Origin of the sequence: Nocardioides sp. Root240, assembly GCF_001428825.1 — a bacterium.
In the GTDB taxonomy this organism is placed as follows: domain Bacteria; phylum Actinomycetota; class Actinomycetes; order Propionibacteriales; family Nocardioidaceae; genus Nocardioides.
Genome location: NZ_LMIT01000011.1, coordinates 229859 through 287345 on the forward strand (window position 1 = coordinate 229859; position 57487 = coordinate 287345).

Below are 57487 nucleotides of genomic sequence, written 5' to 3' on the forward strand. Positions count from 1 at the left end.
GCGGGGAGCCACCGGGGGGCGGTCGGCTACCGCGCGGCCGCCCCAGGAGCCACCGGGACTCCCACCCCCAGCGGGTCAGCCGAGGGCAGCGGGGAGCGTGGCACTCCACGCGGTGCGCAGCTCGTCGAGCGCCACCTCGAACTGACCCTCGACCGCCAGGACGTCGCCCCCGGTCGTGCCGAGCTCGGTGACGGGCACGCCGTGGGCGGCCGCGCGGGCCTTCAGCTCATCGAGGCCGTCGGCCGCGACGGTGACCAGTGCGCGGGCGGCCGACTCGGCGAACAGGCCGACGAAGGCATCGCCCTCGAGGCTCACGCGGGCACCGATGCCGCTGACCATCGAGGCCTCGGCCAGGGCCTGGGCGAGGCCGCCGTCGGACAGGTCGTGGGCGCTGGTCGCGAGGCCGACGAGGTCCTGCAGGGTGCGGGCCAGGTCGCGCTCGGCGCCCAGGTCGACCTGCGGCGGCAGGCCACCGAGGTGGCCGTGCACGACGTGCGCCCACTCCGAGCCCGAGAGCTCCTCGCGGCTGGTGCCGAGCAGCACGATGCGCTCGTCGGCGGCCTGGAAGCTCGACGGGGTACGACGCCGGACGTCCTCGATCACGCCGAGCACCGCGACGACGGGCGTCGGCAGGATCGCCGTCTCGCCGGTCTGGTTGTAGAGGCTGACGTTGCCGCCGGTGACCGGGATGCCGAGCTCGAGACAGCCGTCCTTGAGGCCACGGCAGGCCTCGGCGAACTGCCACATCACGTCGGGGTCCTCGGGCGAGCCGAAGTTGAGGCAGTCGGAGACGGCCAGCGGCAGGGCTCCGCCGGTGGCGACGTTGCGGTAGGACTCGGCGAGCGCGAGCTGCGCGCCGGCGTACGGGTCCAGCTTGGCGAAGCGGCCGTTGCAGTCGGTCGAGATCGAGACGCCCAGGTGGGTCTCCTCGTCGACGCGGACCATGCCGGAGTCGGCGGGCTGTGCGAGGACGGTGTTGCCCTGGACGTAGCGGTCGTACTGGTCGGTGATCCACGACTTGTCGCAGAGGTTCGGGCTGGCGACCAGCTGCAGCAGGGTCGCGCGGAGCTCGTCGCCGGTGGTCGGGCGGGCGAGCTTCTCGGCACCGTCGGCCTGCAGCGCGTCCTGCCACGCGGGGCGGGCGTAGGGACGCTCGTAGACCGGGCCGTCGTGCGCGACGGTCCGCGGGGGGACGTCGACGACGGTCTCGCCGTGCCAGGTGATCTCGAGGCGGCCGGTGTCGGTGACCTCGCCGATCACGATGGCCTCGACGTCCCACTTCGCGCAGATCGCCAGGAACGCCGCGATGTCGGCGGGCTCGACGACGGCCATCATCCGCTCCTGCGACTCGCTCATGAGGATCTCCTCCGGCGAGAGCGTGGAGTCGCGCAGCGGGACACGGTCGAGCTCGCAGCGCATGCCGCCGTCGCCGGCGGACGCCAGCTCCGAGGTCGCGCAGGACAGGCCCGCGCCGCCGAGGTCCTGGATGCCGACGACGACGCCGGCCTTGAACAGCTCGAGCGTGCACTCGATGAGCAGCTTCTCCATGAACGGGTCGCCGACCTGGACGCTGGGCCGCTTGGCCGGGCCGTCGGCGTCGAAGGTCTCCGAGGCGAGCACGGAGACGCCGCCGATGCCGTCGCCGCCGGTGCGCGCACCGTAGAGGACGACCTGGTTGCCGACGCCCGACGCCTTGGCGAGGTGCAGGTCCTCGTGGCGCAGCACGCCGATGCAGCCGGCGTTGACGAGCGGGTTGCCGAGGTACGTCGCGTCGAAGACGGCCTCGCCGCCGACGTTCGGCAGGCCCAGGCAGTTGCCGTAGCCACCGACGCCCGCGACGATCCCGGGCAGCACCCGGTGGGTGTCGTCGGCGTCGAGCGGGCCGAAGCGCAGCGGGTCGACGACCGCGACCGGGCGCGCGCCCATCGCGATGATGTCGCGGACGATGCCGCCCACACCGGTCGCGGCGCCCTGGTAGGGCTCGACGTACGACGGGTGGTTGTGGCTCTCGACCTTGAAGCTGACGGCGTAGCCCTGGCCGATGTCGATGACGCCGGCGTTCTCGCCGATGCCCGCGAGCATCGGGCCGATGGGCGTCTCCTGGGGAATCTCGCCGAACTGCCGCAGGTGCACCTTGGACGACTTGTAGGAGCAGTGCTCGCTCCACATGACCGAGTACATGGCCAGCTCGGCACCGGTGGGACGCCGCCCCAGGATCTCGCGGATCCGGGCGTACTCGTCGGCCTTGAGGCCCAGCTCGGACCACGGCTGCTCGCGGTCCGGGTCGCCGGCCGCAACGGCCACGGTGTCGAGGGTGGATCGGATCGGTGCAGAAGCGGTGTCGGCCACGGGACAAATCTATCGGCCGCCCCTCTCAGCTCCTCCGCCCGCTCCCCGATGAGACGGCCGGGCCACCCACGGCACCACCCACCTCGACCGGAGGATCTTCGGTCCCGAACGAACTACACCGTTGTAGTTCGCCCGGAGGCCTGTTACAGGTGTGAATGTTGTGGTTATCGTGACGTGGCCACGACGGTCCGCCCCACCCTTCTCCCTGGAGTTCCCCGCCATGTCTGCCCGGCTCAGCCCCTTGTCCGCACTGCTCGCCGCAGTGCTGCTCGTCGCCCTGCTCGCCCCGCTGCGCAACGGCGGCGAGGGCACCGACGAGACCGGTGTCGACCTGCTGGCCGCCACGACCAACCGGCCCACCCCGGGGAGCTTCACGGGCTACGGCTTCGACCAGTGCAACGCGCCGACCCAGTCGGCGATGGACTCGTGGACCGAGCACTCGCCGTTCTCGGCCGTGGGCATCTACATCTCCGGCAACTCCCGCGCCTGCCGCGAGCAGCGCAACCTCACCCCGACCTGGGTGGCCCGGCAGCTGTCCCGCGGCTGGCACCTGCTGCCGATCACCCTCGGCCCGCAGGCGAGCTGCTCGACGCGGTACCCGAAGTACGGCCGCACCATCGACCCGAAGATCAACCCGGACCCGACGAACTCCTACGCGAAGGCCCGCGTCCAGGCCCGCACCGAGGCCGACCGCGCCGTGACCGCCGCCAAGGCGCTCGGCATCGTCGCGAAGAGCACGCTGTTCTACGACCTCGAGGCCTTCGACCTCGGCAACAGCACCTGCAAGGCGTCGGCCCTCTGGTTCGTCCACGCCTGGACGAACCGGCTCCACGAGCTCGGCTACAAGTCGGGCTTCTACTCCAGCGCGGGGTCGGGCATCAAGATGCTCGACGAGGCGCACCGCAACACCCGTTCGACGCTGACGCTGCCCGACATGCTGTGGATCGCCCGCTGGGACGGCAAGGCCAACACGGCGGTCAGCAGCGAGTACCTCTCCGCGACCGCCTGGCTCCCCGGCGGCCGGGTCAAGCAGTACCTCGGCGGACACAACGAGACCTGGGGCGGCGTGACCATCAACATCGACCGCAACTTCCTCGACATCGGCCGCGGCAGCGTCGCGTCCGCCGAGACCCACTGCGGCGGCGTGCCCGTCGACCTCGGGTCGTACATGGTCCTGCGCACGCCCACCGCGACCTACACGCCGCTGCCCGGCCGGGTGCGCGCCCTGCAGTGCCTGCTCACCGAGAAGAAGCTGTACGCCGGCAGGATCCACGGTCGCTACGACCTCGCCACGCGCCGCGCCGCCCAGGCCTGGCAGCGCAGCAAGGGCTTCCCGACCAGCTCGACGTGGGGCCGCCGCGACTGGGTCAGCCTGACCTCCGCCGGCACCAACCCCGTGCTGAAGTTCGGCTCCTACGGTCCGGCCGTCCGCCGTGCCCAGCGAGCCATGAACGCCGCGATGCCGCGCGCCGGGGTCGAGATCACGGGCGTGTTCGACGCCGCGACCGCGGCGCACGCGGGTGCCTACCGGCGCCAGATCGGGATGTCGTCGTACAACATCGTCAACTCGGCCACCTGGGCCAGGCTGCAGGCCGGGTTCCTCTGACGGACCGGCCCGCGACCAGCCGGCTCAGGCGAAGGTCTGCTCGACCAGCGAGGTGAAGAAGCCCAGCCCGTCGAGGCCGCTGCCGGTGAGCTCCTCGACCGCGTGCTCGGGGTGCGGCATCAGGCCGACGACGTTGCCGCGCTCGTTGGTGATGCCGGCGATGTCGTTGAGCGAGCCGTTGGGGTTGACCTCGAGGTAGCGCGCCACGACCTGGCCCTCGCCCTCGATCCGCGCGAGCGTCTCGGCGTCGGCGACGAAGCCGCCCTCACCGTTCTTGAGCACGATCCGGATCTCCTGGCCCTGCGTGTAGGCGGAGGTCCACGGGGTGCTGGCGTTCTCGATGCGCAGCAGCTGGTCGCGGCAGACGAACCTGCGGTGGTCGTTGCGGATCAGCGCTCCCGGGAGCAGGTGCGACTCGCAGAGGATCTGGAATCCGTTGCAGATGCCCAGGACCGGCATGCCAGCGTGCGCCGCCTCGACGACCTTGTCCATCACCGGGGCGAACCGGGAGATCGCCCCGCAGCGGAGGTAGTCGCCGTACGAGAAGCCGCCCGGGAGGATGACCGCGTCGACGCCCTTGAGGTCCGCGTCGCCGTGCCAGAGCGCGACCGCCTCGTTGCCGCCGATGCGGACCGCGCGCTGCGCGTCGGTGTCGTCGAGCGAGCCAGGGAAGGTGACGACCCCGACCTTCACTGCTCGACGCTCACGGTGAAGTTCTCGATGACCGGGTTCGAGAGCAGCGTCTCCGCCATCTTCTCGACGTCGGCGAGGACGGCGTCGGTGACCTCGCCCGCGATCTCGATCTCGAACCGCTTGCCCTGACGGACGTCGGTGACACCGCTGAAGCCCAGCCGGGGCAGTGCGCCCTGGACAGCCTTCCCCTGCGGGTCGAGGATCTCGGGCTTCGGCATGACAGCTACGACGACTCGGGCCACGGCCCGTACTGTACCGGGGCACACTGGGGGCATGAGCACTCCGTCCCGTCCTGCGTTCGGCGCTGGTTCCCCGTTGAAGCTGGAGTTCCCCCAGTCCCTCGCGGTCTACGACGACTACGCGGCCGCCCAGCGCGCCGTCGACTTCCTGTCCGACGAGAAGTTCCCGGTCGAGCAGTGCATGATCGTCGGCACCGACCTCAAGCGGATCGAGCGCATCACCGGTCGGCTCACGACCGGCCGCGTGGCCGCCGGCGGGATCATGTCCGGCCTCTGGCTGGGCCTGTTCATCGGCCTCGTGTTCAGCATCTTCACCGACGAGAAGACGCTCGCCGTGATCCTCTCGACCATGGTGATCGGCGCTGGCTTCGGCGTGGTGATGGCGCTGGTCGGCTACGCGATGTCCGGCGGGCGCCGGGACTTCTCCTCGGTCAGCGCGGTCGTCGCGACCCGCTACGAGGTGCTCGTGGAGCACAAGGGGGCGGCGCAGGCCCGGGAGCTCCTCGCGAAGCTCCCGGGCGCGCTGCCGAACCCGTTCAGCTGAGCTCGCGCTTGAGGATCTTGCCGGTGGCGGTCATCGGGAGGGACTCGACGATCTCCACGACGCGCGGGTACTTGTACGCCGCCATCTGCTCCTTGCCCCAGGCGACGATCTCGTCGGCGGTGGCGGAGGCACCCGGCTTGAGGATGACGAACGCCTTGATCTCCTCGCCGTGGCTCTCGTGCGGGACGCCGATCACGGCGGCGAGCGAGATCGCCGGGTGGGTCAGCAGGACCTCCTCGATCTCGCGGGGGTACACGTTGAAGCCGCCGCGGATGATCATGTCCTTGGAGCGGTCGACGATGTAGTACCAGCCGTCGGCGTCCTTGCGGCCGAGGTCGCCGGAGCGGAACCAGCCCTCGGCATTGATCGCCTCGGCCGTGGCGTCGGGGCGCTTGTAGTAGCCCTTCATGATGTTGTGGCCCTTGATGGCGATCTCGCCGATCCCGTCGGGGTCCTTGATCTCCTCCCAGCTCTCGGGGTCGATCAGCTTCATCTCGACGCCCGGGATCGGCGTACCGATGGAGCCGACGCGGACCTCCTGGCCGTGACGCGAGAAGCTCGCGACCGGCGAGGTCTCCGAGAGGCCGTAGCCCTCGAGGATCGTGACGCCGAAGCGCTCCTCGAACTGGTGGTGCACCTCGACGGGCAGCGCGGCGCCACCGGCGACGGCGACGCGGAGGTTGGCGGCGAGGGTCTTCACGTCGACGCTGTCGTCGAGTGCGTTGAGCAGGCCCCAGTACATGGTGGGGACGCCGGCGAAGAAGGTCACCGACTCCTTGAGCATCAGGCCGATGGCCGGGGCGGCCTCGAAGCGGGGCAGCATCACGACGGTGCCACCGAAGGCGAAGCCGCCGTTCTGGATGACCGTCTGGCCGAAGGAGTGGAACAGCGGCAGCACGCACAGGAAGGTGTCGGGACGCTCGGCGTCCGCGCCGAAGAGGTCCTTGCCGGCAAGCGCGTTGTCGCGCATGTTGCGGTGGCGCAGCTCGGCACCCTTGGGCTGGCCGGTGGTGCCGGAGGTGTAGAGGATGACGGCGGTGTCGTCGTCGTCCACGTCGACGGTGTCGAAGGTCGGGGCCTGGCCGGCGAGCGCCTGGCCGAGGGTCTCGGTGCCCTCGATCGGGGAGGCGGCGGTCGGGTCGGCGGTCACCATGAAGAAGTGCTCGCAGCCGTCGGCCTGCTGGAAGCCGGCGTACCCCTCGGCGCCGATCGCGAGGTCGGGCGTGCCCTGGAAGGCGAAGTAGGCCTTCGCGTCCGAGTCACCCAGGTGGTAGGCGACCTCGCGGCCCTTGAGCAGCACGTTGAGCGGGACGACCGTCGCGCCGGCCTTGAGGATGCCGTAGTAGATGATCGTGAAGTAGGGCAGGTTCGGGCAGCTCAGCGCGACCTTGTCGCCGGGCTTGATGCCGCGCGAGACCAGCAGGTTCGCGACCTGGTTGGCGGCGCCGTCGACCTGCGGGTAGGACAGGCGCGTGTCGCCGAAGACGATCGCGGTGCGGTCGGGGTAGGTCTGGGCGCTGTTCTCGAGGAAGCCGGCGAGGTTCGTCATGGCCACAAACTACTGGCCGGTCGTGACCGGGGTCACTGGTCAGCGGAACACATCGGCACGGGTGGCCTTTGTGCTCGCGCCCAGCCGACCCAGCCAGCCGGACTCGCCAGCCGGCTCAGAACCTCTCGCCCGTGAGCCGCTCGTAGGCCTCGATGTAGCGCGAGCGGGTCCGCTCGATGACCTCGGCGGGCAGCGGCGGCGGGGCCTCACCCGAGGCCTTGTCCCAGCCGCTCTCGGCGGAGAGGGCCCAGTTGCGCACGATCTGCTTGTCGTACGACGGCTGGGCCCGGCCCGGCTGCCAGTCGTCGGCGGGCCAGTAGCGCGAGGAGTCCGGCGTGAGGACCTCGTCGGCGAGCACGATCGGCCCGCCCGCGCTCGCGACCCCGAACTCGAACTTCGTGTCAGCCAGGATGATCCCCTGCTCGCGGGCGATCTCCTCCGCGCGGCCGTAGACCTGCAGGGTCAGGTCGCGCAGGGCAGCGGCGGAGTCGGCGCCGACGGTGGCGACGACGGCGTCGTAGGAGACGTTCTCGTCGTGGTCACCGAGGTCGGCCTTCGTGGCGGGGGTGAAGATCGGCTCCGGCAGGCGGCTGCCGTCCTCCAGACCGGCCGGCAGCGCGATGCCGCAGACCTCGCCCGAGGCGCGGTAGTCGAGCAGGCCGGATCCAGTCAGGTAGCCGCGCGCGACGCACTCGACCGGGAACATCTCGAGCCGCTCGCAGATCACGGCACGCCCCCGCACCGCGTCCGGTACGTCGGACGAGACCACGTGGTTCGGCACGAGCGACGCGAGCTGCTCGAACCACCACAGCGACATCCGGGTGAGGATCTCGCCCTTGTCCGGGATGGTCGTCTCGAGCACGAAGTCGAAGATCGAGAGGCGGTCGCTGGCGACCATCAGCAGCTTGCCGGTGTGCGCACCCTCGGTGACCTCGTAGAGGTCGCGCACCTTGCCCGAGTGCAGGTGGCGGGTGCCGGGGAGCTCCGGAGCGGGCGGGATGTTCGCGAGCGTCACGGGCGACAGCCTATTGACCCTCGCCGGCCTCAGTCACAGCCGAGGCCCTCGCGGTACTCGAGCGGCACCTTTCCGCGCCCGACCTGCGCCGCGAAGTCCCACACGACCTCGGACCAGTCACCCTCGTCGACGATCGCCTTCAGCGGCGCCCACGTGCGGCTCGAGGCCAGCGCGTCCTGGGCTGCCTGCATCCCGGCGGAGTCACCGTCCTTCTTCGCCCGGGCGAACTCGTCGATCCACGCACAGGTCACGGTGCCGGTCACCCGGGCGGTGAGGTGGTACATCGCCAACGCGTCGCTGGGCACCGACGCCCGGTCGAAGCCCTGGGGAAGCGGCAGCTGGGCGAGCATGTCGGCGATCACGCCCGGTCGCTCCGCGTCGGTGACGGCCTCGGCGGGCAGCGCGTCCTGGAGGCCCGCCCGGTCCACCAGGACCAGGTCGTCGAGCAGCGCACGGAAGGCGGACTCGTCCATGCCCGAGCCCCGCACCTCGAGGGTGTAGGCGCCCTCCACCGGCCTGATCACCGTGTGGTCGGTGGCGTTGTAGGCCCACATCTTCGACTCCTTGCCGAGGAGGTCGACCTGCTCGGGGGTGCCGATGTCGCTGCGGTCGGCAACGTAGTCGTCGTACTCCGCAGCGAGGCGCCAGTGGATGCTGAGGTCGCGGTCGCCCTGCTGGTAGGAGATCTCGCCGCCCCACCTCGGGTCGTCGTCCACGTTGCCGACGGTCCAACCGGACTGCTCGAGCACGGCGCGGTCGCCGCTCCCGGCGGGTGCGGGGGCCGGCTCGATCCGGTCCTGTTGCTTCTGCTCGCCCAGCCACACGACGCCGCCGACCACGGCGGCGACGGACGCGGCCGCGGCGAGCGCAGGCAGCCACCGGTGGCGGCGGGGCGGGGCGGTGACCTCGGGGGCGGACTCGGTGGACAGGCTCATGATCTCCTCCAGCAGCTCGGCGCGGCCCTCGCGGATCGGGAGCCGGGCGACGTCGGCATCGGTGATGCTGCGGTTCATCGGAGCTCCTCCTTCGGGCTCGTCGGGACGGGTTCACCAGGGAGATGTCCGGCCGGTGGCGGATCGTTGCCGAGCAGCTCGCGCAACCGCGCCCTCGCCCGTGACAACCGCGGCCGGACGACGGTCCCGGGCAGCCCGAGAACCTCACCGATCTCGCGCGCCTCGAGCCCCTCCCACAGGTGCAGCTGGAGCACCTCCTCGTCGCGGGCGCTGAGCCGCTGCATCGCGGCGCTCACGTCGGCGCGGTGGGCGACCTCGTCGGCGAGGTCCGCGACGGCGTGCGCGAGCTGCTGCCGCAGGCGGTCGCCGAGGGCGGCGCGGCGGCCGTCGCCGCGGCGCTGGTTGGCGAGGGTACGACGCGCGACGCCGTACAGCCACGGGCGTGCGGCCTCCCCGTCGGGCACGTGCGCGAGCCGGCGCCACGCGACCAGGAAGGTCTCGGCAGTCACGTCGGCGGCGTCCTCCGGCCGGTCGGTACGACGCAGGGCGAAGCCCAGCACGGCGTCGAAGTGCGCGTCGTAGAGCAGGCGGAAGTGGTCCTCCCGAACGGAGATGTCCCTCATGCCCCTCCCATGTCCGGATCCGGGACGATCGTTGCACCCGGTTTCGCGGTGTATCTACACTGACTTACATCACTTATGGTCCGAGGAGGGCGCCATGACCCGGGAACCCCGCCCCGACTTCCTGCTGGTGGGCGCGCCGAAGGCCGGCACCAGCGCCCTCCACCTCGCGCTCGCCGCCCACCCCGACGTCTTCGTGACGACCCCCAAGGAGCCGAAGTTCTGGCTCTGCGAGGACGCGCCGCCGCCGCACTGGGGCGGGCCCGGCGACCGCCACTCCCAACGGGAGTGGGTCTGGCAGGCACAGGCGTACGCCGACCTGTTCCGCCCCGCCCCGCCGCACTCCGTGCGGGGCGAGTCGACGCCCTTCTACCTCTGGCACCGCGGGGCGCAGCGCCGGATCGCGGACGCCCTTCCGGACGTGCGGCTCGTGGCCGTCGTACGCGATCCGATCGACCGGGCCTACAGCAACTGGATGCACCTCTGGTCCGACGGCCTCGAGACGGAGGCCGACTTCGAGACCGCCTTCGCCCGGCAGGACGAGCGGATCGCCGCCGGCCATGCGCCCTTCTGGCGCTACCGTGACCTGGGCCTCTACGGCGAGCAGCTGCGCGACCTCTACAAGCTGGTCGACCCTGCGCGGGTGCTGATCGTGCGCTACCGCGACATCGTCGACCACCCGGTCGAGACCGTCGACCGGACCTGCCGCTTCCTCGGCATCCGCGAGGGCCAGGTCGCCGGCATCCCCCGCGACAACTCGCGGCCCTACGTCGCCCCCGGCTGGCGTCCTCGCGTGTTCGGCCCGGCCGTGCGCGCCGGCGCGTGGGCCGGGCAGTTCGCCGCGCCCGAGGTCTGGCGCAGGCTCAGCGTGCCGGTCGTCGCGCGGCTGCAGAACAGCGACGCGCACCGGCCCTCACTGACCCCCGAGCAGCGCGAGCGGCTGATCCCGGCGTTCGCCGACGACATCGCCCTGCTGTCCGACCTGACCGGCGAGGACTTCTCCGACTGGCTCTCCACCCGCGACCGCGGGTCCTTCGCCGAGCGGGCCGGCGCGCAGCGCTGACGTCCGGGCGAGGCCGAGAGGGAGTTTCACCGGCCGGCCGGTGAATCTGTCGTACTTGGACGACGAAACTCACGCTTGGACGATGAAGCTTCGTCGTCCAAGCGTGAGTTTCACCGGCCGGCCGGTGAAACTCACCACGGGACGAAATGTGCGGTCCGGCCGCCACCCCGTCAGCGGACGACCGTGACCAGGTCGTGCGCCCCGTCCGGGCGTGCGGCCTCGACGTAGAACCGCACCCGCCCGTCCGGCAGCGGTACGGCGGACGCGTACCGCCAGGCGCCGTCGCCATGGGGCGACGAGATCGGCGGCCCGGCGACCGCGACGTAGCGCGCTCCGTCCCACGCGGCGACGCCGGTGGTCTCGAACCAGTTCGAGTCGGCGTCCGGGCGACCGTCGTAGAGGATCGTGCGCGGGCGGCCGGCGACGTCGGGCAGCACGGTCGTGGCGCGGGCGCCGCGGGCGTCCCACTCGCCCGGGCGGCCGGCGAGCACCTCGCCCTCGTCGGTCCAGGACAGGCCGTCGGCGCTGCGCAGCAGGCGGCTGGTCATCCGGTCCTCGTGGCCGGTCTCGGTGAGCGGGTGGCAGCACAGGAGCATCTCCCAGCCGCCGTCGACACGGACGACCACGGGGTCCTTGACCGCGACCGCGTCGTCACCCGGGAGCACCACCCGCCGCTCCCCGCCGGGCAGCTCGGCCGGAGTGGCGGCGGTCAGGCTGTCGACCCACCAGTGCTTGGAGCCCGGGGTCGCGCACGACAGGTAGAGCCGCCAGCCGACGCCGGGGACCGGCACCAGGACCGGGCGCTCGAAGGACTCGCAGCCGAAGGCCTCGCGGTGCACCTCGGCGACGGTGGTGAAGTGCTCGCCGTCCGACGAGCTCGCCACGACGACGCTGACGCCCCGTCCCTCGGCCAGCGGGCGGCGGACGCGGTAGGTCAGCCAGTAGGTGCCGTCGACCAGCACCGCGCTCGCGGCACCGGCCCAGTTCCCCGCCCCGGCGGCCGGGGCGGGCACCACGACCCGCGCGTCGTCGTACGTCGGGACGGAGAGGGCAGCGAGGGTCATGGGCCGATCATACTCGACCGAATCACTCCACTTTGGGGGTCGATGCACGGAGCCGGAACGGCGGGTGGCACAGTGTCGCCATGACGGAGTCCGCACCGACCCCCGCCACCGCGTTCGCCCACGGCCCGATCGTCTGGGACGACGAGATCTGGGTCCTTGCCCGCCACGAGGCCGGCGACCGCCTGGGCCTGACCCTCCACCATCGCGAGGAGGAGGGCCTTGGACAGCTCTCCGACGAGCACGCGTCGCAGCTGGGCCGCATCGGCAACCGCCTGGTCCGGATCATCGAGCACCTGCCCGGTGCCGGCCGGGTCGACCTCGGCCGGGTCACCACCGGCAGCCACGTCCAGCTCACCTTCGAGTTCGACGGCGTGACCGAAGCGCAGCTGCACGAGGTCGCCGTGAAGCTGGCCAACTGGGGCGGAATCGCCCGCGCCTGACCCCGTTCTCGCCTAGAGTCCCCCCAGCCAGGGGGGATTCCGGGAAGAAGGGGACGTCGTGTCGGGACCCGTCCTGCTCGCACGCCCCCGCCTGCACGCCGTCCTCGACCGCGACGAGCCCCGCCTCGTCGTGCTGTCGGCCCCGAGCGGCTCGGGCAAGACCAGCCTGGTCCGCTGCTGGGTCGCTCCCCGTGACCCCGCCACCGTCCTCTGGGTGACGCTCGAGACCGACCACGTCGCGCGCTCGAACTTCTGGCAGGCGGTCCTGACCAGCGCCGGGCGGCACGGCATCCTCACGCCCGAGGCCGCCGCTGGCTTGGTCGGCGACGTGGAGCGCAGCGACGACCTGGCCGCCCTGGTGGCCGGTGCGCTCGAGGGACGCGGCCCGCTCGTGCTGGTCGTCGACGCCCACGAGCGCCTGCGCGACGACACCGGCGCGGTCGACGCGGACCTCACCCGGCTGGTGCGGCTGCTGCCCGACCTCGAGGTCGTGGTCACCACCCGGACGACGACCGGGATCGCCAGTCCCGGACGCACCCTGCGCGGCGAGGTCGAGCTGCTCACCGCGACCGACCTGGCCTTCTCGGTCGAGGAGACGCGCGAGCTGCTCGCGAGGTTCGGCACGCCCGGCGCGGCCGACCACGCCGAGCGCCTGCACGCCGCGACCGACGGCTTTCCGCTCGCCGTCCGCGCCGGCATGCTCGCGCTCGCCCGCTCGGGCCCCGACCACGACGGGATCGACTGGCAGTCGCTGGTCGCCGAGGACCTCCGCGTGCAGCTGGCCGAGGGGTCGGCGTACGACTTCGTGCTCGCGACCTGCCTGCCGCCGTACTTCGACACCGACCTTGCCATCGAGCTGACCGGCACCTCCGACGTCAAGGAGATCCTCGCCGATCTCGAGTGGAACGGCTTCGGGCGGTGGATCCCGTTCGCCCCCGGCCGCCAGGTGTTCCAGTACGTCGAGTCGCTGCGTGCGGCCGTGCTGGTCGACGCCGCCGGCCTGCCGGCCGCGAAGCAGGCCCGGACCGCGCAGCTCGTGGCGACCTGGCTGCACCGCAACGGCAACTACGAGGCCGCGTTCGAGATCGCGGTCGGGGCCCGGCAGTACAGCGTCGCCGGACGCGTGTACGCCGCCCTCGTGGCCAGCAACCCGGAGACCATCACGACCGGGCGCTTCGACCGCCAGCTCGCGACGGTGCCGCGCAGTGCTCTGACGCAGTACCCCGCGCTCGCGCTCGGCCGCGGCCTGGCCTGCCACCGCAACCCGGCGCTGCTGGGAGCGGCGGCCGAGTACTTCCGGATCCCGGCCGCGTGGACCGGCCCGCGCCTGCCGGAGATGCCTCCCGGCGAGGTGGTGATGGGGCACACCGCCAAGGTCGCCAGCCTCCGGGTGCTCGGGCGCTTCGACGAGTCCGCCCGGGCGGCCCAGCAGGCCCTGGCCTACTTCGACACCATCCCCGCCGGGGAGCAGCACCACGTCGCCGACCTCGGCGCGACGCTGCTGCGGCACCTGTCGTACTCCCTCTTCCAGGACGCGCAGGTCGACGCTGCGCGGGGAGCCGCGATGCGGGCCATCACGATGAGCACGCGACCGGAGTCGCTCAACCACACGGCCGTCTACGCCGCCGGCTTCAACGCGCTCGACGGGCGCAACACCGAGGCGCGGGCCGCGCTCGCCCACGTCGACCCGGGTGCCTGGCGACCGGGTCAGACGACGACCTACGGGAACGCGCTCGGCCGGATCGGCCAGGCGGCGCTGTACCTCGACGAGTTCGAGCTCGCCGCCTCCATCGCGGAGTACGACGGCTGCCCGTTCGCCGTCGCCTCGGAGTTCTGGCCGTTCGTCACCTGGACCCTCATGCACGCGCGGCTGGGCCTGGGCCGCGCGACGACCGAGGCGCACCGCGTGGAGGCGGCCCTCTCCCGCACCCCCGCCCCGCCCGGTACGGCCGACAGCCTCGGCTCCGCCGCCGTCCGCTCGGCACTGGCGATCCTGTGGCTGGCCGCGGGCAACCGCACGAAGGCCGGGCCACTGCTCCGGCTGCGCACGCGCTACACCGGCCAGCTGGCGCCCGCCGTCCTGCTCGGCCGGCTGCTCGCGGGGAAGGCGTCCGAGGCCCTCGCCGCACTCCCCCAGCTCGAGACCCGGCCGGGCCACACCACCCGGTCGACCGCCGCCGCGCTCACCCTCGGCGCCGCGGCCGCCCTGCGCACGGACCGCCCGGACACCGCGGCCGCGCTGCTCGACCGGGTGCTGGCGCTCGTCGGGCCGCAGGGCGCGCGGGCGCACCTGATGTACCTCCCGGCTGCCGACCTGGCCGCGCTGCGCGGGCTCGCGGACGACCAGGGCGACGACATGCTCCGCGGCTACCTCGCCGGCCCGGTGCCGGAGTGCGTGACGGGCGGGACGCTGGCGGCACCGCTGACTCCCCAGGAGCAAGCGGTCATCGCGGCCTTCGCCCAGAACGCCACGCGCGCCGGCGTCGCGGCCGCGCTCCACGTCACGGAGAACACCGTGAAGACGCACCTGCAGCGGATCTACCGCAAGCTCGGCGTCAACTCCCGCGAGGCCGTCATCGAGAAGGCGATCGAGCTGGACCTGCTGGCACCGAGGTGACTCCCGGAGCCGGGTGACCCACCGGGCGACATCGGGCACAGAACGTTGTCACGTCCTCATTTGTGAGGGTTCGCTGGACCTGCCGGGCGTGGGGTCCGGCCCTCGGACCGAAGGTGCTCCCCCTTGCTCTCCTCCCTCCGGCAGGCGTTGTCCTGCACCGTGCATTGCCTTGCCCTGACCGTGGCCTGCGGCACGCTCGCGATCGTCGGCACCACCACTCCAGCCGCGGCGGCCGCCGCTGCCGCGCCGGGCGACTCGTGCGCCCCGCTCGGCAGCTCCGGCGCGACGACCCGGCTCCCGATCGAGACCGGGACCGACTACCCGGACCACTTCGCCGTGGACGCCGACGGCTCCCTCCTGGTCACCGACTCCGGGGCCGGCCAGGTCGTGCGGCTGACCCGGTCCAGCTCGGGCTGGAACCGCTCGGTCGTCGCCACCGGCGTGGGCAACGTGACCAGCATCGCGATCGACGACTCCGACGGAGCCCTGTGGGTCGTGCGCTACCCGGACCAGCTGGTCAAGCTGACCCCGTCGGGGCCGGGCTACACCGTCGCCGACACCATCAGCGGTGGATTCCTCTCCGGCCTCGGCGGCATCGACGTCGCCCCCGACGGGGACCTGTTCGTCAGCATCAACGCCGGATCGTTCGGCTCCGGCGGCGTGGTCCGCCTCGCCGCCGGGTCGGGCATGGCGCAGTCCCAGGTGGTGGGCGGCCTCGACGCGCCGCACCAGGTCACCGTCGACGAGCACGGCGCGGTCTACGTGGCCAGCTACACCCGCGTGGTGAAGGCGGTCCGCAACGGCGGCAGCTGGATCCGGACGGATGCCGTCACCGGCCTCGGCAGCGGCCAGGGTGTCGCCGTCGACAGCACCGGCACGATCTGGCTCAGCACCTCCGAGGACCCCGGTGTCTGGACGGCGGCCCCGTCGGACGGCGGGTATGCCGCCCCGCAGCTCTACGCCCCCTGGGGCGCGGAGTACGCCACCACCCTCGCGATCACCGAGGACGACACCGTTTTCGTCTCCGACTTCGAGCGCCTGTGGGCCTTCGGCCCCACCACGGTCCAGGCGGTCGACGACACCGTCTCGGCGAGCGGCCCGGTCACCACCGACGTGCGCGCCAACGACACCACCACCACCACGACCCTGGCCCGGCCGAGCGTCGTGGGTGCCCCGGCGCACGGCACGGCGACCGTCAACGATGACGGCACGATCACCTACACCCCGACGCCCGGCTGGGCCGGCACCGACCACTACGCCTACGAGGTGCGGGACGACGCCTCGCCGGCGCAGGTCTGCAGCGTCGCCACGGTCACCGTCACGGTCACCGGCAACGATGGCTGCTTCGGTACGCCGTCCTCCGCCCTCGGCTACCGGGTCGAGGGGACACACGACCTCGCCGAGCCGACCGGGATCGCCGTCGACGCGCGCAACATCGTCTTCATCTCCGACGTCGGCCAGGAGAAGGTCATCGGCTGGGGCCCGGGGAGCGGCCCGTCGGTGGTCGACGGTCACGCCGGCCTCGACCCGCAGGGCATCGCCGTCGACGCGGACGGCGATGTCTACTACGCCGACGAGGGCGCGCACGAGATCGTGAGGATGACCTGGTCGGAGAGCGAGTCCGGCTACACCGACCGCACCGTCCTCGCCTCGGGCCTCCAGCGTCCCTCGGGCGTCGCGGTCGACCCTGACGGCAACGTCTTCTTCGCGGAGAACTCCAGCGGCCACGTCCACCGCCTGACTCCCTCAGGCTCCGGCTACACGTCCTCGTTCGTCGCCTCCGGGTTCGACCGGCCGCGCGGCATCGCCCTCGACACCGCCGGCAACCTGTACGTCGCCGACAGCACGCACGACCGGGTCGTGAAGCTGACCAGGTCCGGTGCCGACTACGACCGCAGCGTGATCTCGACCAGCGTCGACGCGCCCACCGGCGTGGGCGTCGCCCCCGACGGGACGGTCTACGTGGGCGACAGCGGCCACCACCGGGTGCTGCAGCTGACGCCGGACGGCGAGGGCTACGCCCAGTCGGTCGTCGCGGTGTGGGGCAGCCACGTCCCGACCTGGGTCGCCGCGTTCGGCACCGACAACCTCCTCGTCACCGACAGCGACAGCGGCGAGGTCGTGATCATGGGCCGCGTCGGCATCACGGCGGAGGAGGACGCCGACGCCACCACGGCACCCGACGCGGTGACGACCGACGTACGGACCAACGACACTCTCCCCGACGGCATGCCGGTGTCCGCGCCGACCATCGGCAGCCAGCCGCCGGGCGGCAGCGCGACCGTCGAGGACGACGGGAGCATCACCTACGCCCCGGACGCCGGCTTCTCGGGCCGCGACCGCTACACCTACGAGAACCGGGTCAAGGAGAAGTCGACCCAGCAGATCCCGGACCTCGGCACCTACGAGGTCGACATCGACATCTGCGCCGTCGGCCGGGTCACCGTGGACGTCGCGAACGTGTTCACACCCGGACCCGGGGTGAGCACGCCCCAGAACCAGCAGGTCGTCACCCCGCTGTCCGGGATCGCCACCACCAACGGCAAGCCGCTGGACCCGGCCGGCGTCAGCGTCGAGCAGGACGGGGCCCACGGCACGGTCATGACCGACGGCTCGACCGGCGCCGTCACCTACCTGCCCCACCACGGGTTCACCGGCACCGACAGCTTCGAGCTGAAGGTCTGCGACACCTCCGCACCGGTGCAGTGCTCCGAGGTCACCGTGCCGGTCACGGTCGGCGGCAACGCCGTCAGCGCCGCCGACGCGAACGAGACGACGTCCGTCGGTACGCCGGTCACGACCGACGTGCTCGCGACGACCACCTCGTCGTCGGGCCAGGAGCTGGCCGCCCCCACCGTCGTCGACGAACCCGACCACGGCACCACGACGGTCGGCGAGGACGGCGTCACCTACACGCCGGAGGCAGGCTTCTCCGGCGAGGACGCGTACGACGTCCGGGTCTGCGACACCAGCACTCCGTCGCCGGTCTGCGACACCGCCACCGTCGCGATCACGGTGCAGAACGTCTTCATCGACGACGCGGTGCTCTCGACGGCGTACGAGACCCCGGTGACGGTCCCGGTCGGCGACCTGACGACGACCTCCGGCAAGCCGCTCGACCCGAGCAGCGCGACGCTGGTGACCGCGGCGACCCAGGGCACCGTCCGCCTCGACGGCGAGCCGGACACCGTGCACTACGCGCCGAACGACGGGTTCAGCGGCGACGACACCTTCGTGCTCCGGGTCTGCGACACCTCCGCGCCCGTGCAGTGCCACGACGTCACGGTCACCGTGACCGTGGGCGCGAAGGCAGAGCCGGGCCAGCCGACCCTCACCGTCGACGCACCCTCCGCCGTCGCTCTGAAGGTGGACCGTGCGGGCAGGACCCTGCCGGCGAGCCTGTCGGCGCGGGTGACGATCTCCGGCGTGCGTACCGCCCGCGCATCGGTCGGGACAGCGACGCTCTACGGTCCCGTCACGAGGCTCTCGTCCACGATGTGCACCGCGGCACGGGCCGTCGCGAGCGTCCCGTTCATCCCGGCCAACGGAACCCTGAGCACCGGGCCAGTCCCGGTGAAGCGTCCCGGCTACTACACGTGGGTGGTCTCGACGAGCGCGGACGACGACAACGCTGCAGCGCGCAGCCGGTGCGGGGCACGCGCGGCCAGCACGCTGGTCCACCGCATGGCGATCGGCAAGCTCAGGTTCGAGACCGGATTCACCGGAACCACCCCGTCCGGCACCCGCCGATCGCAGCCGGCCCGGTTCACGATCCCGGCGCTCGGCCTGCGGGCCGACCTGGTGACCTCCGGCATCCGTCGCGGCGCCATGGTCATCCCGACCAGCATCGCCAAGGGCGGCTGGCTGGCCCGCTCGGCGGCACCCGGCGATCTCGTCGGTACGACGGTGCTCGCCGGCCATGTCTCGGACCGGCGGGACCGGCCCGGTGCCTTCGGCAAGCTGCGCCGGGCCCGCCCCGGCCAGGTGGTCACGGTGCGGGCGGGCTCCGGACGGATCCAGAAGTACCGGATCACGTCGGTGACCTCGCAGGCGCGCACCCGCGGGCTGACGGTCTCCACCACCGGCCCGCACCGGCTGGTCCTGGTCACCTGCACCGGCAAGGTGACCTACCGCAACGGCCACTTCCACTACACGAAGAACCTGGTGGTGACCGCCGTACCGATCGGGTGACGTCGGGTGACCTGCCGGGTGACATCCGGAGCAGGCCGTTGCCGCGGCCCAGCCACGCGGGTTGGCTGGGACCGTCGGTGACGTGGCCGACGTCCAACAGCTCGGGCGCCGCGTGTGGGGCGTGACGTCCCGACCACGCGCGGCCACAGACCGGCTCGTCCGGGCGGACCTACCCCCCAGGTCCGTCCGGACGCGCCTCTTCTAGGCGTGTCCTAGGCTCGGAGACATGTCCGTCGTGAAGATCAACGCCATCCAGGTCCCGCCGAACGCCGGCCCCGAGCTGGAGAAGCGGTTCGCCGCACGGGCCGGCGCCGTCGAGGGATCCCCCGGCTTCCTCGGCTTCCAGCTGCTGCGCCCGACCGCGGGCGAGGACCGCTACTTCGTCGTGACCCACTGGGCCGACGAGGAGTCCTTCGCCGCGTGGCGCGACGGCCAGGGCCGCGCCGCCCACGCCGAGCAGCCGGGCGAGCCTCAGCGCAGGCCGGTCGCGACCGGTGCGGACCTGCTGGAGTTCGAGGTCGTGCTGGACGTCAAGCCAGCCTGAGACGCACTCCGTACGACGAGCAGGAACGCCAGCACGATCGGCCCGCTGGCGCCGACCATGGTCCCGGCGAGGAAGCCGTCGATCGTGCCGTAGACCGGCGTGGCCAGGACGGTCGTGAGCGCGGCCGACGGCGTGGCCAGGGCCGCACCCCAGAGCAGGGCGCGCCACTGCCCCTCCGCGATGCCGCGGCCCCGGCGCGCGGACCGCAGCGCGCCGAGCAGGCAGATCACGACGAGCCCGGTCGCGGGGACCACGTGGCCGATCCACAGGCTGGCGCCGGGGACCTGCGCCGGCAGCGGCGCGAAGCGGGCGGCCAGCCAGCAGGAGCCGGCGACGGAGACGATGGCCGCGGCGACGTACTGGCGTCGGGCGTCGGCGACCGGCGCGACCCTGCGGGACGGCTGGGTGAGGAGGAAGGCGATCGCGCCGCCGGCCGGGGCGACGACGCCGAGCGTCGACGCGCCCACGTCGAGGCCCACCATCAGCTCGATGCCGTGGTCGAGGCGGCCGAGGCCGACCCAGAGCAGCCGCAGCAGCGGAGCGGTCAGCATGAACGCCAGGTTCATGCCGATCCACGCGCGGTGGCTGACCAGGTCGCGGCGCCGGATCGCGACCAGTGCGATCGCGGCGCTGGTCACCGTCGAGGTCGCCAGCACCCACAGCTGGAGGTCGAAGGCGGAGCCGCCGAAGTAGGCGATCTGCGGCGCGGCCAGCAGGAAGGCGTACGCCGCCGCCATGCTCACGCCCATGAGGAGCAGGTAGGTGCGGCCGGTCCACCGGTGCACGCCGGGACGGCGCCGCAGGCGCGCGGAGTACTGCAACGTCGCCAGCGCGAGGGCCAGCGCTCCGGTGGAGGTGTGCACCAGCATCACGACGCGGTGCGCGCGGTAGTCCTCGGCCCGCAGGGCGACGACCGAGCCGTGCCCGTAGGCGAAGTCGTGGCCCGCAGCGCGGCCCTGCAGCGCGTCCTGCAGCCGAGGGGCGCCGGCGTCGAAGAAGTGCCAGAAGGAGGTGAACGCCAGTGGGAAGTAGCCGACGGCGACGAGGACGACGGCCCCCAGGGCGATGCGGGGCAGGGTCCTCGACGTGCTCACGGCAACGTTGTAGCAGCCGCGCGCCTCGGTCGTCTCTGTGGCGATGGCCACGTCCGGCTCCGCGCTCCCGCGGCGTCGACCGGCGCGGTGCTCAGCCGCTGAGCCGGGCGGCGCGGCGCAGGTCGGCCGCGACCGCGGCCCGGCTGCCCCACGTGACGAGGCGGCCGAGCCCGGCGCCGCGGACGATGAAGTCGGCGGTCACCCGGCAGCCGTCGCCGTCGGGCACGAAGGCCAGCTCGAGGCGCGCCCGGAAGGGACCGCAGGTGCCCTCCTCCGCCCAGCGGTACGGCGGCTCGGCGAGCGTCGTCCGCATGCGGGGGCGCACGCCCGGGACCACCGTGACGTCGGTCCAGGTGTCGAGGTCGGGGGCGACGTCGGCCACCCCACGCAAGGAGGACTGCCACTGCGGCCGGTTCCGCGGGTCCGCGAGGTAGGCGTAGGCCCGGTCCGCCGGGACCGGGAAGGCGACCTCGATCCTGGTCAGAGGATCGCGCCCGGCTCGTAGGCAGCCGCGGCCGGGTTCTGCGCCACGATCGCGGCGACCTGGCGGCAGACCTCCTGGGTCTGCGCGACCGCGGCACCGGTGAAGGTGATCGGGTCCGCGACCAGCGACTGCAGCTGCTCGGTCGTGAGGCCGAGCCGGTCATCGGCGGCGAGCTTGGCGAAGACGTCGTTCTCGGCCTGGCCCTGGCGCATGGCCAGCGCCGTACCGACGGCGGCCTCCTTGATCGCCTCGTGCGCGGCCTCGCGGCCCACACCGTTGCGGACCGCGGCCATCAGCACCTTGGTGGTGGCGAGGTAGGGCAGGTAGCGGTCGAGCTCGCGCTGGATGACCGCCGGGAAGGCGCCGAACTCGTCGAGCACGGTGAGGAAGGTCTGGAACAGGCCGTCGACGGCGAAGAAGGCATCGGGCAGGGCCACCCGTCGTACGACCGAGCAGGAGACGTCGCCCTCGTTCCACTGGTCGCCGGCGAGCTCGCCGACCATGGAGAGGTAGCCGCGCGTGACGACGGCGAGCCCGTTGACCCGCTCGCAGGAGCGGGTGTTCATCTTGTGGGGCATCGCGGACGAGCCGACCTGGCCCTCCTTGAAGCCCTCGGTGACGATCTCGTTGCCGGCCATCAGGCGGATCGTGGTGGCGAGGTTGGAGGGCGCCGCGGTCAGCTGGACCAGCGCGGAGAGCACGTCGAAGTCGAGGGAGCGCGGGTAGACCTGGCCGACGCTGGTCAGCACCCGGTCGAAGCCAAGGTGCCGGGCCACCCGCTGCTCGAGGTCCGTCAGCTTGTCCGCGTCGCCGCCCAGCAGGTCGAGCATGTCCTGGGCGGTGCCCATCGGGCCCTTGATGCCGCGCAGCGGGTAGCGGGCGAGCAACTGCTCGATGCGCTCGACGCCGATCATCAGCTCGTCGGCGACCGTCGCGAACCGCTTGCCCAGCGTGGTCGCCTGCGCGGCGACGTTGTGGGAGCGACCGGCCATGACCGTCGTCTCGTGCTCGGCGGCCAGCCGGCCCAGGCGAGCGAGGGTGGCGATCGCGCGGTCGCGGAGCAGCGCGAGGGACTGCTTCACCTGCAGCTGCTCGACGTTCTCGGTGAGGTCGCGGCTGGTCATGCCCTTGTGGATGTGCTCGTGACCGGCCAGCGCGGCGAACTCCTCGATCCGCGCCTTCACGTCGTGGCGGGTGATCCGCTCGCGGTCCGCGATGCTCTGCAGGTCGACGACGTCGACGACCTTCTCGTAGGCCTCGACGACCCCGTCGGGCACGTCGATACCGAGGTCCTTCTGCGCCTTGAGGACGGCGATCCACAGCTGCCGCTCGAGGACGATCTTGTGCTCGGGCGACCAGATCTCGGCGAGGTCGGCGGCGGCGTAGCGGGTGGCGAGGACGTTCGGGACGGTCACGGTGGCCCATTCTCCCACTCGCGGAGAACAGGTCCGAATCGCACGTGCTCAGACGAGAACGACGGCGTCGACGTCAGCGACCAGGATCCGCGTGTCGAGCGCACCGTTCCACTCGACGCTGACGCCGTGACGCTCCAGCAACGGAATCACCTCGTCCCTCATCAGTACGACGGTCAGACGCTGGTAGGCCTCGTCCTGGTTCAGTCGAAACGCCGGCATCTCGGGCTCTGGAAGCCAGGCCATCGCTCGATCAGCCACCGAGCACCTGCCCCAGCTCGAGCCGCACGGTCCCGTGGTCTGCCACGACCACCTCACCCGAACGAGCGAAGTCATCAAGGCGCAGCAGTGGCTCCCACCGGCTGTCGGTCAAGCAGTAGACGTCCAGGGTCCGGGCCTCGGGGTCGATGATCCAGAACTGCCCGATGCCGGCCTCGGCGTACTCGGGCGCCTTCTCCAGGACGTCGACGGTGTGGGTCCCCCGCGACAGCACCTCGACCACGAGGATCGGGGTCTCCTCGACCGGCTCGCCGGCGGGTCGGTGGTCGAAGGCCATGAGATCGGGGCGTCGTACCCGGTTGCGCGGCAGCCGGAGTGGAACGTCGGTGTAGACCTTGATGCCGGGCAAGCTGGACTTGAGGGCATCCCTGAGACCGTTGCCGGAGTCGCTGTGGTCAAGGCTCGGCGGGACGTTCACGATGACGACCTCGCCGTCGACCCACTCGGACTTGGGCTTCTCCGGCAGGGCCCACCACTCGGCGTACGACATGCGGCGCCGCTCGATGGGCGGGACCTCGAGCTCGACCACGACTGCTCCTGGTTGTCGGACCACACCTGGACTCCTTCCATTCTGCGCCCCCGGGTGGAGCGACGGAAGGATGCCGCGACGCCCGTGCGGCCGAAACGGGCGAGCGGCGCTGTCCACAGGCGTCAGCGCAGCGGGCGGACCAGCACCATCTCGCCGTCCTCGTTCGCCCCGCGCAGGCCGGTGAACCCCGCCTTGGCCACGACCCGCAGGCTGGCCGCGTTGTCCGGGGAGATCGACGCCCGCACCCGTACGCCGGCGGCGTCCGCCCGCTCGAGCAACGCACCGAGCGCCTCCGTGGCCAGGCCGTACCCCCGCGCCGGGGCGACCAGGCCGTAGCCGACCTCCACCTCGGGCACCTCGTCGGCGGCCGGCGAGGGCGGGCCGAAGAAGCCGATGGAGCCGATCACGAGGCGCTGCTTCAGCGAGACGATCGAGCGCGGGCCCCACGGGTCGCCGTCGTGCCAGAGGCTGGCGGCGCCGCGGTCGTCCTCGCGCGGGAACTCCTCGTGCCAGCCGGGGAGGCGCTCACCGGCGCGGATCGCCGCGACGGTCGCGGCGTCCCAGAGGACCAGCTGGAGGCGGGCCGTGACGACACCAGCGGCGGACTCAGTCATCGAGGCCCACCGCCCGCCCGTCGTACGACGCCAGCGCGGTCGCGACCGCCGCGATGTCCGCGCGCCAGACGTCCTCGGGCCCGGGCGGGAGGATGTCGTCCCAGTCGACGGCGAACGAGCCGAGGATCGAGGGCAGACCGGCGGTGCGGGCCATGAGCCAGGTGTGCAGGTGCTCCGCGCCGTCGCCGACCCGCTGGACGTGGCAGCGGGCGACGTTCGGGAGTCCCTCGACGATGCGGGCGATCCGGACGGCGAGGACACCGTGCTCGGCGGCCATCGCGTCGTCGAGGTCGGGGAGGTCGAGGTGCGCGACCGGCTCGAGCATCAGCACGAGTGGCAGGCCACTGCGCTCGCGCAGGTGCTTGAGCCGCCAGCGGTCGTTGGTCCAGATGACACCGGGTTGGTCCGCGCCGCACAGGGAGCAGTCGACACCGCCCTCGCCCTCCCGCACCCTCTCGGGAGCCGGGTCGGCGAGCCGCTTCGGCGCCAGCTCCCCGTCGACGACCTCCCACGGGAAGATGTCCCACGAGGCGACGGACGGCAGCGGGACCCGGCCGTTCTCGTCGGCGGCTGCCATCACCCGGGCGTGGACCTGTTCAGCGGACTCGGCCATGGCGCCACTCTGCCACCGGCGACCTGCGGACCCTGCCACCCCCCGGCTGCCCGCTCGTGGCGCGGCAAATGCTCCCCCTGTCTGCCACGCGGGACACTAGGGTGGGTCCAGCAGCACCACAGAGCAGCACGACAGTGAGGAGCGCCGGTGGTCGCGTCGGCCGATCCCCGACTTCGCGAGACACTCGCGTCCATCGCCCCGGGCACCTCCCTGCGCGACGGGCTCGAGCGCATCCTCCGCGGCCGCACCGGCGCGCTGATCGTGCTCGGCCAGGACAAGCTCGTCGAGACGCTGTGCACCGGCGGCTTCGAGCTCGACGTCCCCTTCACGGCCACGGCGCTGCGCGAGCTCGCCAAGATGGACGGCGCGATCATCGTCGACACCGGTGCCAACCGGATCATCCGTGCGGCCGTCCACCTGATGCCCGACCAGACGATCCCGTCGGAGGAGACCGGCACCCGCCACCGCACGGCCGACCGCGTCGCCAAGCAGACCGGCCACCCGGTCATCTCGGTGTCGCAGTCGATGCAGATCATCGCGGCGTACGTCGGCGACACCCGCCACGTGCTGGAGGACTCCGGGCAGATCCTGTCCCGCGCCAACCAGGCGCTGGCGACGCTCGAGCGCTACAAGCTCCGCCTCGACGAGGTGTCGAGCACCCTGTCCGCGCTGGAGATCGAGGACCTCGTCACCGTCCGCGACGTCGCCGTCGTCGCCCAGCGCCTGGAGATGGTCACCCGGATCGCGCGCGAGATCGAGGACTACGTCCTCGAGCTCGGCACCGACGGCCGCCTGCTCGCGTTGCAGCTCGAGGAGCTGATCACCGGCGTCGACACCGAGCGTGAGCTGGTGATCCGCGACTACGTCCCCTCCCGCCGCCGCAGCCGCGACCCACTGGAGCTGCTCGGCAAGCTCGAGCTGCTGTCCGCCACCGACCTGGTCGACCCGTCGGCCGTGGCGAAGGTGCTCGGCATCGGCACCGGCGAGCACCTCGACGGCGCCGTCGCCCCGCGCGGGTACCGCCTGCTCACCAAGGTCCCCCGGCTGCCGTCGAACGTCGTCGAGGGCCTCGTCGACCACTTCGGCACGCTGCAGAAGCTGCTGTCGGCCGGCATCGACGACCTGCAGGCCGTCGAGGGCGTCGGCGAGCTGCGCGCGCGCAGCGTGCGCGAGGGCCTCAGCCGGCTCGCCGAGTCGACGATCCTCGAGCGCTACGTCTGACCCCGGTCCGGGCCGGGTCAGACGACCCGGAACGCCGTGTTGTGGTGGACCCGCTCCGCGGCCTGGTAGCCGAGCGGCAGCAGGTGCTCGGCGAGCCACTCCTCGCTCGGGACGGACTCGAGCAGGATCAGCGGCCGGCACCGCCGGATGGTCTCGAGCGCGCCCTCGAGAGCCGCCTGCTCGTGGCCCTCGACGTCGAGCTGGAGGACCGAAAGGGTGCGGTCGGCGGGGACCCGGGAGTCGATCGAGTCGATCGCCACCTCGACCGTCGCGCTCTGGCCGCTCAGCTCCTCGCCGTCCCACCGCAGCCGGCTGGCCCCTCCCCGAGGCACACCGTCCGCGTTGACCGTGAGCAGCTCGCTCCGGCCCGGCCCGGGCCCGAGGCCGAGGCACTCCAGCTGCACGTTGTCGATCTGGTTGAGCTCCAGCGTCTTGAGCGCGCACTCGAAGTTGTCCGGGTTCGGCTCGAAGGCGTAGATCCGGGCGCCCGGTGCGAGGGCCGAGGAGAGTCCCGGGAGGAAGTCACCGAAGAAGGTGCCCGCGTGGACGACGTCGCCCTCACCGCACTCGCTGCGGATCAATGCGATGGTGTCCGGCTCGTAGACCTGCCCGGCGAGGATCTTGCGGGCCGCCCGGCGGTGCGCCGAGGAGCGCGGGATCGCGTACTTCCCGTACATGTTCTCGGCCGTGAGGTGGTCCGGCTCGGCCGGCTCCTGCACGGACCGTCGCCTGTCGAGCCAACGCCTGATGATCGTCACCCGTCGGAGTCTAGGTGGCGGCCCTCATCGCGGGGGCGCTCTAGTTGACGGGCTTCCTCGGCTTCTTGGTCGAGGTCGCCTTCGGGGTCGCCTTCGGCGTGACCACGACCGTCCTCGTCGCCGGGGCCACCAGCGAGAACTCCGCGCTGCCCGGCTCGCCGCCGAGGGCCGCAGCCTCGATCGTGTAGTCGCCCGGCATCACCCAGTCGGTACGGCGCGAGCAGTTGGCCGCCGACTCCTTGGCGTTCCAGGTGAGCTCGACGAGCGTCGCCACCGAGCGTCGTACGACGACCGACTGGGTCGGCACCGCCCGCGGGCACTGCTGGGTCGTCCAGACCTCGCGGCTGCCGTCGGAGATCTTCGTCGTCACGGTGCTCCGTGAGACCTCCCACGTGCAGGCCTCGGACTCCAGCGTCTGCAGCGACAGGGTCAGCGTCACGTCGCCGCCCGCCTCGGCGCCCTTGGCCACCGACGGCGTCACGACGATGTCGGGCGCCTCGCAGGGGCCGTCAGGCTGGGCGAGGGTGGGCTTCGCGGTGGCGCCCTTCGACGCGGTGCCGGTCGCGGTCGCGTCGGTGGCCTGCTCCCCCGCCGTCACGGTCCGGGTCGCCGTCGGCACCTGGGCTCCGGCCTGCTCGGCGACCGGCGCGTCGTCGTCGGACGCGTCGCTGCTCCCGGTCAGCCACCGGGCGATCACGAAGACCAGCGCGAAGGCGACACCGAGCACGAACACCCGCCGGCGCCAGTAGACACCGGGCGGCAGCGGGCGGGCGGACGACATGGACACGACGGTAGTCAGCGCGTGCCCGCGATCGGGGGTGCCCCGCCGACCGGCGCCGAAGTCGACGGAGGTCACAATGGCGTGCGATGACGACGACTGATGACGCGCTGGTCGAGCCGATCCTGGACTGGTACGACACCCACCAGCGCGACCTGCCCTGGCGGCGCCCCGAGGCCTCGCCCTGGTCGGTGCTCGTCAGCGAGTTCATGCTGCAGCAGACCCCGGTCGTGCGAGTGCTCCCCGTGCACGAGGCGTGGTTGCAGCGCTGGCCGACGCCGGCCGCGCTCGCAGCCGAGTCGTCCGGTGAGGCGGTCCGCGCGTGGGGCCGCCTCGGGTACCCCCGCCGCGCGCTTCGGCTCCACGCCGCGGCCGTCGCCATCACGCAGGACCACGGCGGCGAGGTCCCGGCGTCGTACGACGACCTGCTCGCCCTGCCCGGGGTCGGCGACTACACCGCGGCGGCGGTCGCCGCCTTCGCCTACGGCCAGCGCCAGGTGGTGCTCGACACCAACGTCCGTCGGGTGCTCGCCCGCGCGGTCACCGGCGTCGAGTTCCCCGCCCGCTCGGTCAACCGCGCCGAGCGCGACCTCGGCGCCTCCCTCCTGCCCGAGGACGCCCCGACCGCCGCGACCTGGTCGGTCGCCGTCATGGAGCTCGGTGCGCTGGTCTGCACCGCCGACCGGCCCCGCTGCGACGCCTGCCCGGTCCGCGCGACCTGTGCCTGGCAGGCCGCCGGCGCCCCGGCGTACGACGGCCCGCCCCGGCCCGTCCAGGGCTACGCCGGCACCGACCGACAGTGCCGCGGCCGCCTGCTCGCCGTCCTCCGCGACACCCCCGGCGCCGTGCCCAGGGCCCGCCTCGACGCGGTCTGGGACGCAGCCGAGCAGCGCGAGCGCGCGCTCGCCTCGCTCGTCGCGGACGGTCTTGTCGTCCGCACCGGCGACGGTCGCTACGCCCTGCCCTGAGGACGGTGCCGTCCCTCGAGGGCGGCTCCGGCCCAGACTGGGATCAGTCGCGGGCGATGGAGACCGAGCGCCGGGCGTCGACGCCCCACAGGTCGGCGTCGAGCACCATCACGGCGCTCTCGTCGACCGGCAGGTCGAAGTACCGGGTGGTCACCAGGGTCGCCGCGGTGTCCGGCGTGGGCGCGGCGCCGATCGAGGGATCTGGCAGCACCGCCTCACCGTCGTCGAGGGTGGTGTCGAGGTGCAGCCGGCTGAACGGTGGCACGCGGCCGCCGACCCGGACGTCGACCACGTTGATGCGGATGTCGACCGCCACGAACGTCCGTCCCTGCGCGGCCCAGCCGAGGCCGGGCAGGTACGGCGAGAAGGTCGGTGCCGTCCGGCACCTCACCTCGACGGTGGAGCCGGCGCGTGTCTCCCAGCCGCGTCCGCAGTCCTCACCGTCACCGCGACCCGCGCGACCGTCGTAGTAGGCGTCGGCGGCGCTCGGTTCGCGCTGGCCGTCCGCGTCGATGCGCTGCTCGAGACCGTCGTAGGACACGGTCACGGTGAGCTCGTCACGTTCGTCCGAGGTCATCGGGACCCAGGTGGTCGTCGGCGCCCTGCGGACGCGGCCCTCGTCCACGGCGTACGGCGTGGGCAGCGCCACGCTCCGCGAGCCGAGCTCCACCCGCAGGTCGGCCACCAGGGCCGCCCCACCGACGAGGTCGCTGACGCCCTCCTCGGCGGAGTCCTCCAGCCGGGCCGAGACCGGGACGTAGCGGTGGTCGCCCGTCGCGTCGTGCTGGGTGCCGTCCGCCGCTCGGTCGTCGGCCACGCTGTCCGCGCCGTCGCCGATCGTCAGCACGACAGCCCCCACCGGCAGCTCCACGGTCACGGTGTCACCCGACGCGCCGGCCTCGTAGCGGCCGGCGACCGGGTCGAGGTCCTGGCGGTCGTCCCCACACCCGGCGAGGGCACCCGCGCCCAGCACCAGCACCGCCGCCCAGACGGGCAGGACCGGCGCCCTCATCGGTCGCCGGCTTCCCTGGCGACCTGCGCCTTGAGCCGCAGCACCTGCTGGAAGTAGCTGTCGAGCAGCGCCGACGCCGCCCGGCCGATCGCGACGCCCAGGCCGTGCTCGTCGAAGGCGTGGTGCACGCCGTCGGGCAGGACGAGGACGAAGCCCTGCATGCCGACGGTCGAGAGGCGCACCCCGCCGTACTCCCCCTCGGCATGGATCCCGAGAACGCCCTCGGCGACCGCCTCCCGGCGAGGGGTCATCAGACGCGGCGGGCCGGCGACCGGGTCCGGCACGACACGGCCCTGGAGGTCCCAGTAGGCCCTCATCCGATCGACGTACAGGCGCGCCAGCACCTGCTGCACGGTGCTCTCGAGCTCGGCCACGCTGGTGCGTTCGACGTACCCGGGCTCGAACCACACCCGCACGTCGCGGCGTCCGGAGATCTCCGCGTGCACCTGGTCGTCACGGCTGTGGGCGCCCGCGTGCAGCTCGTCGATCGAACGCCTCACGAAGGCACCCAGGTGATCCCGTCGGAGTCGTCGCCCGGCCGGCCGATCAGGCCACGGTCGGTGTCGACCGTCGCCAGGCTCGGGCGCGGCGGGACGAAGTCGCCGCCGTACGACGACAGTGCGGCGAGCGCCGCGTCCATGCCGGTGGCGATCGACTGCTCCACGCGCGCGATCCGGCCGGTCAACGTGCTGACGGCCTGCTCGGCCTGCTTCAGCACCTCCTCGGGCGTGTCCGCGGAGTGTGCTTCGGAGTCCGGGTCGGTCTCCAGCTTCGAGCCGCCGACCGCGGTGGCGGCGTCGAAGGTCGCCGAGATCGTCCCGTGCACCTTCTCGGCCTGCTCGACGGCCTCCTTGGTGATCGAGGTGGCACCGGCCGAGACGGCGAGGCCGGCGACGCCGATGAAGGGCACCGCGACGGTCGCGACCAGGCTGGCCGCCTTGAGCGCCATCGCCCAGTCGTCGGCGTTGCACTCGTAGCAGTTCTCGAGCGCGTGCTTGGTCTCGCTGTAGATCTCCTCGAGGTTGTCGGGGACCTTCGACCACACGACCTTCAGGCTCTCGTAGCCGCCCTTGAGGACCGCGATCGCGTTGTAGACGTTGTTCATGCGCAGGTTGAACGGCAGCACGTGCTTGCTGATGAACTCGTCAGCCGCGACGCCGTCCCACTCGCCGATGAAGCCGGCCGCGGTGAGCAGCTCGGTCAGCTCGGTGTTCGACGGGATGATCTTGCCGCCCGGGTCGTCGAAGTTGCCCGAGTTGACGTGGTAGAGCGCCTGCTCGAGGTTGGCGATCTTGGAGTCCCACTGGCTTCCGTCGGGATACCAGTAGAAGTCCGAGAACAGGCTCACGAACCCCTCCAGGCCCGCGCCGTAGTCGACGTCGCCGTAGGTGTCGCCCGTCTCGAGGTTGTAGGAGTCGCCGTACATGTCCTCCTTCGCCTTCTTGGCGATCTCGAACAGGCTCTGGCCCTTGGCGCTGAGGTCGTCGTAGTGGGAGCTCATCAGTGGCCCTCGACCTGCTGGATCTGCTTCTTCCGGTTGTTGAGCTCGTCGCGGGCGGCCTGGTCGGTGGCGGCGTAGTCGTTGGCCACCAGCACCAGCGCCTCGCCGACCTCGCGGAAGTTGCGCGCATTGGTCACCAGCATGGTGTGCAGCTTGCTGGCGTAGCTCTCGATGGCGGCGGCCGGACCGTTCGCCCCGTCAGGCGCACCCCAGCCTCCGCTGCGGTAGAGGTCTCCCGCCTCGGAGGGCACGTTGTTCGCGGCCGCCTCCATGTGGCCGACCACCGTCTCCCCGATGTGGTACTTGCCTGCCCACCACAAGCGCGACAGGTCGACCCCGAGGTCGTACCCGCTTTCCGGACCAGCCATCTTCACTCCCGAGTGTGTTGCCGCGGACGATGATCGAGACCTACCCCTGCCGGGCAGCCCAAAACCGACCCGACCCGCCGCGTGGCACGCGACGGGTCGGGATGCGGTCGAGGGTCAGGCCGAGTCGGACGCGCCGTCCTCGCCCGGACTCGCCTCGCCCGGGGCGGACGGGCCGCCCTCGGCGACCGTCTCGAGCGGCGGCAGGTCGGGCAGCGCGCTGACCTTCTGTCCGGCGAAGGTGAAGGTCGCGTTGGCGCCCTCGCCCTCGACGTCCACCAGGACGATCTGGCCGGGACCGACCTCGCCGAAGAGCATCTTCTCGGCGAGGATGTCCTCGATCTCACGCTGGATCGTGCGCCGCAGCGGCCGCGCGCCCAGGACCGGGTCGAAGCCCCGCTCGGCGAGCAGGTTCTTGGCCTTCTGGGTCAGCTCGAGCTGCATGTCGCGGTCCTTCAGGCGGACCTCCACGCCGGCGATCATGTTGTCGACCATCGAGATGATCTGCTCCTGCGACAGCGGCGGGAACACGATGATCTCGTCGACACGGTTGAGGAACTCCGGGCGGAAGTGCTGCTTGAGCTCGTCGGAGACCTTCGCCTTCATGCGGTCGTAGGAACCGGCCGCGTCGCCACCGCCGAAGCCCAGGCCCACCGACTTGCCGATGTCGCGGGAGCCGAGGTTGGTCGTCATGATGATGACGCAGTTCTTGAAGTCCACGACCCGGCCCTGCGAGTCGGTCAGGCGACCTTCCTCGAGGATCTGCAGCAGGCTGTTGAAGATGTCGGGGTGGGCCTTCTCGACCTCGTCGAAGAGGACGACCGAGAACGGCTTGCGGCGCACCTTCTCGGTGAGCTGGCCGCCCTCCTCGTAGCCGACGTAGCCCGGCGGCGAGCCGAAGAGGCGCGAGACGGTGTGCTTCTCGCCGAACTCCGACATGTCGAGCTGGATCAGCGCGTCCTCGTCGCCGAAGAGGAACTCGGCGAGCGTCTTGGACAGCCAGGTCTTACCGACACCGGACGGGCCGGCGAAGATGAACGAGCCACCGGGACGCTTCGGGTCCTTCAGGCCGGCACGGGTACGACGGATCGCCCGCGACAGCGCCTTGACGGCCTCGTCCTGGCCGATGACGCGCTTGTGGAGCTCGTCCTCCATCTTGAGCAGCCGGGTCGACTCCTCCTCGGAGAGCTTCACGATCGGGATGCCGGTCGCCACGGCGAGCACCTCGGCGATCAGCTCCTCGTCGACCTCGGCGACCTCGTCCATGTCGCCCGAGCGCCACTGCTTCTCGCGCTCGGACTTGGCCAGGATGAGCTGCTTCTCCTCGTCGCGCAGGCGGGCGGCGGCCTCGAAGTCCTGGCCGTCGATCGCGGCCTCCTTGCGCTGGCGCACCTCGCCGATCTTGTCGTCGTACTCGCGCAGGTCGGCGGGCGCCGTCATCCGGCGGATCCGCAGGCGCGAGCCGGCCTCGTCGATCAGGTCGATCGCCTTGTCGGGCAGGAAGCGGTCGGAGATGTAGCGGTCGGCGAGGGTGGCCGCGGAGACCAGCGCCTCGTCGGTGATCGTCACCCGGTGGTGCGCCTCGTAGCGGTCGCGGATGCCCTTGAGCATCTCGATCGTGTCGGCGATCGACGGCTCGGGGACCTGGATCGGCTGGAAGCGGCGCTCGAGGGCGGCGTCCTTCTCGAGGTACTTGCGGTACTCGTCGAGGGTGGTCGCACCGATCGTCTGCAGCTCGCCCCGGGCCAGCATGGGCTTCAGGATCGAGGCCGCGTCGATGGCGCCCTCGGCCGCGCCGGCACCGACGAGGGTGTGGATCTCGTCGATGAACAGCACGATGTCGCCACGCGTGCGGATCTCCTTGAGCACCTTCTTGAGGCGCTCCTCGAAGTCACCGCGGTAGCGCGAGCCGGCGACGAGCGCACCCAGGTCGAGGGTGTAGATCTGCTTGTCCTTGAGCGTCTCGGGCACGTTGCCCTTGACGATGTCCTGGGCCAGGCCCTCGACGATCGACGTCTTGCCGACGCCGGGCTCACCGATCAGCACCGGGTTGTTCTTCGTGCGACGCGAGAGCACCTGCATGACGCGCTCGATCTGCGCGCCGCGGCCGATGATCGGGTCGAGCTTGCCCTCGCGGGCGTCCTGGGTCAGGTTGCGGCCGAACTGGTCGAGGACCAGCGAGGACGCCGGGGTGTCGCCACCGCTGGTGCTGCCCGAGGCGGCCGCAGCCGCGCCGGTCTCCTTGCCCTGGAAGCCGGAGAGCAGCTGGATGACCTGCTGGCGGACCCGGTTGAGGTCGGCGCCGAGCTTCTGCAGCACCTGGGCCGCGACGCCCTCGCCCTCACGGATCAGGCCGAGCAGGATGTGCTCGGTGCCGATGTAGGAGTGGCCGAGCTGCAGCGCCTCGCGCAGGGACAGCTCGAGCACCTTCTTGGCGCGCGGGGTGAAGGGGATGTGGCCCGACGGCGCCTGCTGGCCCTGGCCGATGATCTCCTCGACCTGGGCGCGGACCGCCTCGAGGGAGATGTCGAGCGACTCGAGCGCCTTCGCAGCGACGCCCTCGCCCTCGTGGATGAGCCCGAGCAGGATGTGCTCGGTCCCGATGTAGTTGTGGGAGAGCATGCGGGCCTCCTCCTGGGCCAGCACGACCACCCGGCGGGCTCGGTCTGTGAACCGCTCGAACATCTGCACGCTCCTCACACGTCCTGGGGGTGTTCACGGGATACAACCCCGCTCACACCCTACGCGTTCCGCAGAAACGGATCGGGTCCGTCCGCTGAGAGCGAACGGACCCGATCGCGGTGTCCGGCGGAGCCGGGACGCGGGCCTCAGTGCGCGGCGTCGTAGGCCTCTCGTACGTCGGCCGGGATGCGGCCGCGCTCGGGGACGGCGTGGCCGTTGTCGCGGGCCCACTCCCGGATCTCCTTGGCCGAGGCACCGCCGGCCGCGCCGGAGCCGGCACTCGCGGCCCGGCCACCACCGTTGCGTCGCGGGGCGCCGGCACGACCGACCTTGCGACCGTGGCCGAGGTAGGGAGCGAGCGCCTCACGCAGCGCCTCGGCGTGCGCGTCGTTGAGGTCGATCTCGTAATTCGCACCGTCGAGCCCGAAATTGACGGTCTGCGTGGCATCGCTGCCGTCGATGTCGTCGACGAGAATGATGTTGACCTTTTGCGCCATGAAGTCGACTTTCCTTTGAAAAGGGAATGTTCGGATATGAATTCACATAATGGCACAGCTATTCGATTTACCCGCGCACCCGATATCGGCACCTGTCGGAATCGGAGCAGCGAGGGTCGTTCACTAGGATCGCCGCCATGGCCGACGCACCGACGAAGACCGTCTCCGTCCTCGGCAGCTGCATCTCCCGCGACAACTTCAACCGACGCTTCAACCCCGGCTACAAGCGGTGGTACAGCGTCGGGGCCACGACCAACCAGAGCTCGATGATCGCCCTGATGTCGCCGCCCATCGACGAGCCCTGGGAGCCGTTGGAGCCGATGAAGCCCTACGGGCTGTGGAACGTCGGCTCCGACCTGTCGCGCGAGATCCTGACGCTGCTGCCGCAGGAGCGTCCCGACGTCGTGGTCCTCGACTTCTTCGGCGACGTCCACTTCGGGGTCCTGCGCCTGGCCGACGGCCGCTACCTCACCGACAACCGCTGGCGGGTCCGCAAGACCGATCTCCACCAGCGGGTGCTGGACGCTCCCGGCACCGAGCGGATCCGCTGGCAGGACGACGCCGAGCGCTACTTCGACCTCTGGGTCGAGGCGATGGACCGCTTCGCCGCCTTCCTGGCCGCCGAGGTGCCCGACACGCAGGTGGTCCTGCACTGCGGGTTCAACGTCGACGCGGTCATCCCGTCGGGAGGCACGCTGGCCTCCCCGATGCCGCCGCGGCGCCGGCGGGGCGCACGGGCGGGCTCGCAGTTCTGGCACCGGCTCAACGAGCACGCCCGGTCCGCCTACGGGTGGGACCACATCGACCTGGGCGAGGAGCACTGGGTCACCTTCGAGGACCACCCGTGGAACGCCATGGCGGTGCACTACACCTACGACTACTACCCGCGCTTCCTTGCCGAGCTCGACCGACTGGTCCTGCGCCGCGAGGTCGACCCCGACACTGCTGCGGGGATCGACGCGGTCGCCGCGGCCGCCGCGGACCACGTCCTCGCGGTGGCGCAGTGGCACCGGCAGTCGATCGCGCGGGCCGAGGCGCTGGCCGCCGAGCGCGAGCGACCCCGGTGGAAGCGCCTGCTCCGCCCGGGCGACGTCCCGGCGCCGCCGGCGCCGCCCCCGCTCGACGGCGCCGCCCGGGCCGAGGAGCTGCTGGCCGAGGTACGACGGCGGGTGGACGAGGCGACGTACCCCCGGGTCGAGAGGCTGGTCACCAGCGCGCGGACGCACGCCGACTGGCTCCTCGAGGCCGTGCCGGACGGAGCGGTCAGGCCGGCCGGACGCGGCTGAGCGCCTCCGGGCAGCCCGGCTCGTCGCGCCACGGGTGGAGGTAGGCCCCGTCACGCTGCTCGATGCCGGGTCCGTCGATCTCCGCGACGAGGCGGGCGAGGTCGTCGCGCCGGTCCTGCGCGACCAGCCAGCCCATCAGCCGCTGCCCGGGCGGGAGGTCGACGAGCTCGAACGGCACCGTGGCGTCGTTCCACAGCCGCAGCACGCCCTCGCGCAGCGCGGCCCAGTAGCGGTCCGGCTCCTGCGTGCCCGGCGCGACCGCCGCCCGGAAGTGCTCCCACATGTCGATCGGGAGGATCCGGCGGTACATCGTGTCGACCAGCACCGGGTTGCCGTACGCCGTCACCCGGTCGAGCGCGAGGTACTTGGTCCGCAACCGGTCGGCGAGGTTGTCCAGCCGGCCGCGACGGTTCGTCGACGAGGACAGGTCGCCCCGGACGTACCAGTCGTAGACGACCTCGGTCAGCACGTCGAAGCTGCGGGCCGCGAGGAAGGCGTCGGCCGAGTAGACCTGGTCCTCGTAGTTGTGGATGCCGACCGGGAAGGACAGGCCGGCCGTGCGCCAGAAGTCGTGGCGGAAGACCTTGTTGCAGGGGAAGACGTCGGCCAGCAGCAGCGGTGCGTCGTCGATCCGGACGCCCAGGCGCTGCTCGGCGTGGTTGCGGGCCAGCAGCGGCGGCCGGTGCCGCACCCCCTGCTCGTCGACGCGCTCCATCATCCCGACGGCGAAGTCCGAGCCGGTGCGGTCCAGGCTGCGCAGCAGCGGCGCCCACGCCCCGGCCGGCAGGAAGTCGTCGGGGTCGACGAAGGTGACCAGGTCCCCCGTGCAGCGCTCGAGCCCCACGTTGCGCGCCACCGACACCCCGGCGTTCTCCTGGCGGACCAGGGTCACCTCCGGGTGCCGCGCGGCGTACGTCGCGACCAGGTCACCCGACCCGTCGGTCGACCCGTCGTCGACGACCACCACGTCGAGGTCGACCCGGGGCTGGGCGAGCACGCTGTCGAGGCTGCGGACGACGTACGGCGCCTGGTTGTGGAGCGGGACCACCACGCTGAGCCGGGGGCGCGTCCGTCGTCTCCACATGGGCACCGAGCATAGGGCGCGCCTGCGCGGGTTTTAGGGCGGCGGTCGCCCGTCTACTACCCTCGGACGGCACGCCTGGGAGGTCCACTTGGTCAACGGAGACGGTCATCGCACCCGCACCGACATCCAGGGACTCCGCGCGATCGCCGTCGCGATGGTGGTCGTCTACCACCTCCACCACCCGCTCCTACCGGGTGGATTCGTCGGCGTCGACGTCTTCTTCGTCATCTCCGGCTTCCTGATCACCGCCCACCTGATCTCGCGCCCACCGCGCCGCCCGCGCGACCTCGCGGACTTCTGGGGACGCCGGATCCGGCGCCTGCTGCCCGCCTCACTCCTCGTGCTCTCGTGCACCCTCGTCGCGGCCTGGCTGGTGGCGCCCGAGACGCAGTGGGAGGCGACGGCCCGCGACGTCCAGCTGGCCGCGGTCTACGTCCTCAACTGGGGGCTCGCCGGCCAGGCGGTCGACTACCTCGCCGCCGACAACGTGCCGACCGCGGTGCAGCACTTCTGGTCGCTGTCGGTCGAGGAGCAGTTCTACTTCATCTGGCCGCTGCTGATCGCCGGCACCGTGCTGGCCGCGCGCCGCCGCCCCCGGGCGACGACCACCGCGCTCGCCGCCACCCTCGGCACCGTCGTCGTGGCGTCCTTCGTCTTCTCGGTGGCGCGCACCGCGAGCGACCCGGCGGCGGCGTACTTCATCACCCCGACGCGGATCTGGGAGCTCGGGACCGGCGGTCTCGTGGCCCTGCTGGTGAGCCACCGCGCGCTGCCCGTCACCGATGCCCGGCTGCGCGCGATCGGCTCGTGGGTGGGCATCGCGATGATGGTCGTGACCGGCTTCCTCTACTCCAGCGCGACGCCCTTCCCCGGCTACCAGGCCGCCCTCCCCGTCCTCGGTACGGCGCTGGTGATCGCCTGCCGCCCCGATGCCGACCTGCCGTTCAGCCCCGGGCGGCTGCTCGCGCTGAGCCCCGTGCGCTGGCTCGGCGACGTGTCGTACTCGGTCTACCTGTGGCACTGGCCGCTGATCGTGCTCGCGCCCGACGTGCTGGGCCACGAGCCCGGGTGGCGCGCGCTGGTCGTGATCGCCGCGCTCACGCTGGTCCTCGCCGCCGCGTCCGAGCGGATCGTCGAACGGCCGTTCCGCTCGTCCTCGCTCGTCCGGTTCCGGCGCACCACCTACCTCTCGGCCGTCGCCGCGATGGGCGTCGTCCTGACGCTCGGCTCGGTCGTGATCCACCAGGTCCGCGACACCGAGGGCCGCGACCGCCAGCAGCTCGCGGAGGCGTTGCGGAACGGCGGCCCCTGCTTCGGCGCGGCGGCGCTCGACGCCGGCCAGGACTGCGCGCCGACCGCCTACGACGAGCTGGTGCCGTCGCCGGCGCTGGCGGCCAAGGACAAGTCGAAGGCCTACCCCGACATCGGCGGTCGCAACTGCTGGTCGTTCACGCCGCGGTTCCCCGACAAGAGGTGCACGTTCGGCGACCCCGACAGCACCGTCACCATCGCGCTGGTCGGCAACTCGCACGCCGGTCACTGGCTGCCCGCGCTGGAGCGGATCGCGGACGAGCACGGCTGGCGGATCCAGACCTACCTCGCCTCGCAGTGCGCCTTCTCCGAGATCGCGCAGGCGTTCGACACCGACGCGCACAGCCAGGCCTGCCTGGCGTGGGTGACGCGCACCGCGGCCGCGCTGGTGCGGGACGCCCCCGACCTCGTCGTCACCTCCAACCGCGTGTCCGTGCGGGCGGCCGGGCAGTCGGACCTCGCGAGCTCGCTCCCGGCGTACGCCGACGGGTTCCGCTCCGTGTTCGGCACGCTGCTCGACGCCGGCCTGCCGGTGATCGACATCCGCGACACGCCCGCGACCCGCATGGCGACGCCGACCTGCATCGCCGACGCGGGCGACGACTACGCCGAGTGCGACGGCACCCGGGGCGACTGGCTTCCGGCCGACCCGTCCGTCGACGTCGTCGCCGAGCTGGACAGCCCGCGGCTGCGGCTGGTCGACTTGACCGATCACATCTGCGACGGCGACACCTGTCGCGTGGTGAACGGCGGCGTGATCACCTACTTCGACGCCTCGCACCTGACCGCGACGTACGCCTACACCCTCGGCCCCTACCTCGCGCCGCCGATCGAGGCGATGCTGGCCGGGGCCCAGGACAAGAAGGGATGACATGACCGCCGACCGGGCACCCCTGTTCAGCATCGTGAGCGCCGTCTACAACGTCGCCGCGTACCTGCCGGACTTCATCGACTCGATCGAGGCCCAGACCACCGGCCTGGACGACGTCGAGATCGTCATGGTCGACGACGGCTCCACCGACGACTCTCCGCGGATCCTCGCCGAGTGGGCCGCGAAGCGCCCCGGCGTCGTCCGCGTCATCACGCAGGAGAACGGCGGCCAGGGCGCCGCCCGCAACCGCGGCATCGACGAGTCGACGGGCACCTGGATCACCTTCCCGGACCCCGACGACGTGGTCGAGCCCGACTACCTCGAGGTCGTCCGGACGTTCCTGACCCAGCACCCCGAGGCGCACATGGTCGCCACCCACCGGCTGATCTGGAACGAGACCAAGGGCACCGTCACCGACCGCCACCCGCTGCGCGCGATGTTCCAGGGCAGCCCGTGCGTCGACCTCAGCGCGAGCCCCGACCGCTTCCACGGCAGCTCGCCGGCGACCTTCTTCCGGCTCGCGGAGATCCGCGACGGGCAGCTGCGCTTCGACCACCGGGTCCGGCCCAACTTCGAGGACGGCCACTTCAACTGCCGCTACCTCTTCCGGTTCCCGAACCCGATCGTCGGCTTCCTCGGCGGCGCGAAGTACCACTACCGCAAGCGCACCGACGCGAGCTCGACGCTGCAGACCGCCGGCACGCACCCCGGCCGCTACACCGCCGTCCCCGAGTTCGGCTACCTCGACGTGATCCGGCGCGGTCGCGAGGCCCACGGGCAGCTGCCGGCGTGGGCCGCGACCTTCCTGCTCTACGAGCTCCAGTGGTACTTCGCCCAGCCCGACCCGAAGGCCGGGCCGCGCCCGGTCGACGGCGAGGTCGTCGACCGCTTCCACGAGCTCGTCGCCGAGATCCTCGCGGAGATCGACATCCCGGCGTCCACGCCGTACCTGCCGCCGACGGTGCCGCCGGTCGCCCGCCTCGTCCTCGAGCGCGGGTACGACGCGACGCCCTGGGTCGAGACCCAGGTGCTGCTCAGCGAGCTCGACACCACCCAGGAGCTGGTGCGCGCCAGCTACTACTACACCGGCGACCTCCCCGAGGAGACCTGGCTCGCCAACGGCCGGCCGCTGGAACCCAAGCACCAGAAGACCCGCGCCTTCACCTACTACGGCCGGACGCTGCTGCACCAGCGGATCGTGTGGCTCCCGGCCACGGCCACGCTGCAGCTGCTGCGCGACGGCACGGCCGCCGACCTCGTCTACGCCCGCGACCCCGGTCCGGTCCGGGTCGCGCCGCCCGGTCAGCTGCGCTGGTGGCTCAGCCCGGCGTCGGCCCGCGCCCGCGCGGAGATCCCCGGTGAGCTGCAGGTGCGGCAGCCGGTGTCCCGCCTGAGCAAGGTGGCCGACCGGGTGCGCAAGCGCCCCTCCGTCAAGGCGAAGTACGCCGACGCGTGGGTCTTCATGGACCGCATCCACGACGCCGCGGACAGCGCGGAGATCCTGTTCCGGTACGTCCGCGAGCACCACCCCGAGATCAACGCCTGGTTCGTCCTCGAGAAGGGCGGCAAGGAGTGGGACCGGTTCCGCTCCGAGGGCCACGGAGACCGGCTGGTGGCCTACAAGTCGCTGCAGTGGCGGGTCCTGATGTCCCACGCCGCCCACCTGCTGTCCTCGCACGCCGACGCCGCGATCGTGCAGCCGCTGCCGGTCCTGGAGTTCGTGCACCAGAAGTGGCGCTTCCACTTCCTGCAGCACGGCGTGATCAAGGACGACCTCTCCTCCTGGCTCGACCCCAAGCGGATCGACACCTTCGTCGTCAGCACGCCGCAGGAGCTCGCCTCCATCGCCGGTGACGACACGTCGTACGTCTTCACGACGAAGGAGGTCGCCCTCACCGGACTGCCCCGCTTCGACCGGCTGCAGCAGGTCGGCGAGCGGTTCGGGCCCGACCAGCGCGACCTGCTGCTGGTGGCGCCGACGTGGCGCAACAACCTGATGTCGCCGATCAAGGAGAACAGCCAGCGGCGCGAGCTCGACCTCAGCCTGGTCGACAGCTACTTCGTGCAGCAGTGGATGGCCTACCTCCGCGACGAGCGGCTCGCCGCCGCCTGCCGCGAGCACGGCCTCACCCTGGGCTTCCTGCCACACCCGAACCTGCAGCCCCTGCTGCCGCACCTCGACCTGCCGTCGTACGTCACCGCGCTGTCGTACGAGGGCCAGGACCCGCAGGAGCTCTTCGCGCGGGCCCGCGCGTTCGTCACCGACTTCTCCTCGGTGGCCTTCAACGCGGCCTACCTCGAGCGTCCGGTCGTCTACTACCAGTTCGACGCGGACGTGGTCCTCGGCGGCGGGCACGTCGGCCGTGGCGGCTACTACGACTACGAGCGCGACGGCTTCGGCCCGGTCGCCACCGAGGCGGCCGCGGCCGTGACGGCGACGGTCGAGACGCTCGCCCACGGAGCAGCGCCCGCGCCGGCGTACCAGGCCCGGATCGACGCGACCTTCCCGCACCGTGACGGCGGCAACTGTGCCCGCGTCGTGGAGCGGGTCCGGTTCACCGAGACGGACCAGAGCAAGCTGCCGCCGGTCAGGACACCCGGCGCTTGATCCTGCCGAGCTGAGCGCGGACCGAGCGGCGCTCGAGCTGGGCGACCCGGCGCCGGGCGTCGGCGAGCTCTGCGCGCGCGGCCTCCAGCTCCTCGCCACGGTCACGGGCGATCCGGAAGAGCTCGCCGATCCGCCGGCCGAGCACGGCCTCCTGCTCGCAGGCGACGAGCGCCGCGGACGACCACGGCTCGGCCGCCTCGGTCTTCGAGAAGTCCCAGAGGTGGCCGAAGCGCTCGAAGTCGGCGGCGTAGATGGTCTCGATCTTCTCGCGCACGCCGTTCTCGAAGAGCGCGCCGATCGCGCGCAGCGGGGTCGGGTTGGCGCGCGGCAGCTTCACCGGAGGACGGCCGATCGCGGCCAGGTGGTCGTTGAGGTCGGCCTGGAGCTGCTTGATCTCGCTGATCTCGTAGATCCGCGTGTAGGGGACGGCGTCCTCGGCCAGCATCTCGACCTGGTCGCGGAAGTGGGCGTCCTTCTCCCGCAGCCAGTGGATCTCGTCCTCGCCCATCAGGTCGACGAACTTGGCGAAGTCCTCGATGACGGTCTCGGCGGTGAGCGGGTGGCGCGGGTACCACCACTCGCGCGACCACCGGACGCTGAAGGGGTTCTCGATGAGCAGCTTGTTCTGCCACGCGGAGAACAGGCGCAGGCGCGGGTCCCGGACCACGGCGAACACGAACCAGCCGTTGTCGGGGTGGATCTGCGCGCGCTCGTCCTCCGACAGCGCGTCGAGCCGCGGCGAGACCTTCCACAGCTCGCGCTTGTGGATCGGCTCCGAGTCGTCGATGTAGGGCATGTCGCGCGCGCGGAAGCCGTCGAGGTCCTCGCCGGCGAGGTCGGCCATCATCCACTTCAGGCTCGTGCAGGCGTTCTTGTTGAGAGACTCGAACACCACCTTGGCCTCGGGAGCGAGGTAGGTGCGCCAGACGCCGCCGGAGACCTTCTGGAGGCCGGTCAGCATTGCATCGTTCAAGGAGCGGCCTTCAGTCACCCGGCCAGCATAGGAGATGCCCTGCCGGTACCGATCAGGCGTTGCGCGCGTAGACGAGCCCGAGGCCGCGCAGGGTCAACCACGGGGCGTGCGCGGTGAAGCAGCGGCACTCGTCGAGCACCAACGGTGCGAGGTAGCCCGTGGCGATGACCGTCACCTCGTCGCGCGGTACGTCGAGCGCGGCAGCGAGCCGCTCGACCATCCCCTCGACCTGGCTGGCCACGCCGAACACCATGCCCGACTGCAGGGCCTCGACCGTGTTCTTGCCGATGACACCGCGGGGACGCACGAGCTCGACCATCCGCAGCTGGGCCCCGCCCCGGCTGAGCGCCTCGAGCGAGATCTCGATGCCGGGCGTGATGGCGCCGCCGACGTACCGGCCCGCGGGGTCGACGACGTCGAAGGTCGTCGCCGTGCCGCCGAAGTCGACGACGACCGCCGGGCCGCCGAAGTCGGAGGCGGCCGCGAGGGCGTTGATGATCCGGTCGCTGCCGACCTCGCGCGGGTTGTCGACCGCGATCGGGACGCCGGTGCGGATGCCCGGCTCGACGATCACCCGCGGCACGTCGGGGAAGTGGCCGCCGAGCATCTCGCGCCAGGCGTTCAGCACGGACGGGACCGTCGCGCAGACCGCGACGCCGGTGACCTCGGCCTCGCGGCGTCCCAGCAGGCCGCGCAGCAGCACGGCCCACTCGTCGGGGGTGCGGTGCTCGTTGGTCGACACGCGCCAGTCGGCGACGACCTCGCCGTCCTCGAGCAGCCCGAGGACGGTGTGGGCGTTGCCGATGTCGGCGGCGAGGAGCGTCACGGGTCAGCCCTGCGAGGTCCGGAAGTCCAGGCCGAGGTCGAACACGTCGACGGAGTGGGTGAGCGCGCCGACCGAGATGAAGTCGACCCCGGTCTCGGCAACCTCGCGGGCCCGCTCCAGGGTGAGCCCGCCGGACGCCTCGAGGGTGGCGTGCCCGCCGGCCTCCGCGTTGATCCGCACGGCCTCGGCCATGTCGGCCGTGCTCATGTTGTCGAGCAGCACCTCGGTGCAGCCGGCGGCCAGGATCGCGCGCAGCTCGTCGAGGTCCATCACCTCGACCTCGACCCGCAGGCCGGGGTTGGCGGCGACCACGGCCCGGTACGCCGGGACGACGCCCCCGGCAGCAACGGCGTGGTTGTCCTTGACCATCGCACGATCGACCAGGCTGAACCGGTGGTTGACGCCGCCGCCGCAGCGCACGGCGTACTTCTGCAGCGCGCGCCAGCCCGGGAGCGTCTTGCGGGTGTCGAGCACGCGGGCCCGGGTCCCGGCCAGCGCGTCGACCCACTGCGCCGTGGCCGTCGCGACGCCCGAGAGGTGGGAGGCGAAGTTCAGGGCGGTCCGCTCGGCCGTGAGGACGCCGCGCACCGGGCCGGAGACCGTGAGCACGACGTCGCCGGGGACGACGCGGGTGCCGTCCGGCACCCGGCCGGTGACCTTCACGGTGTCGCCGAGGGCGTAGACGAAGGCCAGCTCCGCGATCGCGAGGCCGGCGACGACACCGGGCTCGCGGGCGCCGAAGTCGGCCACCGCCTCGCCCATGTCGGGCATGGCCGCGCTGGTGACGTCGTCGACACCGCCGGGCAGGTCCTCCTCGAACGCGAGCACGACGTGGTCGTAGACCGCCTGCGGGTCGAGACCGGCGGCCCGGATCTCGTCGACGAGTGCCGAGGGCAGCTCGTCGTAGGGCGTCCGGGCGATCACGCCGGCACCCCGGCGACCGGCCCGGCACTGGGGTCCGTCTGCGGCGACGGCGTGAACTCCACGACCGTGGCGCCGTCGAGCATCCGGACGTCGAAGTGACCGGCGTACGACGCGTCGTCGCGCTCGGGGAAGTCCTCGCGCCAGTGCGAGCCGCGGGTCTCCTGGCGCAGCGCAGCGGCGTCGGTCAGGGCGGCGGCGATGGTGACCAGGTTGGTGGTCTCCCATGCCTCCTGGTCGACGACCTCGGCGGCGTCGCCCGCGAGCTTGTCGAGCACGACCGCGGCCTCGGCAAGGCCGTCGGAGCTGCGCAGGACGCCGGCCCGCGAGCTCATCGTCTCCTGCAGCTGCCTGCGCGCCGCGCCCGCGACCAGGCCGGCCGGGCGCTCATCGGCCACCGGCTCGGCCCACGCGCGCAGCTCGTCGGGCAGCACCGTGGCGATCCGGCGCGAGAACACCAGTCCGTCGAGCAGCGAGTTCGAGGCGAGCCGGTTGGCACCGTGGACGCCGGAGCAGGCCGCCTCGCCACTGGCGTAGAGACCGGGGACGTCGCTGCGGCCGTCGAGGTCGGTGCGCACCCCGCCGGACACGTAGTGGCACGCGGGGGCGACCGGGATCAGCTGCGTGACCGGGTCGACGCCGTGCGAGCGGGCCGTCGCGAGGATGGTCGGGAAGCGGCGCTCCCAGAACGCCGCGCCGAGGTGACGGGCGTCGAGCCACATGTGCGGACGGTCGGTCTCGAGCATCCGCTTCATGATCGCCTTGGCGACCACGTCGCGCGGGGCGAGGTCGGCGAGCTCGTGCACGCCCTGCATGAAACGGGTGCCCTCGTCGTCGACGAGGAAGGCGCCCTCGCCGCGGACCGCCTCGGAGATCAGCGGCTGCTGGCCGTGGGAGTCGGGGCCGAGGTACATCACCGTCGGGTGGAACTGCACGAACTCGAGGTCGCGCAGGGTCGCGCCCGCTCGCAGCGCGAGCGCCATGCCGTCGCCGGTCGAGACGGGCGGGTTCGTGGTCTGCGAGAACACCTGGCCGAAGCCGCCGCTGCACAGCACGACCGCCCGGCAGTGGACGGCGCCGACGCCGCCGCGCTGGCCCTCGCCCATCACGTGCAGGGTCACGCCCGCGACCCCGCCGTCGGCGGCGAGCAGCAGGTCGACCGCCAGCGCGTGCTGGATGACCTCGATGTCGGGCGCGGCCTCGATCGCGGCGACCAGGGCCCGCTGGATCTCCGCACCCGTCGCGTCGCCGCCGGCGTGCGCGATCCGGTCGCGGTGGTGGCCGCCCTCACGGGTCAGCGACAGCTCGCCGTCGGCCGTGTGGTCGAAGTTCGTGCCGAGCGCGATCAGCTCGTGGACCGCCTCCGGGCCCTCGTTGACGAGCACCCGGACCGCGTCCAGGTCGCAGGCGCCCGCACCGGCGACGAGGGTGTCGACCTCGTGCTGGTCCGGGGTGTCGCCCGGGCCGAGGGCTGCGGCGATGCCGCCCTGCGCCCACTGCGTCGAGCCCGCGGACAGCACGTCCTTGGTGACCACGAGGATCTTGTCGACGTGGCCGCGCAGTCGCAGGGCCGCGGTCAGGCCGGCGATGCCGCTGCCGACGATGACGACGTCGGCACGGGTCGTCCACCCCGGGGCGGGCGCAGTGAGCCGCCCGGGAAGACGCAGGTGTTCAGGCATCCCAGCAGGCTATCGACTCGCGCGGGTCAACGACCGGCGGTCACGTCGCCGCGGGACAGCGTCGGGTCGCCGAAGGTCTCGGCCGGGTCGAAGCCGGTGGCCATGATCTTGTTGTCGGCGTCGACGAAGACCACGTGCGGCTGGTACTCCTTCGCCTCCTCGGTGGTCATCTGGCCGTAGCCGATCAGGATGACCAGGTCACCGGGGTGGACCAGTCGCGCGGCGGCACCGTTGATGCCGATCACGCCGCTGCCCCGCTCGCCGGCGATCGTGTAGGTCTCGAGCCGGGCGCCGTTGGTGATGTCGACGATGTGCACGAGCTCGCCGGCCAGCAGGTCGGCGGCCTCGAGCAGGTCCTCGTCGACGGTGACCGAGCCGACGTAGTGCAGGTCGGCCTGCGTGACCGTGGCACGGTGGATCTTGCTCTTCATCATGGTGCGCAGCATGGGGATTCTCCCTGGGTTTCAGTACTGCTTCGGAACTGCTTCAGAACTGCAGAGGCAGGTTGTCGATGAGCCGGGTCGTGCCGACCCGTGCCGCGACGAGGACGCGGCCCTCGGTGCCCGCGTCGGGGTAGTCCGGCAGCTCGCCGAGCCCCGTGGTGGTGAGGGCGAGGTAGTCGAGCTCGACGCCCGGCGCCGCCGCCTTGAGGATGTTCATCGCGGCCCAGCGTGCCGCCGGGACGCCGTACGCCGCCCGCTCCTGCGCCGCGCGCAGCGCCCGGCTGAGGGCGACCGCCTGCTGGCGCTGCTCGGCGTCGAGGTAGCGGTTGCGGCTCGAGCGGGCCAACCCGTCGGGCTCGCGGTCGGTCGCACCACCGACGATCTCGATGCCCATGCAGAGGTCGGCGACCATTCGGCGGATCAGGGCGAGCTGCTGGTAGTCCTTCTCGCCGAAGACCGCGACGTCCGGCCGGACCAGGCCGAACAGCTTGGCGACGACCGTCAGCACGCCGCGGAAGTGGCCCGGACGGCTGGCGCCCTCGAACAGGTCGGCCAGCGGGCCGGGCTGGACGGTAACGGCCTCGGTCGCTGCACCGTCGTGCGGGACGCCGTCGGGGTACATCTCGGCGACGACCGGCGCGAACACCACGTCGACCCCCGCCGCCCCCGACAGCTCGAGGTCGGCGTCGAAGGTGCGCGGGTAGCGGTCGAGGTCCTCGCCGGCGCCGAACTGCAGCGGGTTCACGAAGATCGAGACCACCACCGTCCCGTCGCCACCGGCGCGCTCGCGGGCGATGCGCATCAGCGACGCGTGGCCCTCGTGCAGCGCACCCATGGTGGGCACGAACACGACCGGTCCGCTCGCGCGGCGCGCGCCGAGCAGCGCGTCGAGGTCCGTCCGGCTGCGCGCGACAGCCGGGGTCGTGGTGACCCTCACGCGTTCTCCGTGCGGCCCAGGCGGCCCAGGCGGCCCAGCCGCGACGGGAGGGCGCGCCGGTCGCCGTACGCGCTGAGCACGGTGGCGATCTTCTGCGCCTGGATCGGGAGGAGGCGGCCGTCGGTGACGGAGCGGTCGAGGGTGGCCCACGCCATCGCGACGTACGACGGCAGCGTGTCGGGCGCGTTGGTGGAGATGTCCTTGAGATGCGCCGCGACGGTCTGCACGTCGCCGCGGACGATCGGGCCGGTCAGGGCCGCGTCGCCGTGCTCGAGGGCGTTGTCGAGGGCCGCGTCGAGCAGCGGGCGCAGGGTGCCGGCCGGGTCGTCGACGCCGGCGGCGGCCAGCAGGCCCATCGCCTCGCTGACGAGGGTGACCAGGTGGTTGGCGCCGTGGGCGAGGCCCGCGTGGTAGAGCGTGCGCATCTGCTCGGGCACCCAGTTGGCACGACCGCCGAGGTCGGCCACGAGCTGCTCGGCGAGGTCGTGCTCGGCCGGGCCGGCGGTGAGGCCGAAGACGCAGCCGTGGAGGCGCTCGATGTCGACGGCCGTGCCGGTGAAGGTCATCGCCGGGTGCAGCGCGATGATCCGCGCACCGACGGCGGCGGCCGGCGCGAGCACGGCGAGGCCGTGGCGGCCCGAGGTGTGCGCGACGACCTGGCCCTCGCGGATGGCGCCGCTGTCGGACAGCACACGCACCACGTTCGGGAGCATGTCGTCGGGCACGGTCAGCAGCAGGAGGTCGGCCGCCCGGGCGACGTCGCTCGGCTTGTGCAGCGGGACACCGGGCAGCAGCTCGGCGGCACGGCGGCGGGAGGCGTCGGACTCACCGGCGGCGGCGACGACGGGGTGGCCGGCAGCGCGGAGACCCGCGGCCAGGACAGCGCCGACGCGACCCGCGCCGACAACACCCACGCGCCGACCGGACGCGTCGGTTTGCGGCGTCGCGAGCGGCGTCAGATGGGTCTGCTGACCAGGCGTCCGATGCGAAGGCAGGCTGGGCGCCTGGTGAGCGTCGGCAACGCAGTCAGCGGGCCCAGCTGGCGTCGCGCAGCAGGCGGAAAGCGACGTGTCCGGGCGCGGCTTCGTGGACATCGTGAACCTTTCGTTCCCGTCCCGCCGACCACTGCCGCCCGGGGGCGTCAGCCGGTGTGGGTACCGGACGTTGTGCTCAAGAGGTGCGCCCCGGGGTTCCGGGACGAGTCAACGGTACGCCGCCGCGGAGGCTCGCGGAAACGGTTCCGACCGGTGGTTTGGGTCACACGGTCCCGGGGGCCGTGAGGATCAGGCCGTGCGGCCCTTCTGCCAGGCCCGCGCGGCGGCGCGCTCGGCCTGCAGCTCGCTAGTGAGGACGTCGAGCTCGGCCTCGAGCTCGGCGACCCGGACGACGGCCTGCTGGGCCCGCTCGTCAGCGTCGGCGAGGCGGCCCGTGAGCCGCTCGAGCTCGCGCTGGGTCTCGTCGGCACGGTCGCGGAACTCCGAGACCTCGCGACGGGCGTCGGCCAGCTCGGAGGCGGCATCGCCCAGGCGCTTCTCGAGCCGGGAGATGGTGGCGTCGCGGCGGGCGAGCTTGCCCGTCATGTCGGCGGCGAACTCGACGTTCTCCGCCGTACGGGCCTCGGTGAGGCCGGCGTAGGCCCGGGCCTGCTGCGCACGGTCGCGCGCGGCCTCCTCGCGGGAGTCCATCAGCTCGGAGTGGGTGATCTTGGTGGCGACGGCGCCGAGCACGACGGCCGTCAGGGCGGCGACGGTGACGAAGAGCCAGGATCCGGTCAGGGCCGTGGCGACGACGATGACTGCCGATCCCACGATGAGGAGCGCGGCGACCACGAGACGGGTCGACCGCTGGCGACGACGGTTGCCGACTGGGGAAGTCATACCAGCACGTTATGCCTCACAGGCGGGATGCGACGGGCGACACGCTCGTCACACCTGTCACAACAGCAACAGGGCCTCAGTGATCGGCGCCCTCGTCGTCGCGGACCCGGCAGGCCCGCTCGAGGAGCAGCGCGGCGACGAGCGCGACCACGCCGCAGCCCACGGCCGCGAGCGAACCGGTGATCCGCTGGTCGGCCTGCTCGGCGGCGTCACCGATCCAGCTGATGGCGTAGCCGGCGTACCCGCCCGAGACGAGAGCGGCGACCAGGGCGCTGGCACGGGCCAGGACCAGGCGGTTGACGGCCTGGTGGGCCTCCAGCCGCTCGTGGCGGACGTGGACGGCACGGTGGGTGATCCAGGCGACGTAGCCGAGGATGGCGCCGAGCAGGAGCAGGGCCAGGGGCTGGCCGACGGAGACCAGGGGCGGCACGAAGCCGAGCCGGTCCGCGACGGGGTGGAATCCCCAGCCGCCGACGACACCGACCACCGCCCAGCCGAGCAGGGTCAGGGCCGAGGTGGGCCGTACGGATCCGGACGGGGGCTCCGGCGGCCCGCCCGTGGAGCTCACTCGAGCTCGAGGACCAGGTCCGGGCGCGGGGTGAGGCCGTCGGTGCCGACCTTCGCCAGCAGCTCGGCGACCGGGCCGCGGTCGAGGAACTCGGCGTCCGGCTCGAGGTCGAGCCACGGCTGGAGGACGAAGGCGCGCTCGTGGGCCCGCGGGTGCGGGAGCTTGAGCTCCTCCTTGTCGCTGCGCCGGTCGCCGACGACGATCAGGTCGACGTCGAGCGTGCGGGGAGCGTTCTTGGTCTCGCTGCGCAGGCGGTCGAAGGCGTCCTCGATGGCCAGCGCGCGGTCGATCAGCCGGTGGGCCGACAGGGTGGTGTCGGCGAGGATCACCGCGTTGAGGAACGGCTGGGAGTCCGGCGGGCAGTCGACCGGCGCGGTCTCGTAGACCGGCGAGACGCCCGTGACCCAGACGTTGGGGGTGTCGGCCAGGGCGTCGACGCCGCCCTGGAGGTTGGTGAAGCGCTCACCGAGGTTGGAACCCAGCGCGATCACCATTCGCCGGATCGGCCGCATCTCGCCGGTGAGGGTGTCCGTGTCGATGATGTTCGGGTTCGGGGTCTCGGTCATGCTGGGGCCTCTTCCTTGCCGGTTCGGTTTCCCGCTGCGTCCCCCGCCTCACGGTGGCGGGTGATGGTCAGGCGCACGTCGGCGAACGTCGCCTGGATCGGCGCGTCCGGCTTGTGCACCGTCACTCGCGCCCATTCAACACGACGGTCCAACAGAACGACATCGGCTATCCGCTGGGCGAGGGTCTCGATGAGATCCACCGGGTCCCGCTCCACGGCGGCGACCACCCGGTCGACCAGTCCGCCGTAGTCCACGGTCTCGGCCAGGTCGTCGCTCGCGGCGGCAGGCCGGGTGTCGACACCCAGCGTGAGGTCGATCGTGAAGACCTGGCCGTCGCGGCGCTCGTGGTCGAAGACGCCGTGGTGGGCGAAGCACTCGATGCCGAGGATGCTCAGCTCGTCGGTCACCTGTGTTCATCCCCGGCGGTTCGTCGAAGGCGGCCCGTGTTCCGGGTGCGTGCATCGCAAGGCACCGGCGCGCAGCCATACCGGGTCGTCTCGCAAGCGTCGGCAACGCCGCGAGGTGCGTGCCCGGGACGCGGGGTGCCCGATGAACCTCCGGTGATGAACACCTAGTGCCTCTCGTGTCGCTCCGCTGCCCGAACAGCGGGTTGTCCGGACCACTGTGCCGCAACGGCCAAGGCGTCGCGGTGAGCGCGCACATCGTGGACCCTCAGGCACCAGACGGCGGTTCCGCCCAGGCCCGCGCTCAGCAGGGCGCTGATCGCGACACCGGCCGCCTCGCGCTCGCCGACCGGCCGGGGCTCGCCGTCGGGGCCCTCCAGCAGGCGGCCGAGGAAGGTCTTGCGGCTGGCGCCGACCAGCAGCGGGAAGCCGAGGGAGACCTCGTCGAGGTGGCGCAGCAGCTCCCAGTTGTGCTCGGCGAGCTTGGCGAAGCCCAGACCGGGGTCGAGGACGATGCGGTCCTCGGCCACGCCGGCCGCGCGGATCACCTCGACCCGCTGCTCGAGCTCCTCGGCGACGGCGCGGACCACGCCGCCGTCGTACTGCGTGAACTGCTGCATGGTGTCGCTGTGGGCGCGCCAGTGCATGGCGACGTAGGTCGCACCGGTCTGCGCGACGACGTCGAGGATCGCCGGGTCGGCGAGGCCGCCGGAGACGTCGTTGACGATGCTGGCGCCGGCAGCGAGGGCGCGGGCGGCGACCTCGGCCCGCATGGTGTCGACCGAGACCGTCGCGCCGCGGGCGGCGAGCGCCTCGATCACGGGTACGACGCGGTCGATCTCCTCCGCGAGCAGGGGCCGGGTCGCGCCCGGCCGGGTGGACTCGCCCCCGACGTCGAGGATGTCGGCGCCGTCGGCCAGCAGCTGGAGCCCGTGGGCGACGGCGCGCTCGGGGTCGTCGTACCGACCACCGTCGGAGAAGGAGTCGGGGGTGACGTTGACGACCCCCATCACGAGCGGCAGCCCAGTCATGGGCCGAGGCTATCGGGGCTCACGGGCGCGGACCGCCCGCAGGCCCGCCGGTCACGTGCTGCACGAAGCGACGGTAGAAGGCCGGCGTGTAGTGGAAGGGCGCCGGGCCCCACTGGTGCTGCGACGCCGCGAGCAGCTCGGCGTCGTCGTAGCGCCAGAACTGCTCGGGCTCGAGGTCCTGCTCCATGCGGGCGTGCACGCTCTCGAGGAACTCGTTGGACCGCCGGATCCGCTGCGGGTTGTAGAACGCGGGGAACTCGGCACCGGGGCCGTCGAACTCGGTCGCCCAGCGGACCCGGTTGATGCGCACCCGCTCCCGGATCCCGGCCGCGTCGACGGCCGCCACGAACCGGGCCCACGCGGCGGTCCACCGCGCGAGGGCGTCCGGGGTGTTGGGCCGGACCAGCTCGCAGTGGGAGATGTCGGCGCCGGCCGAGACGAACTCGCTCGACCGGGTCGCGGTCCCTCCGTCGGGAGCCACGACGAGGGCGAACCGCTCCTCGATGCAGTCGACGACGAGCAGGTCGACGTCGGCCGTCTCCAGCCACGGCACGAACGCCTTCTCGAGGTCCATCGCCACCACGGAACGCTGGAACGGCGAGCTGATGGCGGACAGGTCCACCCCGGTGAACGGCGTCGGCGACATGACGCTGGCCAGCGCGCTCCGGGCGAAGTACGCCGCCGGCTTGCCCAGCGCGTCCTCGTGGAGCCCGAAGGCGTCGCGGGAGACGCAGCTCCCGAGGATCCCGACCTTCACGCGCCGAGCACGACCGGTGTGCCGAAGGGCCACGCCGCGAGGATGACGGGCGAGAGGCGCTGACGGCCGGGGCCCGACACCTCCCAGGCCACCTCGGCCCAGCGGGCGTCGGCGGGCACGGGGACCTCGTTGACGGCGTTGGCGTCGGCCCGCACCTCACCGAGGGTCGTGCCGTCCTCGTCCTGGAACCGGAGGACGAGCACCACGTCGAGGTCGCCCCCGGAGCGCTGGGCGAATCGCGCGGTGCCCTCGCGCCACGACGACGCCCAGTCGCCGGTCAGGTCCAGACGGGCGGCACCGACGACCTGCGCGACCTCGCCCTCGTCGAGGCTCGACTGGATGACCGTCCAGCTGCCGTGGTGCGAGACCCGGAGACGCTCGTCGGGATCGGCGGGCAGGGCCGGCTCCAGCGCCTCGGGTACGACGACCGTCGCCTCACGCAGCGCCTGGTCGGCCACGACGGTCGCTGCCTGTGCCCAGACGTCGGCGACCGCGATGCCCTGGTCGATGGGCAGGTCCGCGGACGCGGCGGCAGCCTCGGCGAGGTCGGCGGCGCCGCCCTCGCAGTAGTCGAAGCGGTGCAGGGACAGCTGGGCGCCCCCGGACGGCACCGCGTCGCCCGTCAGCGCTTCGGCAGCGCGGATCCGCTCGGCAGCGGCCACGGTCACGAGGGCCCGGCGCAGCGGGAGCCCGCCGACCTCGACGTACGACGACGCGCCGGTCTCGACGAGACGGCCCTCCTCGAGGCGGTGGCGCCGGTCCTTGCCGACGACCTCCGCGGAGGAGTAGGTCCAGGCGTCCACGAGGTCGCGCAGGTAGTGCTCGCCGTACCAGTCGTCGCCGTGGAAGACAGCCACACCGTCGACCGTGCCGAACAACGCCGCGAGCGACGTGTCGGCGAGCTCGGCCGGGTCGAGCACGGTGACGTCCGCACCCGTGGCCCAGGCGCGGACCTCGTCAGCGGCGGAGACCAGTCGGACCTCGACCTCGACGCCCGTCTGCGCCCGTGCTGCCGCGACCTGGCGGACGGCCGTCGCGGGATCGTCGGTCGCGACCAGCACGCCGACGCGTGAACGGCTCTCCTCGACGGTGCGCCCCGTCACGGAGGCGACGACGTACGCGAGGCGATGGGCGTAGGTGTGCTCGCCGAGGACCTTGCGGACACCGAGCACCCGCAGCCGGTCCGTGCCGTCGGGGTCCGCCACCATCCTCGAGAGGATCTTCTCGATCTCCTCCGCGGAGTCCGACATGGGGACGAGGTCGGCGAAGAAGATGCCGATGGCGCGCGACCAGTTCGAGATGGTGACCGTGTTGGAGGCCAGCAGCTCGTAGACACGGCGCGCGAACATGGTCTGCGACCGCTTCACCGTGTTGATGTTGAGGCTGTAGCGATAGCCCTTGTAGGCCAGGTCCATCTCCTCCGGCCCCAGCGTCCCGACGACGTGGGAGCGGTACTCCTCGGGGAACTGCAGCTCGGGATAGGTGGTGCCGTAGTTGCGGTCGTAGATCTCGACCGGCATCGCGGCGATGGCACCGGTCACCGTCGCGCGGAGGTCGACCATCCGCTCGGGGTACTGCGCGTAGTAGCTGCCCGCGAACATCAGGGCGTCGCGGCGCTCGGTGATCTCGAGCGGGTTGTGCTGCCGCGGCTGCGCGGCGAAGGGCAGGAAGCCGACCCGCTGGTGGCCCAGGCGCAGCTGGTACTCGGTGAGCATGTCGAGGTCGCTGGTGAAGGCGTGGTCGACGGCGGCGGCCACCTCGACGTACCGCTCGAAGTGGACGGGGTCCTCCTTGTTCCAGAAGACCGTCGCCACACCGGCCGCGCGGGCCCAGTCGATGACGCTGCGGAGCTCGTCGCTGACCGGGCTGACCTTGTCGCGCCACGAACCGTCCTTGCCGCGCCAGGCGGACTCGATGAACACCAGGTCGGGATCGAAGCCCTCGAGCTCCTCGTGCCAGCCGGACGCCGAGATGTTCAGCAGGTCGCAGTCGGGCTCGAGGCACAGGCGCGTGAAGTCGTCGGCGATGGCCGCGACGCGCAGGCGACGACCGTCGGCGCGCTCCCGCAGCCGGGCCGCGGCGCGCTCAGCCGCCGCGGTGCGCTCCGCGAGCCCGGCCGGGTCGACGGCGAGGGTGGCGGCGAAGGTGGTCACCTCGGCCGCGGCGCGCACGGGGACGGACGGGGCGGCGGGCTGCTTCCTGGCCGGCGCCGGTGCGGCCGGCTTCGCCAGCCGGCGACGCAGCTTGCGCAACCGCCGCTCGAGCCGGATGCCCCGGCTCCCCTCCAGCTCGGCGACCCTGACCTTCAGGGAGTCGCGCTTGCGCTTGGCCTGGGCCAGCATCGCGTTGCGCTCCTGGAGACGCTGGCGCAGGGCGGAGGCCGTCTCCCGCGCCTTGTCGCGCTCGTTGCGGTAGCGCAACGCCTCGGCCTCGACGCGCTCGTAGGCGAGCTGCGCGGAGCGCAGGGCGCGCTGGACATCGCGGTCAGGTGTGGGCTCAGCGCTCACGCCGAACTCCTTCCGATCCCGGCTCGACGGTCGACGAAGGGTAGGGTCGCACGGCAGACCTCAGCGCCGGAGCACGCCTCCCCGGGGCAGTGTGCATCTCTCGGCTCCCTGAAGGAGAATTCTCATCGTGACCACCTCCCGCAGGCTGCTCGCCGCTGCCGCTCTCGTGATCGTCGCAGCGGTCGCGGGCGCCTTCGTCGCCGCGTCCGGGGACGCCGGCATGGCGATCGTGCTCGCCGCGGTCGGCCTCGGCGTCGGCCTCAACCTGCTCGTCTCGCTCCTGCTGCTCTCCCAGCTGCGCCACCTCGGCGGAGAGGTGGCGGCGCTGCGCCGCGGTGCCGGCCGCCAGCGCCGGATGACGCGCCGTGTGCAGCAGGAGCTGAGGCGCGCCCACGAGCGCCTGGCCCGCCACCGGAAGGTCCTCGACCGCACCGAGGAGCGGGTCCGTGGCGTGCGGGTCCAGCAGAACCAGGACTACTACCGGCGCGTGGCCGAGGGCCGCGTCCTGCGCGGGCAGCTGCAGGAGACCGTCCGCCTCTTCGCGACCTACCCGATGAGCGCCCAGGTCCCGCCGATGGGCCACTGGGCGGCCTCACCCGACCTGGTCGGCGCCCTCCTGGACGAGTTCCTCGACAAGCGCCCCGGCCTCGTGGTCGAGTGCGGCAGCGGCGTCTCGACCCTGTGGCTCGCGACGGCGGCGCGCCAGCACGGCGTACCGACCCGGATCGTGGCGCTCGAGCACGACGCGGAGTACGCCCAGGAGAGCCGCGCGCTGCTGGCCCGCCACGGTCTCAGCGACATCGCCGAGGTCCGCGACGCCCCGCTGCAGGTCGTGGACGTCGAGGGCACCGATCGGACCTGGTACGCGCCGTCCGCGGTCGAGGACCTCCACGACATCGGCCTGCTGTTCGTCGACGGACCGCCGACCTCCACCGGCGAGCACGCCCGCTACCCCGCGCTCCCCGTGCTCCAGGACCAGCTGGCCCCGACGTGCAGCATCGTGCTGGACGACATGATCCGCGAGGACGAGCAGCAGGTCGCCCAGCTCTGGCACGACCGTCTGCCGGACCTCAGCCGCACCGACCTGCGCCTGGAGAAGGGCGCGACGATCTTCCGCCGGGGCTAGGAGACTGCCTGGCGCGCGGCCAGGAACTCCGTCAGCACGTGGGCGATCCGCTCCCCGGCGCGCCCGTCCCACAGCGGGGGTACGACGTCGGGCCGGTCGGCCTTCGCCGCCAGGGCCTCGCGGTAGCTCGTCAGCAGGTTGTCGGCCGTCACCAGCCGGTTGGTGCCGTGGGTGATGGTCACCGGACGCTCGGTGTTGGGCCGCAGCGTCAGGCACGGCACGCCGAGCACGGTGGTCTCCTCCTGCACGCCGCCGGAGTCGGTCACCACCGCCGCGCTGCCCCGGACCAGGCCGAGGAAGTCGCGGTAGCCGAGCGGGTCGGTGGCGAGCACGCGCGGGTGCTCGAAGAGGCCGGACGCCTCGAGCCGGGCACGGCCGCGCGGGTGGACCGGCAGCACCAGGTCGAGCTCGTCGGCGAGCTCCCGCAGCGCGGCGACGAGCGGGGCCAGTGAGGCCGGGTCGTCGACGTTGCCCGGACGGTGCAGGGTCACGACGCCGTACCGCTCCGGGAGGCCGAGCTCGTCGGCCTTCGCACGCGGGTCGATGGCGGGCAGCTGCTTGAGCAGGGTGTCGATCATCGGGTTGCCGACCAGGTGGATCCGCTCCGCCGGGACGCCCTCGGAGCCCAGGTGGGCGATGGCGTCGGCGCTGGTGGCGAGCAGGACGTCGCAGAGCCGGTCGGTGACGACGCGGTTGATCTCCTCGGGCATCGTCCAGTCGAAGCTGCGCAGGCCGGCCTCGACGTGGGCGACGGCGATGCCGAGCTTGGAGGCGACCAGGCTGGCGGCGAGCGTGGAGTTCACGTCGCCGTACACGACGACGAGGTCGGGGCGCTGCTCGAGCACGACCTGCTCGAGCGCGGTCATCATCGCCGCGGTCTGCGCGGCGTGGCTGCCGGAGCCGACGCCGAGGTTGATGTCCGGCAGCGGCAGTTCGAGCTCACGGAAGAACACGGCCGACATGTTGTCGTCGTAGTGCTGGCCGGTGTGGACGAGCTGTTGGCGTACGCCGCGGGCGGCGAGGGCCGCCATCACGGGAGCCGCCTTGGGGAAGTTCGGCCGGGCGCCGGTGATGTGGAGCACCAGGGGTGGCATTGTTTCCTCTGCTTGTCAGCCGAGCTGGCGGCGAGCCAGCACACGAGCACCGGGAGTTGAATCGATGCCCACCCTAGTCGTCGTCGGACTCGGCTACGTCGGCCTGCCCCTCGCACAGCTCGCGACCCGTCGGGGCGTGACCACCGTGGGCCTCGACACCTCCACGCGCGTCACCGACCAGCTCAACGCCGGCCGCTCCCACGTCGACGACATCTCCGACGACGAGGTCGCCACGATGGTCGCGCAGGGCTTCACCGCGACCACCGACGACGCCGTGCTCGCCGACGCCGACACCGTCGTGGTGTGCGTGCCCACCCCGCTCTC

General features: G+C 72.2%; 53 protein-coding genes (1 of these 53 only partly in view). 14 read left to right on the forward strand and 39 right to left on the reverse strand.

The window, feature by feature from the left end; translation table 11 throughout:
- Window positions 1-75 precede the first annotated feature (75 nt).
- Window positions 76-2349: a phosphoribosylformylglycinamidine synthase subunit PurL gene (purL, locus tag ASE20_RS15165; RefSeq protein ID WP_200952824.1), complete on the reverse strand. Its 2274-nt coding sequence runs from the start codon at window positions 2347-2349 to the stop codon at window positions 76-78.
- A gap of 220 nt (window positions 2350-2569) precedes the next feature.
- Here purL and ASE20_RS15170 point away from each other — a divergent pair, with 220 nt between their 5' ends.
- Window positions 2570-3955 carry a glycoside hydrolase domain-containing protein gene (locus ASE20_RS15170; protein ID WP_082612457.1) on the forward strand — a complete coding sequence of 462 codons (1386 nt, stop codon included), beginning with the start codon at window positions 2570-2572 and terminating at the stop codon, window positions 3953-3955.
- A gap of 24 nt (window positions 3956-3979) precedes the next feature.
- Here the strand turns inward: ASE20_RS15170 and purQ are convergent, their stop codons facing one another.
- Window positions 3980-4648, reverse strand: coding sequence for a phosphoribosylformylglycinamidine synthase subunit PurQ (gene purQ / locus ASE20_RS15175; protein WP_056895403.1), 669 nt, complete (start codon window positions 4646-4648; stop codon window positions 3980-3982).
- Complete coding sequence (gene purS / locus ASE20_RS15180; protein ID WP_056895404.1) at window positions 4645-4890, reverse strand: phosphoribosylformylglycinamidine synthase subunit PurS; 246 nt, start codon at window positions 4888-4890, stop codon at window positions 4645-4647. The genes purQ and purS overlap by 4 nt, the downstream gene beginning before the upstream one ends.
- Before the next feature lie 31 nt (window positions 4891-4921).
- On the opposite strand from purS, the gene ASE20_RS15185 reads away from it, so the two are divergent.
- Complete coding sequence (locus ASE20_RS15185; RefSeq protein WP_056895405.1) at window positions 4922-5431, forward strand: general stress protein; 510 nt, start codon at window positions 4922-4924, stop codon at window positions 5429-5431.
- Here ASE20_RS15185 and ASE20_RS15190 read toward each other — a convergent pair.
- The 4 genes from ASE20_RS15190 to ASE20_RS15205 all read right to left on the reverse strand — a co-directional run bounded on the left by ASE20_RS15190 (window position 5424) and on the right by ASE20_RS15205 (window position 9571).
- Window positions 5424-6980, reverse strand: a complete 1557-nt coding sequence (locus tag ASE20_RS15190; RefSeq protein WP_056895406.1) for a long-chain-fatty-acid--CoA ligase — start codon at window positions 6978-6980, stop codon at window positions 5424-5426. The two genes, ASE20_RS15185 and ASE20_RS15190, sit on opposite strands and share 8 nt — an antisense overlap.
- 115 nt (window positions 6981-7095) lie before the next feature.
- A complete protein-coding gene (locus ASE20_RS15195; protein ID WP_056895407.1) occupies window positions 7096-7995 on the reverse strand; it encodes a phosphoribosylaminoimidazolesuccinocarboxamide synthase in 900 nt (299 codons plus the stop codon).
- 29 nt (window positions 7996-8024) lie between these two features.
- A complete protein-coding gene (locus ASE20_RS15200) occupies window positions 8025-9008 on the reverse strand; it encodes a hypothetical protein (RefSeq protein ID WP_056895408.1) in 984 nt (327 codons plus the stop codon).
- Window positions 9005-9571, reverse strand: a complete 567-nt coding sequence (locus tag ASE20_RS15205) for an RNA polymerase sigma factor (protein WP_056895409.1) — start codon at window positions 9569-9571, stop codon at window positions 9005-9007. Before ASE20_RS15205 ends, ASE20_RS15200 begins: the two co-directional genes overlap by 4 nt.
- A 94-nt stretch (window positions 9572-9665) precedes the next feature.
- Between ASE20_RS15205 and ASE20_RS15210 the strand changes: the two genes are divergently transcribed.
- Window positions 9666-10631: a sulfotransferase family protein gene (locus ASE20_RS15210; protein ID WP_056895410.1), complete on the forward strand. Its 966-nt coding sequence runs from the start codon at window positions 9666-9668 to the stop codon at window positions 10629-10631.
- Between the two features lie 170 nt (window positions 10632-10801).
- On the opposite strand, the gene ASE20_RS15215 is transcribed toward ASE20_RS15210, so the two are convergent.
- Window positions 10802-11695 carry a hypothetical protein gene (locus ASE20_RS15215; RefSeq protein WP_056895411.1) on the reverse strand — a complete coding sequence of 298 codons (894 nt, stop codon included), beginning with the start codon at window positions 11693-11695 and terminating at the stop codon, window positions 10802-10804.
- 80 nt (window positions 11696-11775) lie between these two features.
- Here ASE20_RS15215 and ASE20_RS15220 point away from each other — a divergent pair, with 80 nt between their 5' ends.
- The 4 genes from ASE20_RS15220 (at window position 11776) to ASE20_RS15235 (ending at window position 19487) form a co-directional block, all read left to right on the forward strand.
- A complete protein-coding gene (locus tag ASE20_RS15220; RefSeq protein ID WP_056895412.1) occupies window positions 11776-12135 on the forward strand; it encodes a hypothetical protein in 360 nt (119 codons plus the stop codon).
- Window positions 12136-12193: 58 nt separating this feature from the next.
- Window positions 12194-14752: a helix-turn-helix transcriptional regulator gene (locus ASE20_RS15225; RefSeq protein ID WP_056895413.1), complete on the forward strand. Its 2559-nt coding sequence runs from the start codon at window positions 12194-12196 to the stop codon at window positions 14750-14752.
- A gap of 159 nt (window positions 14753-14911) precedes the next feature.
- Window positions 14912-18943, forward strand: coding sequence for an Ig-like domain-containing protein (locus ASE20_RS15230; protein ID WP_157538466.1), 4032 nt, complete (start codon window positions 14912-14914; stop codon window positions 18941-18943).
- 226 nt (window positions 18944-19169) lie between these two features.
- Complete coding sequence (locus ASE20_RS15235; RefSeq protein ID WP_056895415.1) at window positions 19170-19487, forward strand: antibiotic biosynthesis monooxygenase family protein; 318 nt, start codon at window positions 19170-19172, stop codon at window positions 19485-19487.
- On the opposite strand, the gene ASE20_RS15240 is transcribed toward ASE20_RS15235, so the two are convergent.
- The 7 genes from ASE20_RS15240 to ASE20_RS15270 all read right to left on the reverse strand — a co-directional run bounded on the left by ASE20_RS15240 (window position 19415) and on the right by ASE20_RS15270 (window position 24512).
- Window positions 19415-20632, reverse strand: a complete 1218-nt coding sequence (locus ASE20_RS15240) for a DUF2306 domain-containing protein (protein ID WP_056895416.1) — start codon at window positions 20630-20632, stop codon at window positions 19415-19417. The genes ASE20_RS15235 and ASE20_RS15240 overlap by 73 nt on opposite strands.
- A gap of 40 nt (window positions 20633-20672) precedes the next feature.
- Window positions 20673-21134 carry an SRPBCC family protein gene (locus ASE20_RS15245; RefSeq protein WP_082612458.1) on the reverse strand — a complete coding sequence of 154 codons (462 nt, stop codon included), beginning with the start codon at window positions 21132-21134 and terminating at the stop codon, window positions 20673-20675.
- Window positions 21062-22480 carry an adenylosuccinate lyase gene (gene purB, locus ASE20_RS15250; RefSeq protein ID WP_082612459.1) on the reverse strand — a complete coding sequence of 473 codons (1419 nt, stop codon included), beginning with the start codon at window positions 22478-22480 and terminating at the stop codon, window positions 21062-21064. Before purB ends, ASE20_RS15245 begins: the two co-directional genes overlap by 73 nt.
- A gap of 48 nt (window positions 22481-22528) precedes the next feature.
- Window positions 22529-22723 carry a hypothetical protein gene (locus ASE20_RS15255; protein WP_056895419.1) on the reverse strand — a complete coding sequence of 65 codons (195 nt, stop codon included), beginning with the start codon at window positions 22721-22723 and terminating at the stop codon, window positions 22529-22531.
- Window positions 22724-22730: 7 nt separating this feature from the next.
- A complete protein-coding gene (locus ASE20_RS15260; RefSeq protein ID WP_056895420.1) occupies window positions 22731-23285 on the reverse strand; it encodes a Uma2 family endonuclease in 555 nt (184 codons plus the stop codon).
- Between the two features lie 122 nt (window positions 23286-23407).
- Window positions 23408-23899, reverse strand: coding sequence for a GNAT family N-acetyltransferase (locus ASE20_RS15265; protein WP_056895421.1), 492 nt, complete (start codon window positions 23897-23899; stop codon window positions 23408-23410).
- Window positions 23892-24512 carry a hypothetical protein gene (locus ASE20_RS15270; protein WP_056895422.1) on the reverse strand — a complete coding sequence of 207 codons (621 nt, stop codon included), beginning with the start codon at window positions 24510-24512 and terminating at the stop codon, window positions 23892-23894. The genes ASE20_RS15265 and ASE20_RS15270 overlap by 8 nt, the downstream gene beginning before the upstream one ends.
- Window positions 24513-24659: 147 nt before the next feature.
- On the opposite strand from ASE20_RS15270, the gene disA reads away from it, so the two are divergent.
- Entirely contained in the window at window positions 24660-25733 is a 1074-nt protein-coding gene (disA, locus tag ASE20_RS15275) for a DNA integrity scanning diadenylate cyclase DisA (RefSeq protein WP_056895423.1), read from the forward strand.
- A gap of 17 nt (window positions 25734-25750) precedes the next feature.
- On the opposite strand, the gene ASE20_RS15280 is transcribed toward disA, so the two are convergent.
- Window positions 25751-26491, reverse strand: coding sequence for an FkbM family methyltransferase (locus tag ASE20_RS15280; protein ID WP_157538467.1), 741 nt, complete (start codon window positions 26489-26491; stop codon window positions 25751-25753).
- Between the two features lie 40 nt (window positions 26492-26531).
- Window positions 26532-27272, reverse strand: a complete 741-nt coding sequence (locus ASE20_RS15285; protein ID WP_157538468.1) for a hypothetical protein — start codon at window positions 27270-27272, stop codon at window positions 26532-26534.
- An 86-nt stretch (window positions 27273-27358) separates the two neighbouring features.
- Between ASE20_RS15285 and ASE20_RS15290 the strand changes: the two genes are divergently transcribed.
- Complete coding sequence (locus ASE20_RS15290) at window positions 27359-28237, forward strand: A/G-specific adenine glycosylase (RefSeq protein WP_056895426.1); 879 nt, start codon at window positions 27359-27361, stop codon at window positions 28235-28237.
- Window positions 28238-28280: 43 nt separating this feature from the next.
- Here ASE20_RS15290 and ASE20_RS15295 read toward each other — a convergent pair whose 3' ends face one another.
- From ASE20_RS15295 to ASE20_RS15320, 6 genes are all read right to left on the reverse strand, one after another.
- Window positions 28281-29249: a hypothetical protein gene (locus ASE20_RS15295; protein ID WP_056895427.1), complete on the reverse strand. Its 969-nt coding sequence runs from the start codon at window positions 29247-29249 to the stop codon at window positions 28281-28283.
- Window positions 29246-29749, reverse strand: coding sequence for a hypothetical protein (locus tag ASE20_RS15300; protein WP_056895428.1), 504 nt, complete (start codon window positions 29747-29749; stop codon window positions 29246-29248). The genes ASE20_RS15295 and ASE20_RS15300 overlap by 4 nt, the downstream gene beginning before the upstream one ends.
- Window positions 29746-30750, reverse strand: coding sequence for a hypothetical protein (locus ASE20_RS15305; RefSeq protein ID WP_056895429.1), 1005 nt, complete (start codon window positions 30748-30750; stop codon window positions 29746-29748). Before ASE20_RS15305 ends, ASE20_RS15300 begins: the two co-directional genes overlap by 4 nt.
- Window positions 30750-31118, reverse strand: a complete 369-nt coding sequence (locus tag ASE20_RS15310) for a hypothetical protein (RefSeq protein WP_157538469.1) — start codon at window positions 31116-31118, stop codon at window positions 30750-30752. The genes ASE20_RS15305 and ASE20_RS15310 overlap by 1 nt, the downstream gene beginning before the upstream one ends.
- Window positions 31119-31232: 114 nt before the next feature.
- On the reverse strand, window positions 31233-33800 hold the full coding sequence (locus ASE20_RS15315) for an ATP-dependent Clp protease ATP-binding subunit (protein WP_056895431.1): 2568 nt from the start codon (window positions 33798-33800) through the stop codon (window positions 31233-31235).
- Between the two features lie 143 nt (window positions 33801-33943).
- Window positions 33944-34294, reverse strand: coding sequence for a histone-like nucleoid-structuring protein Lsr2 (locus tag ASE20_RS15320; protein WP_056895432.1), 351 nt, complete (start codon window positions 34292-34294; stop codon window positions 33944-33946).
- Between the two features lie 137 nt (window positions 34295-34431).
- Here ASE20_RS15320 and ASE20_RS15325 point away from each other — a divergent pair, with 137 nt between their 5' ends.
- Complete coding sequence (locus tag ASE20_RS15325) at window positions 34432-35580, forward strand: DUF6270 domain-containing protein (RefSeq protein WP_056895433.1); 1149 nt, start codon at window positions 34432-34434, stop codon at window positions 35578-35580.
- Here ASE20_RS15325 and ASE20_RS15330 read toward each other — a convergent pair.
- The gene (locus ASE20_RS15330) at window positions 35558-36664 is read right to left on the reverse strand and encodes a glycosyltransferase (RefSeq protein WP_082612460.1); all 1107 of its coding nucleotides are present in this window, start codon (window positions 36662-36664) and stop codon (window positions 35558-35560) included. The two genes, ASE20_RS15325 and ASE20_RS15330, sit on opposite strands and share 23 nt — an antisense overlap.
- A gap of 88 nt (window positions 36665-36752) precedes the next feature.
- Here ASE20_RS15330 and ASE20_RS15335 point away from each other — a divergent pair, with 88 nt between their 5' ends.
- Window positions 36753-38846, forward strand: coding sequence for an acyltransferase family protein (locus tag ASE20_RS15335; RefSeq protein WP_056895435.1), 2094 nt, complete (start codon window positions 36753-36755; stop codon window positions 38844-38846).
- 1 nt (window position 38847) lies between these two features.
- The gene (locus ASE20_RS15340) at window positions 38848-41454 is read left to right on the forward strand and encodes a CDP-glycerol glycerophosphotransferase family protein (protein ID WP_056895436.1); all 2607 of its coding nucleotides are present in this window, start codon (window positions 38848-38850) and stop codon (window positions 41452-41454) included.
- Here the strand turns inward: ASE20_RS15340 and ASE20_RS15345 are convergent.
- The 14 genes from ASE20_RS15345 to ASE20_RS15410 all read right to left on the reverse strand — a co-directional run bounded on the left by ASE20_RS15345 (window position 41435) and on the right by ASE20_RS15410 (window position 54943).
- A complete protein-coding gene (locus tag ASE20_RS15345) occupies window positions 41435-42445 on the reverse strand; it encodes a sulfotransferase family 2 domain-containing protein (protein ID WP_157538470.1) in 1011 nt (336 codons plus the stop codon). The genes ASE20_RS15340 and ASE20_RS15345 overlap by 20 nt on opposite strands.
- 34 nt (window positions 42446-42479) lie before the next feature.
- Window positions 42480-43253, reverse strand: a complete 774-nt coding sequence (locus ASE20_RS15350) for a type III pantothenate kinase (RefSeq protein WP_056895438.1) — start codon at window positions 43251-43253, stop codon at window positions 42480-42482.
- A gap of 3 nt (window positions 43254-43256) precedes the next feature.
- Complete coding sequence (gene nadC / locus ASE20_RS15355; protein ID WP_082612461.1) at window positions 43257-44177, reverse strand: carboxylating nicotinate-nucleotide diphosphorylase; 921 nt, start codon at window positions 44175-44177, stop codon at window positions 43257-43259.
- Window positions 44174-45853, reverse strand: coding sequence for an L-aspartate oxidase (locus tag ASE20_RS15360; protein WP_056895439.1), 1680 nt, complete (start codon window positions 45851-45853; stop codon window positions 44174-44176). The genes nadC and ASE20_RS15360 overlap by 4 nt, the downstream gene beginning before the upstream one ends.
- Before the next feature lie 26 nt (window positions 45854-45879).
- Window positions 45880-46299 (reverse strand): aspartate 1-decarboxylase, encoded by a 420-nt coding sequence (panD, locus tag ASE20_RS15365; RefSeq protein WP_056895440.1) that lies wholly within the window; start codon window positions 46297-46299, stop codon window positions 45880-45882.
- 40 nt (window positions 46300-46339) lie between these two features.
- Window positions 46340-47233 carry a pantoate--beta-alanine ligase gene (panC, locus tag ASE20_RS15370; RefSeq protein WP_056895441.1) on the reverse strand — a complete coding sequence of 298 codons (894 nt, stop codon included), beginning with the start codon at window positions 47231-47233 and terminating at the stop codon, window positions 46340-46342.
- Window positions 47230-48147, reverse strand: coding sequence for a DUF2520 domain-containing protein (locus tag ASE20_RS15375; protein ID WP_235538824.1), 918 nt, complete (start codon window positions 48145-48147; stop codon window positions 47230-47232). The genes panC and ASE20_RS15375 overlap by 4 nt, the downstream gene beginning before the upstream one ends.
- Before the next feature lie 369 nt (window positions 48148-48516).
- The gene (locus ASE20_RS15380; protein ID WP_056895442.1) at window positions 48517-49110 is read right to left on the reverse strand and encodes a hypothetical protein; all 594 of its coding nucleotides are present in this window, start codon (window positions 49108-49110) and stop codon (window positions 48517-48519) included.
- Between the two features lie 76 nt (window positions 49111-49186).
- Entirely contained in the window at window positions 49187-49678 is a 492-nt protein-coding gene (locus ASE20_RS15385; protein WP_082612463.1) for a DUF3180 domain-containing protein, read from the reverse strand.
- On the reverse strand, window positions 49675-50244 hold the full coding sequence (gene folK / locus ASE20_RS15390; protein WP_056895443.1) for a 2-amino-4-hydroxy-6-hydroxymethyldihydropteridine diphosphokinase: 570 nt from the start codon (window positions 50242-50244) through the stop codon (window positions 49675-49677). Before folK ends, ASE20_RS15385 begins: the two co-directional genes overlap by 4 nt.
- Complete coding sequence (gene folB, locus ASE20_RS15395) at window positions 50241-50651, reverse strand: dihydroneopterin aldolase (RefSeq protein ID WP_056895444.1); 411 nt, start codon at window positions 50649-50651, stop codon at window positions 50241-50243. Before folB ends, folK begins: the two co-directional genes overlap by 4 nt.
- Window positions 50652-50815: 164 nt before the next feature.
- Window positions 50816-51679 carry a dihydropteroate synthase gene (gene folP, locus ASE20_RS15400; protein ID WP_056895445.1) on the reverse strand — a complete coding sequence of 288 codons (864 nt, stop codon included), beginning with the start codon at window positions 51677-51679 and terminating at the stop codon, window positions 50816-50818.
- 19 nt (window positions 51680-51698) lie between these two features.
- A complete protein-coding gene (locus ASE20_RS15405) occupies window positions 51699-52469 on the reverse strand; it encodes a DUF6270 domain-containing protein (RefSeq protein WP_157538471.1) in 771 nt (256 codons plus the stop codon).
- Window positions 52433-54943, reverse strand: a complete 2511-nt coding sequence (locus tag ASE20_RS15410) for a glycosyltransferase family protein (protein WP_056895447.1) — start codon at window positions 54941-54943, stop codon at window positions 52433-52435. Before ASE20_RS15410 ends, ASE20_RS15405 begins: the two co-directional genes overlap by 37 nt.
- A gap of 127 nt (window positions 54944-55070) precedes the next feature.
- Between ASE20_RS15410 and ASE20_RS15415 the strand changes: the two genes are divergently transcribed.
- Window positions 55071-56069, forward strand: coding sequence for a class I SAM-dependent methyltransferase (locus tag ASE20_RS15415; protein WP_056895448.1), 999 nt, complete (start codon window positions 55071-55073; stop codon window positions 56067-56069).
- Here the strand turns inward: ASE20_RS15415 and wecB are convergent.
- Complete coding sequence (gene wecB, locus ASE20_RS15420; protein WP_225869059.1) at window positions 56066-57151, reverse strand: non-hydrolyzing UDP-N-acetylglucosamine 2-epimerase; 1086 nt, start codon at window positions 57149-57151, stop codon at window positions 56066-56068. The two genes, ASE20_RS15415 and wecB, sit on opposite strands and share 4 nt — an antisense overlap.
- Window positions 57152-57227: 76 nt before the next feature.
- Between wecB and ASE20_RS15425 the strand changes: the two genes are divergently transcribed.
- On the forward strand, window positions 57228-57487 hold the beginning of the coding sequence (locus ASE20_RS15425) for a nucleotide sugar dehydrogenase (protein ID WP_056895450.1). 991 nt of this gene lie beyond the right edge of the window; 260 of the gene's 1251 nt are visible here — the first part of the coding sequence; it begins with the start codon at window positions 57228-57230; the stop codon falls past the right edge of the window.

Bases quoted from the DNA above. Each gene is read 5' to 3' on its own strand.
- ASE20_RS15305 (WP_056895429.1), bottom strand. From the start codon at position 30,750: ATGAGCTCCCACTACGACGACCTCAGCGCCAAGGGCCAGAGCCTGTTC.
- ASE20_RS15270 (WP_056895422.1), bottom strand. From the start codon at position 24,512: ATGGCCGAGTCCGCTGAACAGGTCCACGCCCGGGTGATGGCAGCCGCC.
- ASE20_RS15200 (WP_056895408.1), bottom strand. From the start codon at position 9,008: ATGAACCGCAGCATCACCGATGCCGACGTCGCCCGGCTCCCGATCCGC.
- folK (WP_056895443.1), bottom strand. From the start codon at position 50,244: ATGACCGAGACCCCGAACCCGAACATCATCGACACGGACACCCTCACC.
- ASE20_RS15220 (WP_056895412.1), top strand. From the start codon at position 11,776: ATGACGGAGTCCGCACCGACCCCCGCCACCGCGTTCGCCCACGGCCCG.
- ASE20_RS15205 (WP_056895409.1), bottom strand. From the start codon at position 9,571: ATGAGGGACATCTCCGTTCGGGAGGACCACTTCCGCCTGCTCTACGAC.
- ASE20_RS15380 (WP_056895442.1), bottom strand. From the start codon at position 49,110: ATGACTTCCCCAGTCGGCAACCGTCGTCGCCAGCGGTCGACCCGTCTC.
- ASE20_RS15210 (WP_056895410.1), top strand. From the start codon at position 9,666: ATGACCCGGGAACCCCGCCCCGACTTCCTGCTGGTGGGCGCGCCGAAG.
- ASE20_RS15340 (WP_056895436.1), top strand. From the start codon at position 38,848: ATGACCGCCGACCGGGCACCCCTGTTCAGCATCGTGAGCGCCGTCTAC.
- ASE20_RS15190 (WP_056895406.1), bottom strand. From the start codon at position 6,980: ATGACGAACCTCGCCGGCTTCCTCGAGAACAGCGCCCAGACCTACCCC.
- ASE20_RS15360 (WP_056895439.1), bottom strand. From the start codon at position 45,853: ATGCCTGAACACCTGCGTCTTCCCGGGCGGCTCACTGCGCCCGCCCCG.
- ASE20_RS15320 (WP_056895432.1), bottom strand. From the start codon at position 34,294: ATGGCGCAAAAGGTCAACATCATTCTCGTCGACGACATCGACGGCAGC.
- ASE20_RS15265 (WP_056895421.1), bottom strand. From the start codon at position 23,899: ATGACTGAGTCCGCCGCTGGTGTCGTCACGGCCCGCCTCCAGCTGGTC.
- panD (WP_056895440.1), bottom strand. From the start codon at position 46,299: ATGCTGCGCACCATGATGAAGAGCAAGATCCACCGTGCCACGGTCACG.
- ASE20_RS15235 (WP_056895415.1), top strand. From the start codon at position 19,170: ATGTCCGTCGTGAAGATCAACGCCATCCAGGTCCCGCCGAACGCCGGC.
- ASE20_RS15215 (WP_056895411.1), bottom strand. From the start codon at position 11,695: ATGACCCTCGCTGCCCTCTCCGTCCCGACGTACGACGACGCGCGGGTC.
- folP (WP_056895445.1), bottom strand. From the start codon at position 51,679: ATGACTGGGCTGCCGCTCGTGATGGGGGTCGTCAACGTCACCCCCGAC.
- ASE20_RS15170 (WP_082612457.1), top strand. From the start codon at position 2,570: ATGTCTGCCCGGCTCAGCCCCTTGTCCGCACTGCTCGCCGCAGTGCTG.
- ASE20_RS15315 (WP_056895431.1), bottom strand. From the start codon at position 33,800: ATGTTCGAGCGGTTCACAGACCGAGCCCGCCGGGTGGTCGTGCTGGCC.
- ASE20_RS15290 (WP_056895426.1), top strand. From the start codon at position 27,359: ATGACGACGACTGATGACGCGCTGGTCGAGCCGATCCTGGACTGGTAC.
- ASE20_RS15325 (WP_056895433.1), top strand. From the start codon at position 34,432: ATGGCCGACGCACCGACGAAGACCGTCTCCGTCCTCGGCAGCTGCATC.
- ASE20_RS15285 (WP_157538468.1), bottom strand. From the start codon at position 27,272: ATGTCGTCCGCCCGCCCGCTGCCGCCCGGTGTCTACTGGCGCCGGCGG.
- ASE20_RS15330 (WP_082612460.1), bottom strand. From the start codon at position 36,664: ATGTGGAGACGACGGACGCGCCCCCGGCTCAGCGTGGTGGTCCCGCTC.
- ASE20_RS15255 (WP_056895419.1), bottom strand. From the start codon at position 22,723: ATGGCCTGGCTTCCAGAGCCCGAGATGCCGGCGTTTCGACTGAACCAG.
- ASE20_RS15185 (WP_056895405.1), top strand. From the start codon at position 4,922: ATGAGCACTCCGTCCCGTCCTGCGTTCGGCGCTGGTTCCCCGTTGAAG.
- ASE20_RS15295 (WP_056895427.1), bottom strand. From the start codon at position 29,249: ATGAGGGCGCCGGTCCTGCCCGTCTGGGCGGCGGTGCTGGTGCTGGGC.
- ASE20_RS15310 (WP_157538469.1), bottom strand. From the start codon at position 31,118: ATGGCTGGTCCGGAAAGCGGGTACGACCTCGGGGTCGACCTGTCGCGC.